Genomic DNA, 57,671 nt, shown 5'->3' with positions numbered 1-57,671 from the left:
ATGATTCGGTAGTAATATATGATAGGATTAGAGAAAATTTACGTAAATATCATAAAAAAAATATCACGGAAATTATAAATTTAAGTATTAATGAGACTTTATCAAGAACTATGTTAACTGTCATTACCACGCTACTTGCCAATTTAGCCCTTATTCTTTTTGGCGGTGAGGCAATCCGTAGTTTTAGCGTACTTGTATTTTTTGGGATAATAGCCGGTACTTATTCCTCAATTTTTATCTCTGCTCCGATACTTACAATGTTTGTTAATAGGAAGTTTAATAAAAAAGTAATAGAAAGGTAAAGAATCGTCATTGCGAGCAGGCATGGTTGCTTGGGCCGGCTTTATTGTCATTGCGAGTGGCCGTAGCCTGCATGACAATCTCAGGATTTTGGCACGAGATTGCTTCGTCAAAATTTTCAATTTTTCCTCACAATGACGTTTTTAAGCCATAACGAGAATAGTTTATGCTAAAAGAAGAAGACAAAATTTTTACTAACCTGCATGGGCAGCAAAGCCATGATTTGAAATCTAGCAAGAAGCGAGGCGATTGGGAGAATACTAAAGCTTTGCTTGATAAAGGTAGAGATTTCATCGTTGAAGAGGTTAAGAAATCAGGGCTTAGAGGGCGAGGAGGTGCCGGATTTTCTACCGGTATGAAATGGTCATTTATGCCTAAAAATTTAGAGAAGTCTTGCTATTTAGTAGTAAATGCCGACGAGTCTGAGCCTGGCACTTGTAAGGATCGTGATATATTAAGGTTTGAGCCGCACAAATTAATAGAAGGTTGCTTGCTTGCAAGCTTTGCTATAGGAGCGAATAATTGTTATATCTATATTAGAGGTGAGTTTTATAATGAAGCCTCTAATATTCAGCATGCCTTAGATGAAGCTTATAAAGAAGGGTTAATAGGAAAGAATTCTTGCGGTTCGGGCTTTGATTGTAATATTTATTTACATCGTGGGGCGGGTGCTTATATTTGTGGCGAAGAAACGGCATTGCTTGAAAGCTTAGAGGGCAAAAAAGGTATGCCTCGTTTAAAGCCGCCTTTTCCTGCCGGCTTTGGGTTATATGGCTGTCCGACTACTATAAATAATGTTGAGTCTATCGCAGTAGTGCCAACCATTTTAAGACGAGGAGCTAGCTGGTTTGCTGGTATAGGTAAACCTAACAATACGGGAACTAAGATTTTCTGCATATCAGGGCATGTTAACAAGCCTTGTAATGTTGAGGAAGCAATGGGCATTTCGTTAAAAGAATTGATTGAGAAATATGCGGGTGGTGTGCGTGGTGGATGGGATAATCTTAAAGCCATAATCCCGGGCGGTTCTTCCGTGCCTTTACTTCCTAAGTCACTATGTGAAGTGGATATGGATTTTGATAGTTTAAGAACAGCAGGTTCTGGACTTGGTACAGGCGGTATTATAGTTATGGATCAATCTACCGATATTATTTATGCAATAGCAAGGCTTAGTAAATTTTACATGCATGAATCTTGCGGGCAATGTACTCCTTGCCGTGAGGGTACGGGCTGGATGTGGCGAGTTATGATGCGGCTAGTTAAAGGTAATGTCAAAAAATCTGAGATAGACGAACTCCTTAACGTTACGAAAGAAATAGAGGGGCATACTATCTGTGCTTTAGGTGATGCGGCAGCTTGGCCGATTCAAGGGCTGATACGCCATTTTAGAAGCGAGATTGAGGCAAGGATAAAGAGTTATAGTGTGGTTTGACTTTTTATCGTCATTGCGAGGAGATATTGCCTGCGTGGATACTAAGCCGTCATTGCGAGCGGCTGAAAGGAGAAAGGAGCGTGGTAATCTCATGAAATAATAACAAACTCCTGAGATTGCTTCGTCAATTACTTAGTAATTTCCTCGCAATGACGATTCCAATTTATAAATAATTAAGAGATTATGCAAACAGATAATACAAAATCAAACACTAATAAAACAGCTAAGCAAGAGTGGGGGTCTTTTGCTTTTGTAATATGTATCGCTTTACTTATTAGAATACTTATTATGGAGCCGTTTACCGTTCCAACCGGGTCTATGAAAGCAACCATACTTGAGAATGACTATATATTTTCTACGAAATATAGTTATGGTTATAGTAATTATTCTTTATCTTTTTTTGATTTTATTCCTCTTTTTAAAGGGCGAATATTTGCTCGTGAACCGGATCGTGGCGATATTGTAGTTTTTCGTCCGCCTAACGATATGAGTGTTAGATATATAAAGCGTTTAATAGGGCTACCCGGCGATAAAATTCAATTGATTGATGACGTCATATATATTAACGACAAAAAAATAGAACGCACGGAAGTTGGAACTTATATAAGCGAAGAGGGAATAAAATATTTAAAGTTTAAAGAAACACTGCCAAACGGTAGAACATATTTTTCTTATAAGCTTGCTCCTATTTATGGCGTTATATATAATGATAGATACGGTAATACGGATGTTTTTTATGTACCTGAAGGGAAATATTTCTTTTTAGGGGATAATAGAGATCAGTCAAATGATAGTAGAGTAAATCTTGGATTTGTACCGTTTGAAAATTTTATTGCTAAAGCACAATTTATTTGGTTCTCAACAAAAATAACTTGGTGGGATAATGATATAGGAGTTATTAATCTAGTACTAAAGTTAAAGCCATGGATTGAATCTGTTAGGTTAAATCGAATTTTCAGAAATCTTTATAACACGGATGCGTAATGGAATCATTTGAGAAGTTAGAAAAGCTACTTAGCTATAGTTTCAAAAATAAAGAGCTTTTAATAGAGGCGTTGAGTCACCCGTCTTTAAGGCAACATCACGAGTACAAGGATGATAAAGATTATGAACGATTAGAATTTCTAGGTGATGCCGTATTAAATTTAGTAATCACAGAAATTTTATTTAGAAATTTTGCAAATTATAATGAGGGGAATTTAGCTAAAATTAGATCATATTTGGTTTGCAAAGAAACAATATGCATGGTTGGAGCTAAACTTACTTTAAAAAATTATATAATTATGACTCATGGCGAAGAAGTAGCAGGCGGGCGTGATAATCTTAATAATATAGAAAATGCCACGGAAGCTTTAATTGCAGCTATATATCTTGATAGCAATATTGAAACAACCCATGATATTATCGAGAAGTTATGGGCAGAATTTATAAAAGTTCAGAATTTAACGGATTATGACCCAAAAACTGCTTTACAAGAATGGGCTCAAGCTAGTGATCATCACCTACCTATATATCGTCTGATAAAAAGAGAAGGAGCCTCCCATGCATCGACTTTTACGGTTCTTGTAAAAGTAAAAGATTATGAACAAACAGGCACTGGTCACGCAATAAAAGAAGCAGAGAAAAACGCAGCACGCAGCTTATTGCATAGACTTAAAAATGACTAATAGACATCTTGCCAAATTCGCTTATAGAGAGGAATTTAAAGGAGACACGGAAGCACTTGCCGCCGCAGTACGCGAGGATGCGAGTACTGGATCGACGTCTAAATTACCTCTAGAAGTGAAGTTTGGGAAGATGTCTAATCAGAAAACGGTATCGGTTTGTATAATCGGGCGACCTAATAACGGAAAATCAACTTTATTAAACAGAATAATCGGTGAGAAGCTTTCAATCGTTACCCCAAAAGTTCAAACTACTAGGTCAATTATTACCGGTATTATTACCTTAAAAGATACACAGGTAATTTTATACGATACGCCCGGTATATTTGAGCCGAAAGGGAGCTTAGAGAAAGCAATGGTAAGATGTGCGTGGTCTAGTTTGCATAGTGCGGATTTAGTTCTGTTAATTATTGATAGTCTAAGGTCGTTTGATGATATAACACATAATATTTTAGATAAGCTTCGCTCACTTAATATTGTTCCGATATTTTTATTGAACAAAATAGACATCGAATCAAAATATCTAAATGACATTAAAGCTTTTTTAACAGAAAATCATCCTGATAGCTTGCTTTTTCCTATATCTGCTTTATCAGGCAAAAATATTGATGGATTACTTGAATATATAACAAGTAAGGCCAAAATTTCTCCTTGGCTTTATGCGGAAGACTACATAACGGATTTACCTATGCGTTTTATTGCAGCAGAAATTACAAGAGAGCAGTTATTTTTAAATTTGCAGAAAGAACTCCCTTATAAATTAACCGTACAAACCGAAAAATGGGAAGATCTTAAAGACAAATCCGTAAAGATTAATCAAGTTATAGTAGTTTCAAGAGAGAGCTATAAAACTATAATACTCGGTAAAAACGGCTCTAAAATCAAAGAAATAGGAGCAAAATCCCGAATGCAAATGGAGAGGTTTTTTGGATTTCCTGTTCATTTATTTTTATTCGTTAAGGTGCGTGAGCTGTGGGAGAATAATCAAGAATTTTATCAGTATATGAAGATATAAAGCTGTCACCCTGTGGCTTGACAGGCTTTGTTGGATCGTGTTCGATGTCATTCCCCCAAAAGCGGGAATGACATAAAAGCCATATAATAATGCCAATAAAAATAACATTAAATAATCATGATAATACTTGGGATTGATCCGGCACTTGGGAGTCTTGGATGGGCAGTAGTGGCAAAGGAGACCGCACAGTTGAAATATTTAGCTAGTGGTATTATTAGAACAAATAGTAAGGATGCAATTCATCATAGACTTGCTTTTATTAATAGTACATTAGAAAAAGTAATATTAGAATATCAACCAAATATGGCAGCGATTGAAGAAACATTTGTTAATACTAATAGCGTGACTTCTTTAAAGCTTGGATATGCTAGAGGGGCGATAATGTCGCTGATCGGTAGATATAATTTGGACATGCGAGAGTTTAAGCCAAATACGGTAAAAAAAACCGTAACAGGATATGGGCATGCAGAGAAAGACCAAATGTTGCATATGATAAAGCTTTTGCTGTCTGGCACTGCCTTAATTACCAATTCTGATGAAGCTGACGCCGTAGCGATTGCCTATACCTGCTTAGTTACAAAAAATTATTAAAATGAATCCAATAATAATATTAGTTGCCCCGCAAATGGGTGCGAATATCGGTGCTACTGCAAGAGCAATGAAGAATTTTGGCTTAAATGAGCTTAGAATCGTGGCTCCAAGAGACGGCTGGCCTAATGAGCAAGCACGTAGTAATGCAGTCGGAGCGGTTAATATTATAGATCATGCAAAAATTTTTGATAGCCTAGAGGATAGCATTAAAGACCTCGAATATTTATATGCTACTACTTGCATTAAAAGGGCTATGAATAAAGATTATGTATTTTCACAAAATTTACCTTTAGATTATCCAAATTCTGAAAAAGTCGGGATAATGTTCGGACGGGAAAATAATGGGCTTAGCAACGAAGAAATCGCATTTGCTAATAAGATTATCACTATTAATACAACCGAATTTAGCTCATTAAACATTGCTCAAGCGGTTATTATTATATGCTATGAGTTGTTGCGTAATTCTACGCCCAGAGAGGATGTACATAACATTCAAAAATTAGCTACTAAAGAAGAAATAGAGCATTTTTTAGTAAATTTATTCGGCAAACTCGATAAAGCCGGATTCTTCAAGGCTCCCGACAAAAAAACTGCTATGCAACAAAATATCACTAATATATTTACACGTATAAATAGTCTCTCTTCCCCTGAAGTCCCAACTCTGCAAGGTATTATTAAATCTTTAAATCAATGATATTTAGTAATTTCTTAAGTTCAGGAACATAATTTCTTATTCGGTTATATATTTCATCAGCAAGCTTTTTATCGTAAGTATAAGATATCATATTACGATCAGTAAGCATATAAATCCATAAACTCTCATCATTTATAATACTGGCAACAAAAGCTTCCTTTATCACTTCTTTAGGATAGTGAAGAAATGTGCCTTTTTGAGAAAAATATTCTTTTAAAAACTTCCAAGCGAGTTCAAAAGTAAATTCAAATCTTTGTATAGTGGCATCAATATAAGCCCTATCTTCTGTTGTCGGTTTTAAATAAATATCTTCAAGCGTTATAAAAGCTTTACGAAATTTTTCAAGTTTAAGGTTTATTTTTGATATATATAATTTTTTTTCTTTTAATATATTTTTATAAAGTTCAGAGCTTATTTTAGTACTTTCAAACCTTACACAATCTATTTTTAAAAGCGTGTCGGCATTCTCTATAATAGACATAACTTCTAGCCATTCTTGATCTTGGAATATTAGGGCAGATAATTGCAATATCAATATCAGAACGCTCATCGTTATCCCCTCTAGCACGAGAAGCCAAAAAGCCATATTTCGTTGACAAACGGTAAAGATTTTAGCTTATTAATGAATATATATGATTGTATATCTTTATCCATATAATTACCAGCTTTTGATTAAAGATTTAATAATTTCAGCTACTCTTTCTGCTTCATTTAAGGGTTTGTAGCTATATTCTTCTAGAGCAATAGCCGACTTATCAAAAATTCTTGCTATCTTCTGTTCTACTAACTGCTTTATAAAAATCTTATGCTTTGAAGAATTAAAGTTTGGTGGGCAGAATATATAAAGAGGCTTGCCGCTTGAAGCTGCTTCACTGCACATTGAGATTGAGTCGGCCGTAGAGATTATATATTTTGCCTTGGAGAGCATAGCTATATAAGGATTATAGCCTGCGTCTTCGTTCGGGTAATAAATAATTGTGGAGGACGGCATATTATTTTTAATAATTGATTTTACAGTGTGTGGTGTACGTCTACTAAAACTAATAAAAAAAGGTATTTTTTGATTAGTATATATTTTATTTAATAATGAAGCAAATAAAACTGCTTCATCTTCATGGAAATTAAATTTTTTATTATTCCCACCGATTATCACTGCAATAAACTGTTTAAGATTAGGATAATGTTTTTGGAGTTCCAAGTTCGCTGCGGCGAACTGTTCAGTTACGTTGTTGATAGCTCCGTTGATGGGGATGATGTTTTTAAAGTCGTCATTGCGAGGAAATACGAAGTATTGACGAAGCAATCTAGTAAAAAAGCCCTGAGATTGCTTCAGCCACTTTGTGGCTTCGCAATGACGTTGGTCATGATAAGGCAGAATAACGGCATCAAATGCATTGTAAGGAAGATTAGGCTGCATTATTTGTATTAACTTGATATCTTTAAATTTCTTTTTTAAATAAAATGCTAGTACTGCCGTTCTTCTTCCAGCGGTAATTATCATATCAGGCGGGGACTTATCCAAAAGATACTGCAATAGCTCACTTTTTATATGAATAGGATAATATTTTAGTAAAAAGTTCGGTAGCTTAGCTAAGCAATTATATTCAAGCTTAATTGTTGTATATTCTTCCGTTAATTTTTCAGCAAGTGCAATAGCCTGATGGGTGTTGCCTGTTCTATCATCCTCCAATACGTGTATTTTCATTGTAAATACTTCTCTAAAGGTAATGTTAATAAGTTTGTTAGAGGTAGTGATTTATCGCAAGCCTCGGCTATTTGTGGTGTGATCGGAATTTGAGCGATTAGTGGTATATTATATTTTTGTGATAAATGTCCGCCACTATTATTTTTAAGCATATAGCTCATATTCTCAATTATTCCCAAAATAGGTAAATTTAGTTTTTGATATAAATCTATAGAACGTATTACGTCTATTTCTGATATTTTTTGTGGTGTAGTTACGATTATTACGCCGTCTAAATTATAATTTTCTAGTATACTTAAATGAATATCACCTGTTCCCGGCGGCATATCGATAATTAAATAATCTAAATTATCCCATTTTGTTACCGATAATAATTGATAAATAGTCTTACTCGCCATAGGACCACGCCAAATAATTGCCGAGTGGTCTTTAACGAAGAAGCCTATAGATATAATTTCGATGCTTTGAGCAAGTACCGGTATTATTCGTCCATCTTTCGTTTGCGGTACTTCGTTAATGCCGAATATATGCGGAATTGACGGACCGTAAATATCCGCATCTACTATCCCGACTCGGTAATTTGCTAGACTTAACTGCTGAGCGATAAGAGCCGATATTGTAGATTTTCCGACTCCGCCTTTACCTGACGCTACTAAGATAATTTTTTTTACATTTTCTACAAAATGTTTTGGTTTTTGAACTTTTTTCTCCATCGGTTTACTTTCGGTAAAAACAATTGTTATTTTATTTACTTCCGAAATCTCGTTAAGTTTATTAATTGCCTTAAGTCTAATTTCTTCGGCTTCTAACTTGTTTTTACCTGATATATCTATTGAGAAACCGATATTATTACCTTTAATTATAATATCCGATATAACTTCATTTAAAAAAGTACCGTCTTTAAAGGTAATATGCTGAATTTTATCTATAATTTGTCGTTGGTGTAAATTCGCCATAATTAAATTTCCTTTTTAAAGCTGTTTAAGCTCGTAACTTGACGTTATATACTATAATATATATAATTATCTCATCTTTAAAAAAAATATAAAACAATAAAGCAAATGCTTAATAAAAAACATATCTCAATTTTAAAAAAATCCCCATGGAAAGATTTTGATTCTGATAAAGAAGATAACATATTCACAAGGCCGCGTAAAAGTCAATTTAATTTTGATCAATTTCAATTCCCGTTTAATTTCAATGCTAAAACAATAATTTTAGTTGTTGTTGCAGTGGTTGCTTTATGGCTCGCTTCGGGTATTTATGAAATAAAAGAAGGCGAAGAAGCAGCGGTAATAAGATTTGGGCGTTTTGTGCGTAAGGGCTACCCCGGGCTTAATTATCATTTACCGGCACCTTTTGAAAAGATAATAGTTGAGAAAGTTAAACAATCACGTCGGATTGAGATTGGTTATCGTACAAATAGTTCTCTGCGTAGCGGTGGCGATAATACTAAAAATATTGCCGGTGAAAGTATAATGCTCACCGGTGATGAAAATATCATTGCTTTAAATTGTGACGTAATGTGGCATATTAATAATCTTGAAGATTTTATTTTTAACGTACAAAGACCTGCAGAAACAGTAAAAGCAACAGTCGAGAGTGCCGTTAGGGAAGTCATAGGCAATACTCCTATTTCTTGGGTATTATCCGATCAAAAGCAGGAGATTACTTATAAAATAGAGAAATTAGCACAGAAGATATTGGATAGTTATAATGTCGGCGTTATGATTGAGAAAGTACAATTATTAAAAGCCGAGCCGCCTGCCGAAGTAATAGACGCTTATAGAGACGTGCAAACTTCAAAAGCAGATAAAGAAAAAGAAATAAATCAAGCTCAAGCCTATAATAATAAGATTTTGCCGGAAGCTAGAGGAGCGGCTGCAAAGATTATACAAGAAGCAGAAGGTTATAGAGCAGAAGTTATATCGAAAGCAGAAGGTGATGGCCAAAGATTTAATGCTATTTATAAACAATATGCTACAGGTAGGCAAGTAACTAGAGATAGATTATATTTAGAAGTAGTCGAAGAGGTATTAGGCGGTTCAAATAAAACGATTATTAATAATGCACTACTGCCGCACATGGCTATTAAACCATAGGGGTGCTATGTCATTCCCGCTTTTGCGGGAGTGACATCAAGCGTGTTTTACACGCTATACACAAATGACATCTAAACAACAAGGAATATTAAATGCAACAAAAGATTTATTATATAATTTTTACAATTGTTTTTGGGCTGATACTGATTTCTAGCTCCTTATTTTCAGTTGACCAACGCCAATCTGCAGTAGTATTCCAGTTTGGTGAGGCAGTTAGAACTATAGAAAATCCAGGACTGAATATTAAAATCCCGTTTATTCAAAATGTTGAATTTTTTGATAAGCGTCTTTTAGATGTTGAGGTTGAGGCAAAAGAATTAACGGCTGCTGACGGTAAACGAGTTATTGTTGATGCCTACGCCAAATTCCAAATTAATAATCCCGTAATGTTTTATAAAACGGTACATGATTATCAAGGTGTGAAAATTAGGCTGACTCGTAATCTTGAATCGTCAATGCGTAAGGTGATAGGTAAAATCTCGCTAAGTAGCCTTTTAAGTCAGGAACGTAGTAATGTAATGTTAAATATCTTAAATCAAGTGGACGGTGAAGCTAAAAGCTTCGGTATTGATGTTGTAGATGTTAGAATTTTAAGAGCAGACTTACCAAAAGAAAATAGTGCGGCTATTTATCGTCGTATGCAAACGGCACGTGAAAAAGAAGCAACCCAAATTAGAGCGGAAGGACAAGAAGAAAGCGTGCGTATTCGTTCAAAAGCAGATAAAGAAAGTAAAATAATACTTGCGAAAGCTTATCGAGATGCACAAATTATTAAAGGTGACGGCGATGAGAAAGCGGCAAAAATATATAATTCTGCTTATTCAGTTGATCCGGAATTTTATAAATTTTATAGATCACTTTTAGTATATAAAAATTCTTTAAAGAAAGAGAATACTAATTTTGTAATTTCACCGGATGCTGAAGTTTTAAAATATCTAAATCTCACTAAGTAGTATACTAGTCTATCTACTTTTTATTTACTTGGAGTATATGGTTAATCTGAAAATAGTTATTGTTATAATAGTTTTAATATCAAGTAACGTTGTTCTAGCAAAAGAAAATAGTAAGTCTTTAAAAGTAGCAGCTCAAGAAGAGAATGAATTTACGGAAATAAATTCTGCTCCTTTAAAAGTAAGTGAAGCCGCTCGTTATAGCTTTGCCGATATAGTTGAACCGTTAATTCCTGCAGTCGTTAATATTTCAACAATAGAATATGTTAATAGTAAATCGGAAAACGCCGAGAAAGATCCTCTGCAAGAAAAAGTTAATGATTTTTTAGAAAAGCTTAATATACCACTGAATTTGGAAGAGGTTGATCAAACTCCGAAAAGTGTCCCGCTTGGTTCAGGATTTATTATTGAACCTAACGGTTTAATAGTGACAAACTATCATGTAATTGCAAATGTTGATAAAATTAATATAAAACTTGCAGATAATACCGAATTATCGGCTAAATTAATAGGTAACGATACTAAAACCGATTTAGCTCTCTTAAAAATAGATAGCGAGGAACCTCTACCTTTTGTTGAGTTTGGAGATTCAAATGATGCAAGAGTAGGAGATTGGGTTATTGCGATCGGTAATCCGTTCGGTAATCTAGGCGGTACGGTGACAAGTGGTATTATTTCTTCTAAAGGGCGGGATATCGATATAGATACGGACAATATAGTTGATAATTTTATTCAAACGGATGCTGCAATTAATAACGGTAATTCCGGTGGTCCTATGTTTAATTTGGATCAGAAAGTAATCGGCGTAAATACGGCAATTTTTTCACCGCTCGGTACTAATATAGGTATCGGTTTTGCAATACCGTCAAATACTGCAAAGCCTATAATCGAACGTCTTAAGAAAGATGGAAAAGTAAGTAGAGGACGCCTTGGAATAACAATACAAGATTTAACCGAGGAAATTTCTGAAGGGCTAGGACTTAAAAATACTAGGGGGGTGTTAGTAGCTAAAGTACAGGAAGACGGTCCAGGTGATAAAGCGGGAATTAAAACAGGTGATATAATAATAGAGTTTGCAGATATACCGGTTAAAAATACTAAAAAATTACGTGTAATTATTGCAGATGCTCCTATTGATCAGGAAGTAAAAGTAAAAATACTTCGCGATAAAAAGGAGCTTGAGTTACCTATTAAAATTACTTCGGATAATGAAGAGGTGACCAAAGATTCTACAGAAGAGACCAATAAGAAAGAAATAACAAATAAAGAAGAAAATAATTTATCCATTACTAAAAATAATATTACTTTTGGTAATTTGACTGAAGAACTAAGACAAAAATATACTATTCCTCAAGATAAAATGGGAATAATGATAACCAATATTAATCAGGAAAGCATAGACGATATAAGTAAGCTAGAAGAATTATATGAAAATGCTAAAAAATCAGATAAGCAAAATATTTTGCTCTTGATTGAAAGGGGGAGTAGTAATATGTTCGTACCATTGCAGGTTATGTAGTTTTCTATATTATTTCCACGAAGGCGGGAATCCAGAAAAATAATCTTAACATTGATACAAAAATTACATATTTAATAAAATAAAGCTATAAAAATAAGTTTTTTATAGCTTTTGCTGGATTCCCGCCTTCGCGGGAATGACATAGAATGTAAAAATGATACCTAAATAATTTATGAATGAAAAAATAGCAATTTTAAGTACATATAGTTTTGTTAATATAGAAGAACCAGCGAATTTGATACCGAAACTTTTGCTTATCGGTAAAAGAAAATATATTAGAGGTACTATTTTATTAGCTAATGAAGGCTTTAACGGTTCTTTTTCAGGTTCATATGAAAATGTAAATCTTGTACTTGAAGAATTGATAAAGCTGACCGGTCCCAAAGATGTTAACGTTAAAATAAATTATAGTGATGTTCATCCTTTTCAGAAATTGAAAGTCAGACTGAAGAAAGAGATCGTAGCAATGAACGTTGATGATTTAAATGTTGATTTGTTTAAAGGCGAATATATAGAGCCGAAAGATTGGGATGAATTTATCACAAAACAAGATGTTATAGTAATAGATACTCGAAATGATTATGAAGTAGAGGTTGGTACATTTAAATCAGCAATTAATCCTAATACCAAAACATTTAAACAATTTCCTGCTTGGGTTCAGCAGAATCAAGAATTGCTCAAAGGTAAGAAAATTGCTATGGTTTGTACAGGTGGTATCAGGTGTGAAAAATCCACCAGCTTACTTAAAAGCATAGGTTATGATGAGGTATATCATTTAAAGGGTGGAATACTGCAATATCTAGAAGATACACAAAACAAGAACAATTTATGGCAAGGTGAATGTTTTGTCTTCGATGATAGGAGAGCAGTGACAGATGATTTATCGCCTGTAGAAAGACATTGGTTGCAGAGATAGATGTCGTTGACCGATTGAAACGTGTAGTATGTCATTCCCGCGAAAACGGGAATCCAGAAAAAAGAGAGCTTTTAATTTTAAAAATTCAGTATATTTGTATTTTTTAATTACTGGATTCCTGCTTCCGCGGGAATGACATAACCCTTTGTTTATTTATTAGAAATATATGACTAAAACCAAACAAGAAATTTATAATAAGCGTCCAACTTCACCGCATTTAACTATATATAAGCCGCAAATAAGTTCTACATTATCAATTTTGTATCGTATGACCGGCGTAGCTTTGTTTTTTGCGGTGTCAATCTTGGTGTGGTGGTTGATTCTTAGTAAATATGACAATAATTATTTACAGCTTGCTGAATGCTGTATTATAAAAATATGCTTAGTAGCTGTTAGCTACGCTTGGTTTTATCATTTATGTAACGGCATTCGGCATTTATTTTGGGATATCGGTTACGGTTTTTCTATAACATTGGTTAATATCACCTGTTGGTGTGTAGTGGTAGGATCTGTATTATTAACGGTATTGTTATGGGTGTAGTAATTAAAAATGTCATTGCGAGGAGATGCGTAGCATCGACGTGGCAATCTCAGAAATAATAATAAATGCCTGAGGTTGTTTCGTCAATAATTGCTATGCAATTTCCTCGCAATGACGAAAAGCTAAAACAAATAATAGAGAAAATTAATGGTATATGATTTTAAAGCAGAAATTGTAAAAGCAAAAAATAGCGGTTCTGCTAAAAGCGGTTCTCATCATTGGTTATTGCAAAGAGTAACGGGGATTATATTAGCTTTATGTTCTGTGTGGCTAATATATTTTACGTTAACCAACAAAAATAATGATATAAATATTATTATGTGGGAACTTAAAAAGCCTTTTAATGTAGTAGCTTTGTTAATTACGGTGGTTATTTCGTTGTATCATGCGATGCTTGGTATGCGTGTAGTAATTGAAGATTATATAAGTTGTCACAAATTACGTAATACATTGATTATAATAGTGCAATTATTTTGCATTGTTACTATTGTAGCTTTTGTAGTAGCGCTGTTTTATAAAGGATAAGAATTGTCATACCGCGGCTTGACCGCGGTATCCAGAAAACAATATTGTGTATTGAATTACTGGACCCCGTGGTCAAGCCATGGGGTGACAGAGATAGACAATTCACATATCAAAATAGTAAAAAATTAATTTAATGACCAAAGCGTATAATATCATTCATCATAAATTTGACGTAGTAGTTGTAGGTGCAGGCGGAGCAGGTCTTCGTTCTGCATTCGGTATGGCTAAAGAAGGGCTAAATACCGCTTGTATAACTAAGCTGTTCCCAACCCGTAGTCATACTGTGGCTGCTCAGGGCGGAATTAGTGCGGCTCTTGGGAATATGGGCGAAGATGATTGGCGTTGGCATATGTATGATACGGTCAAAGGTTCTGATTGGTTAGGCGATCAGGATGCCATTGAGTATATGTGCAAAAACGCTCCCGATGCGATTTTAGAGCTAGAGCATTACGGCGTACCTTTCTCAAGAACTGAAGAGGGAAAAATTTATCAGCGTCCTTTTGGAGGAATGACAACAGAGTACGGCAAAGGAAAAGCAGCTCAGCGTACATGTGCTGCGGCAGATCGTACGGGGCATGCCATACTGCATACTTTATATCAACAGTCACTAAAACATAAAGTACAGTTTTTCGTTGAGTATTTTGCTATTGATTTATTGATGGAAGATGGTGAATGTAGAGGCGTAGTTGCGTGGAATTTAGATGACGGTAGTCTGCATTGTTTTAGAGCGCATAATGTAGTGCTTGCAACGGGCGGATACGGGCGTGCTTATTTTTCGGCGACGTCTGCTCATACTTGTACTGGTGATGGGGGCGGCATGGCGATTAGAGCCGGTCTTCCACTGCAAGATATGGAATTTGTACAGTTCCATCCGACAGGTATATATTCGGCCGGCTGTCTTATTACCGAGGGGGCAAGAGGCGAAGGGGGATATCTCGTTAATGCAAACGGTGAGCGTTTTATGGAGCGTTATGCTCCTGCTGCAAAGGATTTAGCTTCAAGAGATGTAGTTTCAAGAGCAATGACTATAGAAATCAGAGAGGGGCGAGGAGTCGGCGAGCATAAAGATCATGTATTTTTACATTTAAATCATTTATCGCCTGAGATTTTACATAGTTGTTTGCCCGGTATCTCTGAGACGGCTAAAATTTTTGCCGGTGTTGACGTGACTAAAGAGCCGATACCGGTACTTCCTACGGTACATTATAATATGGGCGGGATACCGACGAATTATCACGGTCAAGTCATAATCAAAGACGGTAAAAATCATAATAGCGTAGTAAAAGGGCTTATGGCAATCGGTGAAGCGGCTTGTGTATCGGTACACGGTGCTAACCGATTAGGATCAAATTCTTTGCTTGATTTAGTAGTATTTGGTAAAAGTTCTGCATTAAAAGCAGCCGAGCTTATTAAGCCTGCGAGTCCCCACAAGTCTATAAAAGAAGAAAGCCTTGAAAAAATTATAAATAGATTTGATAAAGTCCGTCACGCTAACGGTAATATTTTAGTTGCAGAGTTAAGGCTTAAAATGCAAAGAACTATGCAAAGCCATGCTTCGGTATTTAGAACTCAAGAGGTACTAGATGAAGGGGCAGGAATGATTAGCGAAATAAGAAGCGGCTATAAAGATATAAAAATTAACGATAAATCTTTAATTTGGAATAGCGATTTGGTGGAAGCCTTAGAGCTAGATAATCTACTTGATCAAGCTTTAGTAACGGTATATTCGGCAGCTGCAAGAAAAGAAAGCAGAGGAGCTCATGCACGTGAAGATTATCCTGATCGTAATGATGAGGATTGGATGAAGCATACTCTTAGCTCTATCGATGAAGCAGGTAAAGTAGTTCTTGATTATAAACCTGTGACTTTAACTACTTTAACCGATGAAGTAACAGCAATCCCGCCGGTGAAGAGAGTGTACTGATTAATGTTCTTATGTCATTCATGCGAAAGCAGGAATCTAGAAACCTTTAATGTTATCCCGCGATTAAATCGCGGGATCCAAAAATGCTTATTTTTTAGATATCGCGGTCAAGCCGCGGTATGACAAGAAAAAAATATATATAAAATATGTTTGAGTATTTAATAAAATTCTATCCAAAAATCTTTTTTATTGTAGAGGGAACTTTGGTAACTTTAAAATATAGCGTTATTGCCGTTATATTCGGTTTAGTAATAGGGATGCTGCTCGCTATTTGTAAGGTAAATAAAAATCGTGCTTTAAGGCTTTTTGCAAATTTCTATACTTCTATTTTCAGAGGAACGCCTTTATTAATTCAATTAAGTATTATTTATTTTGCTTCACCTTATATCATAGGCATTAAATTTAGTGTGTTTATGGCGGGAGCTATTGCTTTTTCTCTTAATTCGGGAGCATATGTTTCCGAAGTAATCAGGGCAGGGATTAATGCAGTTGATAAAGGGCAGTTTGAAGCGGCTGAAGCTCTTGCTATTCCAAAGTTTTTAATAACGAAAGATATAATTCTGCCGCAAGCAGTTAAAAATATTTTTCCGTCATTAGTAAATGAGCTTGTAAATTTGATTAAAGAATCAGCCATTATTTCTATGCTTGGAGAAATGGATTTAATGCGTAGAGCACAAATTGTATCAATTGAAACATATAATTATTTTTTTCCAATGCTTATTGCTGCGTGCTGTTACTATATTTTAGTGATGTTAATCAGCTTTATAGCAAAAATAATTGAGAAAAAAATGATTGTTAATTAAAACATACTTGCTTTTATGGAAAAAGTAATTATAATTTAAATTTAGTGTAATTTACAAATTCTTATAATTTGTATTTAGAAATGATTGAAAATAAAGGGTGGAAGTATTTTTCACCCTTTAATTATCGTATATATAAGTTTTTTTTGGAGTATTTTTTTTAATGCCGACATATAATCAATTAGTACGTTTTGGGAGAAAGTCAAAAACTCGTAAGACCAAATCTCCTGCCTTAGAATCTAATCCTTTTAAAAGCGGTGTTTGCCTAGTTGTAAAAACCGTTACCCCTAAAAAGCCTAACTCTGCACTTCGTAAGATTGCAACGGTGCGTTTAAGTAATAAAAGAACCGTAAATGCATATATTCCTGGTGAAAAGCATAGTGTAAAGGAACATGATAGGGTGTTAGTAAGAGGCGGTCAGGTTCCTGATCTTCCGGGGGTGAAATATCATATCGTACTCGGTGCTTATGATATTGCCGGAGTTAAAGGACGTAAGCAAGGTCGGTCACGTTACGGTACTCCTCGTAAACAAGTTGCAGTTACAAAAAAATAAATTATTAGTTAGAGAGAAAAAATAAAATGTCACGTCGTCATGCCGCAGAAAAGCGAGTAATTTTACCTGATATGAAATATAACAGTATTTTACTGTCAAGATTTATCAATAATATTATGAAAGAAGGGAAGAAAGCCCTTGCAGAGAAAATTGTTTATTCAGCCTTTAATAAAATTGAAAAGAAGCATAGAGTTGATCCGTATCAAACCTTTAATAATGCTATGCATAACGTGAAGCCGCATTTAGAAGTAACTTCGGTTAGGGTTGGAGGAGCTAATTATCAAGTTCCGACACATGTTGATGAAAGAAGAGGATATGCCCTTGCTAGCCGTTGGATTATTAATGCTGCGTCAAAACGTTCTGAAAAAATGATGATTGATAAACTTGCCGAAGAGCTGTTTGAAGCCTCTAATAATAGAGGTGTTGCCATTAAGAAGAAAGAAGATACTCATAAAATGGCCGAAGCTAATAAAGCTTTCTCTCATTTTAGCCCTAAAAAAATGAAATAAGGTAGGGTATAATGAGTAAAATAAATAAACTTGAGCATATTCGTAATATCGGTATATGTGCTCACATTGATGCCGGTAAAACCACAACTACCGAACGTATTTTATATTATACCGGTAAATCGCATAAAATAGGTGAAGTTCATGAGGGCGGTGCTACCATGGATTGGATGGAACAAGAACAAGAACGCGGTATAACCATTACCTCAGCTGCTACTACTTGTAGATGGCAAGATAAAATAATTAATATTATCGATACTCCTGGACACGTTGACTTTACTATCGAAGTAGAGCGTTCGCTTCGTGTTCTTGACGGTGCGGTTGCAGTATTTGACGGTGTAGCAGGTGTTGAACCGCAGTCAGAAACGGTTTGGAGGCAAGCAGATAAATATAATGTTCCTAGAATGTGTTTTGTCAATAAAATGGACAGAATGGGAGCAGATTTTTATAGATGCGTTGAAATGCTCAAAGATCGTTTAGGAGCAAAACCGCTTGTTATTCAGTTGCCTGTAGGGATTGAAGAAAATTTTAAAGGTATCATTGATCTGATTAAAATGAAAGCAGTGATTTGGAAAGATGAAGCACTTGGAGCTGAGTATTTTGAAGAAGATATACCTGCCGATATGAAAGATAAAGCTGAAGAATATCGTGCTAAATTACTTGATATGGTTGTTGAGTTAGATGATCATGTTATGGAAAAATATTTATCAGGTGAAGAAGTAACAGCAGAAGAGATTAAAAGATTAATCAGAAAAGGTACTATTTCAGCAGCATTTTATCCGGTTTTATGCGGTAGTGCTTTTAAAAATAAAGGGGTACAGCCTTTACTTGATGCCGTAGTAGATTTCCTACCTTCGCCTATTGATATAGGTATAGTAAAAGGTATGGAAGTAAGTACCGGTGAAGAAAAAGATTTCCCTATTTCGGTAACTGAGCCTTTTGCAGCTTTAGCATTTAAAATTATGAATGACCCATTTGTCGGTTCATTAACTTTTATTAGAATATATTCAGGTAAAATTACTTCAGGAACAACTGTTATTAATACTGTAAAGAATAAAAGAGAAAAAATCGGTAGAATGCTATTAATGCATGCTAATAATCGTGAAGACGTAAAAGAAGCATCAGCAGGTGATATAGTAGCTTTAGCAGGTCTTAAAGATACTACCACAGGTGATACGTTATCTGATATTGATCAGCAAGTAATCTTAGAAAGAATGGAGTTTCCAGAGCCGGTAATTGAGCTTGCAGTAGAACCTAAATCAACAGCCGATCAAGAAAAAATGGGCCTCGCACTTTCTCGTTTAGCAGCTGAAGATCCATCATTTAGAGTGTCAACTGATTATGAAACAGGACAAACAGTGATAAAAGGAATGGGAGAGCTCCATTTAGAAATTATCATTGATCGTATGAGAAGAGAGTTTAAGGTCGAAGCAAATATTGGAGCTCCTCAAGTAGCATATCGTGAAACTATAACAAAAGTTTGTGAAATTGATTATACCCATAAGAAACAATCCGGCGGTGCAGGACAATTTGCTCGTGTAAAAATTATTTTTGAGCCTCTAAAAGAGGTAAAAGATCTAAAAGATGAAGATAAAAATAAAATTTTTGTCTTTGAAAGTAAAATCATCGGCGGTGCCGTGCCTAAAGAATATATACCAGGTGTTGAAAAAGGATTAAATAATATTAGAGAAACCGGTGTTATTGCCGGTTATCCTATGATTGATTTTAAAGCAACTTTAGTTGACGGTGCGTTTCATGATGTAGATTCTAGTGTACTTGCGTTTGAAATTGCTGCAAAGGCAGCATTTAGAGAAGGGATGCCGAAAGGTAATCCTAAATTACTTGAGCCGATTATGCAAGTTGAAGTTATCACTCCTGATGAATATATGGGTGATATTATAGGCGATTTAAATAGTCGTAGAGGACAAATTCAAAGCATGGATCCAAGAGGGAATGCTCAAGTAGTTACTGCGAATATTCCTTTAGCGGAAATGTTTGGTTATGTTAATACGCTTAGGTCTTTATCTCAAGGTAGAGCTCAGTTTAGTATGATATTCTCTCATTATGATCAAGTGCCGAGTCAAGTAGCTGATATTATTAAAGCTAAAAAATAATTTAGGGGTGAGATGTCACGTCTTACAGAAATAAATGTTGTTTTGCCGTGGCAGCTTATAAATTAACAGTACTGTTTATTATAGTAATTTTTTAATAATAACAAATATTTTTAATAACTTTTATTGATTTTTTATTAAAAATATGATAGGAGTGTAGCTCAATTGGTAGAGCGCCGGTCTCCAAAACCGGAGGTTGCGGGTTCGATACCTGTCGCTCCTGCCATTATAGGCTTAGAGCTTTTTTGCTATAAAATATAGAATTTTTACAAAATTTGCTTATAGAGAGAAATTTGAAAGAGGTACTTCACCTCGAATCGCAGCGTACATACTAGTATGTGAGAATTCCAGTGCTGGATTATCGTCTCAATTGCCTCTAGAAGTAGCATTTTGTAAGAAGTCTAATAAATTACCTAACAAAAATATGTTTAAAGAATATAAAATTTATAAGTTTTTTGAACAAGTTAAACAAGAAACTTATAAGGTAGTTTGGCCAACTAGAAAAGAGCTTGTTGCTTCAACATTAGTAGTGGTAGTAGCAGTTTTTATTTTTAGCCTAATTTGTTTGGTACTTGATTATAGTATACATAACATAATGCAGCTTTTGCTTAATATCGGCAAATAGTATAAGGAATAAATTGTGATAGCACAGAGTATAGATAATATATTGCCTTCTTCTGAAAAAAATGTAAAGCAGTGGTATGTAGTACATACGGCATCAGGAGCAGAGAAACGCATTAAAGAAGATATGCTTAGAAAAATCGCTAAACAGAACATGACGGATTTTTTTGAAGATATATTAATACCTGTTTTTGGAGTTTCTGAAGTTAAACGCGGTAAAAATTTCAAGGTAGAAAAAAAACTAATGCCGAGTTATATCTTGATAAAGATGAATATGACTGATAAATCTTGGCATTTAGTAAAAAATATATCTGGAGTAACCGGCTTTTTAGGAAGCAAAACCACGCCAAAAGCTCTTACAGAAAGTGAAATACAAAATATTTTTAATAATTTGGAAGCAGAAGCTAAAGAAGCAAAGAATTCTAAATTGTATGAAGTTGGTGAAATAGTGACTGTTACAGACGGTCCTTTTGAAACTTTCATGGGTACAGTAGAAGAAATAGATCAAGAAAAAAATAGGTTAAAAGTTTCAGTTGCAATATTTGGTAAAGCAACTCCAATAGAACTAAATTTTAATCAAGTAAAGAAAAATGATTAAAAGTTGGACTAAATACGGTTTATTAATTACTTAAGCTGTATTGTACGAATGTTCAGGATGTCATTGTTGCGGGATAATGCGTCGTCATTGCAAGCAGCCGTAGGCTGCGTGGCAATCTAGGAGAAATAATAAAAAACTTCTGATTTACAGAATTTTTTTCTTCCTTGTTTTGTCAAAACTTACAGCTTTTCCTTGCAATGATGGGAAACAAGATCCATGCAATTGTTACAAAGTAATATTAATTTAAGAGAAAAATAAGGATATTTATAAATGTCTCAGAAAGCAATAAAAGGTTATATTAACTTGATAATTCCAGCTGCTGGAGCCACTCCTGCACCTCCTATAGGACCGGCCCTAGGACAAAGAAAAGTTAATATTGCAGCATTTTGTAAAGATTTTAATGATGCTACGCAAGGTATGGAAAAAGGAATACCTCTGCCAACCGTAATTACCGTTTATGAAGATAGTAGTTTTTCGTTTAAAATAAAAACTCCTCCTGCTGCTTACTTTTTAAAGAAATATGCTAAAATTACTAAAGGTTCTAGTTCTACTAAAAAAGAAGCCGTAGTAGGTAAAGTTACTATGGATGATTGTCGTGAAATTGCAAAGTTAAAAATGCCTGATTTAAATACAAAAAATATTGAAGCAGCAACAAAAATTATTTGTGGTAGTGCTGCATCTATGGGACTTGAAGTAGTAGGGAATTAATTATTATGTCAAATAAGAAAGATGTTGCTGTAAAAATTAGCGGCGGTAAAAAAATAAGAGAAGCTAGAGAAAAAGTAAAATCAGATACTTTATATAATTTAACAAATGCAGTTGAACGATTAAAATCAGCATCATATGTTAAATTTGATCCAACCTTAGAAATAGTTATGAAGCTTGGAATTGATTCTAGGCATTCCGATCAAATGGTACGTGGTGTAGTTAATTTACCTGCCGGTACAGGCAAAACCGTAAGAGTTGCCGTTATTTGTAAAGAAGAAAGAGAAGAAGAAGCTAAAAGTGCCGGAGCAGATTTAGTAGGTTCAACAAATATTATTGATGAAATTAAAGCAGGGAAAATTAATTTTGATGTATGTATAGCTACTCCCGATATGATGGCAGCTATAGGTTCGGTTGCAAGAATTTTAGGACCAAAAGGTTTAATGCCCAACCCTAAACTTGGTACCGTAACTTTAGATATTAAAAATGCTATTAAAAATGCTAAAAGCGGTCAGGTAGAATATAGAGCAGAGAAAGCAGGTATAATTCATGCAGGGCTTGGAAAATTATCTTTTTCAGACCAAGATTTATTAAAAAATTTAAATGCGTTTATTGAGGCAGTAATTAAAGCAAAACCTGCTGGATTAAAAGGAAGTTATTTAAAAGCAATGTATTTATCTTCTACTATGGGAGCATCGGTACAAATAGATTTAACTAGTATAGCATAATTTTTATAGCCGTTTAACGGTAGTATAGTAATAATAAAAAAATTTTGTTATTTTAAGCATTTGTATCAGTTTAAATATATTAAACTGTATTATAAAAGGAGAATTAAAAGGTGTTAAGATCAGAAAAACCGGTAGCAGTAGAGGATATTGTAAATATTTATAAAGAATCGCCCTCTATAATTATTACTCATTATCACGGGTTAACCGTTAGTCAAGTGAGTTCGCTTAGAGAATCACTTAAATCTAAAGAAGCAGGTTTTAAAGTAGTTAAAAATACTTTAGCAAAAATAGCTGCAAATCAAACAGGGCTTAATAGTATTGCTAATTTATTTGCGGGTCCTACTGCTATTGTTTATTCTAAAGAACCAGTTGAGATGGCAAAATTAGTAGTTAATTTTGCTAAGGCTAATGATAATCTTAAGATTATCGGTGGAATAGTAGATAATCACGTATTAGATGAACATTCAATAAAAGACTTTTCTAAGCTACCTACACTTAATGAGCTTAGGGGTAACATTGTTGGGTTATTACAAGCACCGGCTACTAAGGTTGTAGGTGTTTTACAAGCCACATCTTCGAGTATGGCGAGAGTAATACAAGCACATGCTAGTAAAAATTAACTTAAAGGTTACTGCATCAGGTATTTTAATTGATAATTAAAGAGCTGTTATAGTGAAAATTAATAAGGTTTTTTATAGGATATTATTCTTATTTTAAAAAAGTCTTATAATTTGAAGCACAAAAGAATTTAATTAACTTTAAAATGCCTGATGTAGTAATCTCTCAATATAAAAAAAGTAAAAAGGAAAAAATTATGGCAGATTTAGCTAAAATTGAAGAACAATTATCATCATTAACGTTAATGCAAGCAGCTGAGCTTGTGAAAATGCTAGAAGAAAAATGGGGTGTATCTGTAGCAGCTCCTGTAGCTGTAGCAGCTGCCGGTGCTGCAGCTCCTGCGGCTGAAGCAGTAGCTGAAAAAACTGAGTTTGAAGTAGTTTTAACAGCTGCCGGTGATAAGAAAGTTGAAGTAATTAAAGTTGTGAAAGATATCACAGGTCTTGGTTTAATTGAAGCTAAGAAATTAGTTGATGAAGCTCCAAAGCCGATTAAAAGCAATGTGAAAAAAGCAGAAGCAGACGAAATCAAAGGTAAGTTAGAAGCTGCTGGAGCAAAAGTTGAATTATTCGTATTTTAGATAGTTTTAAGTAAAAATTAATAAGATTCTTGTTGAAACAGTTGTTGTTATTCCAAGAAAAATCTTATGATTTTCAATCAAAAACAACTAAGTATAGATTAATTTTTTTACAGGACCTAATGTTTTTGCATTACAGATGAAATATTTTATAGCTTTAAATTAAGTTATTTTTTTGCAATAGGATAAAGCTATTACATTAAAAATCTTATTGATTAAAATAATTTGGTTAATGTACCATACATCTAGAAGTTTAAATTATTGAAATTTTCTAGGTTCTGTGAACATTTATAATTGATTTTTAGTGAAAATTAATGAGATTTTTGAAGGAATAGCTACCTATTTTAAAAAAATATTATAATTTGTTGCAACAAACAAATAACCAAAATCAAATCTTTTTGGAAATGTTCGTAGAGCCTACACAAGATCTAAATAAGAAACTTACTAGGTTTCTTTAATTTAAGTTTTATGTGAAAAATTTTAAAACAGTATATTTTATTTTACTGCAAATTATAAGTATTTTATTGAAATAGGTATCTATTCCAATAAAAACTTTATTGTTTAAAATATAAATAATTTAAATTTTATATACAGAACCTAGGTTCTGAACACTTTTGATTAATGATTATTAATTAGGAGATATTTTTAAGCGAGAATTAATAAGATTTTTGAGAGGAGAGTTTATTACTATTTCAAAAAAATCTTATGATTTACAGCTAAAAAGAGCCATAATTATGATTATTCTATTAAAAGTGCATAGGACCTAATCACTGTAATACGGGCAGTAATTTTATCAGTCAGGAGATTATATGGTTTCATTAAGGGATAATATAGAAGCACAACCCTTGTCACATAATAGAAGAATAAGAAAAAATTTCGGTCACATAAATTTAGTAGCAGATATACCGAATTTGATTGAAATTCAAAAAAATTCATATGAGAAAAACTTTCTACAGTTAAATATTAAAGATTCTGAAAGAAAAAACAAAGGTTTACAATCTATATTAAACTCAATTTTTCCTATTTCAGATTCCTCCAATATTGCTAATTTAGAATTTGTAAAATATGAATTCGATACTACAAAATATGATGTAGAAGAGTGCAGTCAAAGAAGTTTAAGTTATGCTGCTCCTCTTAAAGTTACTTTAAGATTAAGTATTTGGGATATAGATGAGGATACCGGTACTAGAGAAATTAAAGGGATTAAAGAGCAAGAAGTATATATGGGTGATATCCCATTAATGACTAAAAACGGTACTTTTATTATCAACGGTACGGAAAGAGTAGTTGTATCACAAATGCATCGCTCACCTGGTGTATTCTTTTATCATGATGAAGGAAAAGTCCACTCTTCCGGCAAGCTTTTATATTCTGCTCGTGTTATTCCATATAGAGGATCTTGGCTTGATTTAGAATTCGACGCTAAGGATGTTATTTATTTCAGGATTGATAGAAAAAGAAAGCTTTATACTACTACTTTGCTTAGAGCTATAGGTATGAGTACTGAAGAAATTATAAAATTTTATTATAATTCAGTAACTTATAAGCTTGTTAAAAATAAAGGTTGGGCGGTTAAATTTATACCTCAGCATATTACTGCGCATCGTTTAACAAGTGATTTAGTAGATGCAGATACCGGAAATATTCTACTGAAAGCAGGACAAAAAATTACTCCGCGTTTGGCTAAAAAATATTTTGGGGAAGGGCTTAATAATATTTTAGTAGCTCATGAAACTTTAATCGGCAAATATCTATCCGAAGATTTAAGAGATCCTGCAAGCGATGAAGTATTAGCAAAAATCGGTGAAATGATTACTGCTGATATGCTAAATGTTATTAATGATCTTAAAATTAAAAATGTTAACGTATTAGTAATCAATCCTCAATCCGGTCCATATATAAGGAACACCTTATTTGCTGATAAAAATCAGGATCGTGAGGCAGCATTATGTGATATTTTCAGAGTTCTAAGACCAGGCGAACCTGTTAATATCGAAGCGGCTGAAAGCCTGTTTTATAATTTATTCTTTGATACGGAAAGATATGATCTTTCAGAAGTCGGGCGAATAAAAATGAATTCTAGGTTAGAGCTGAATATTTCTGAAGAAGTTACGGTTTTAACAATTGATGATATTAAAAATATCGTAAGAGTTTTAGTAGAGCTTAAAGACGGTAAAGGTATCATAGACGATATTGATCATTTAGGTAATAGAAGGGTTAGATCGGTAGGTGAATTGATAGAAAATCAATTTAGAATAGGTTTAGTCCGAATGGAAAAATCTGTAATTGAAAGGATGTCGGCAGGTGATGTTGATACCGTAATGCCTCATGATTTAGTAAATTCTAAAATTTTAGTTGCAGTAGTAAAAGAATTTTTTAGTACCTCCCAATTATCCCAATTTATGGATCAAACAAATCCATTATCGGAAATAACTCATAAAAGAAGGCTGTCGGCACTCGGTCCCGGAGGTCTTAGTCGAGATCGAGCAGGTTTTGAGGTGCGTGACGTACATCCTACTCATTACGGTCGTATTTGTCCTATTGAAACACCTGAAGGTCAGAATATCGGGTTAATTAACTCTATGGCTACTTATGCTAGAATAAATAAACATGGTTTTATAGAGAGTCCGTATAGAAGAGTTAAAGATGGATGTGTAACCGATGAAGTGGTATATCTTTCTGCTATTGAAGAAGGTAAATACAAAATCGGACAAGCAAATTCTAAAATTAATAAAGACGGAAAGCTACAAGGAGAGTTTATTAATTGCCGTGTTGAAGGCGGTAATTTTGTAATGGTAGAACCGTATGAGGTAGACTTCATTGATGTGACTCCTATGCAGGTAGTATCGGTTGCGGCTTCTCTTATACCTTTCTTAGAAAACGATGATGCGAACCGTGCTTTGATGGGTTCAAACATGCAAAGACAAGCCGTTCCTTTAATTAAAACGGATGCACCTTTTGTAGGTACCGGAGTTGAAGGGGTAGTAGCTAAAGATTCCGGAGCGTCAGTGCTTGCATTACATGACGGTATTGTTGAGCAGGTAGATTCAAATAGAATCGTGATTAGAATTCTAGAACAAAAAGTTGACGGTTCTCCTTCGGTTGATATTTATAACTTACTAAAATTCCAAAAATCCAATCATAATACTTGTATAAATCAAAAGCCTTTAGTTAAGGTCGGTCATTACGTTAAGAAAAACGATATTATAGCTGACGGTCCTAGTACGGATAACGGTGAAATTGCTTTAGGTCGAAACGTGCTTGTGGCTTTCTTACCTTGGAACGGTTATAATTTTGAAGATTCCATTTTAATATCCGAACGTATAGTAAAAGAGGATGTATTTACATCTATTCATATTGAAGAGTTTGAAGTAATAGCTAGAGATACACGCCTTGGTCCTGAAGAAATTACCCGTGATATACCGAATGTAAGTGAAGAAGCGTTGCGTCATCTTGATGAGGTCGGAATAATTTATATAGGTGCAGAAGTACAAGCCGGTGATATTTTAGTTGGAAAAGTAACACCAAAAAGTGAATCGCCTATTACTCCTGAAGAGAAGCTACTACGTGCTATTTTCGGGGAAAAAGCTTTTGACGTAAAAGATTCATCGCTGCATGTACCTTCCGGAGTGAACGGAACTGTAGTAGAAGTAAGGGTATTTTCTCGTAGAGGTGTAGAAAAAGACCAGCGAGCTATTGCTATTGAAAAACAACAAATTGAAAAATTCGCAAAAGACAGAGACGATGAATTAGAAATTATTGAGCATTTTGTGTTTAGTTGGCTTGAAAAGCTTTTAGTAGGGCAGGTGATTATTAACGGTCCTAAGCAAGCAACAGTAGGACAAACTATTACTACTGAAATGCTAAAAGGCTTATCTAAAGGGCAATTTTGGCAGATTACCGTGGAAGATGCAAATGTAATGAATGAAATAGAGCAGATAAAGACTCATTATGATGAGAAAAAAGAGGCTCTTGATAAAAGATTTGCTACTAAGGTAGAGAAATTGCAAAGTGGTGATGATTTACCTCAGGGAGCTTTAAAAGTAGTAAAAGTATTTATTGCAACTAAGCATAAATTACAACCCGGGGATAAAATGGCAGGAAGACACGGAAATAAAGGTGTTATTTCACGTATCGTACCTGAAGAAGATATGCCGTTTTTAGAAGATGGAACTGTGGTAGATATCGTTCTTAACCCTCTAGGTCTTCCGTCCCGTATGAATATAGGACAGATTTTAGAAACGCATCTTGGGTGGGCATCAATAAATTTAGCAAAAAAAATATCTACCTTAGTAAAGGAATATAAAAATAAACATATAGGTATTGAGCAGATTAAGAAATTCTTAATTGAACTGTATGGAGAAAATATTAATTCTATACTTGAAAGACCGGAAGAAGAGATTATCGCTTTTTGTAAGAAAGTAAGTAAAGGCGTACATTTTGCAACTCCTGTATTTGACGGAGCAAAAGTTCAGGACGTTAAAGATATGCTAAAGCTTGCCGGTCAAGACCCTTCAGGACAAGTGAAATTAATTGACGGTAGAACCGGTGAATATTTTGACCGTCTAGTAACCGTCGGACAGAAATATTTGCTGAAATTGCATCATTTAGTCGATAATAAAATTCACTCCCGTTCTATAGGACCTTATAGCTTAGTAACGCAGCAACCGCTTGGAGGTAAGTCTCATTTCGGCGGACAGCGTTTCGGAGAAATGGAATGCTGGGCATTACAAGCTTACGGTGCAGCTTATACGTTACAGGAAATGTTAACGGTTAAGTCGGATGACGTAAACGGTAGGATCAAAACTTATGATTCTATAGTACGTGGTGAAAATAATTTTGAATCAGGCATTCCTGAATCATTTAATGTTATGATAAAAGAATTTAGATCTTTATGTCTTAACGTAAAGCTTGAAGTAACTTCAAGTTAAGAAAGACAGGTCATTTAAACAGATAAAAAACTTGTTTTTTATCTGTTTAACTAGATTCCCGCTTTTGCGGGAATGACATATAGGGTGCAATAAGAACTCTGGGTAGACGAAGGTCAATTTCAAAAAGAGCTAGGAGTTCACAAGGCGAGGAGCGGAGCGTATACTTAATACGTGAGCACCGCAGAACTTGTAGAACGACAACGCCAATTTTTGAAATTCACCGAGTATATACGAGTAATTTTTAAGGAAAAGTATTTATGAGCGTAGTAAATTTTTACGGACAATTAAGTAATACTCAACAATTTGATCAGATAAGGATTAATATAGCAAGTCCCGATCAGGTACGTTCGTGGTCTTTCGGTGAAGTAACAAAACCTGAAACAATTAACTATCGAACTTTTAAACCTGAGAAAGATGGTTTATTTTGTGCAAGAATTTTTGGTCCGGTAAAAGATTATGAATGTCTCTGCGGTAAATATAAGCGGATGAAAAACCGTGGCATTACGTGTGAGAAATGCGGCGTTGAAGTTACGGTTTCTAGAGTAAGACGTGAAAGAATGGGGCATATTGAACTTGCAGCTCCCGTTGCTCATATTTGGTTTTTAAAGTCGCTACCTTCAAGAATTAGTACACTTCTTGATATGACAATGCGAGATGTAGAAAAGATTCTTTATTTTGAAAATTATGTAGTAGTTGACCCAGGGCTATCGATTTTACAAAAAGGCGAACTCTTAACAGAGGAAGAATTACAGAAAGCAAAAGATAAGTACGGTGAAGATGCATTTACTGCCTCTATAGGTGCAGAAGTAATACAACAAATGCTTAAAGAGCTTGATTTTTCAAAGTTAAAGCAAGAGTTATACGAGGAATTACAAACCACTTCTTCAGAAGTCAAAAAGAAAAAATTAGTAAAGCGTTTAAAATTAGTAGAGAATTTTTTAGAGTCGGAAAACAAGCCGGAATGGATGATTATGGATGTTTTACCGGTTATTCCTCCTGAAATTAGACCGCTTGTTATGCTTGACGGCGGAAGATTTGCTACTTCAGACTTAAATGAACTTTATAGAAGAGTAATTAATAGAAATAATCGTTTAAAGAAATTAATAGAGTCAAAAGCTCCTGATATAATAGTCAGAAACGAAAAAAGAATGTTACAAGAAGCGGTGGATGCGTTATTTGATAACGGTCGTCGCGGTAGAGCAGCGAAAAATGCTAATAAGCGTCCATTTAAGTCATTAAGTGATATGCTTAAAGGTAAGCAGGGGCGTTTCCGTCAGAACTTGCTAGGTAAGAGGGTTGATTACTCAGGACGTTCGGTTATCGTGGTAGGACCTGAGCTTAAACTTCACCAGTGCGGTTTACCTAAAAAAATGGCTCTGGAGTTATTTAAGCCGTTTATTTATTCTAAGCTTGAGTTGTACGGCATCGCTACAACTATTAAAGCCGCTAAAAGAATGGTGGAAGCTGAAAAATCCGAAGTGTGGGACGTGCTTGAAGAGGTAATTAGAGAGCATCCGGTTTTACTGAATAGGGCTCCGACGTTACATAGGCTTGGTATTCAAGCATTTGAACCGCTATTAATTGAAGGTAAAGCGATCCAGCTTCATCCGCTTGTGTGTGCTGCGTTCAATGCGGATTTTGATGGTGATCAGATGGCAGTACATATCCCGTTATCGATTGAAGCACAGCTTGAAGCTAGGGTATTTATGATGTCTACAAATAATATCTTAAGCCCCGCAAACGGTCGTCCTATCATTGTACCGGATAAAGATATAGTGCTTGGTTTATATTATCTAACCCTTGCATTTGATAATGAAGTAGGCGCAGGGATGATGTTCTCAGATTTAGCTGAGATGGAACATGCTTTATATAATAAATTTATAACTATTCATACAAAGATAAAATATCGTAGAAATCAGTTAAATGCCGAAGGTAAAATGGTCCCTGTTATCATTGATACTACTTACGGTAGATTAATGGTCGGTGAGTTATTGCCTTCTAACCCTAATATAGAATTCAAGTTTATTAATAAACAACTAACTAAAAAAGACATATCATTAGTTATAGATTTAGTTTATCGTCACTGCGGTCAAAAAGCTACGGTAATTTTTGCCGATCAGCTAATGAAACTAGGTTTTAAATATGCTTGTTCTTCAGGTATTTCTTTTGGAATGGACGATATGGTAGTACCGGAATCTAAGAGTACTCATATCAACGAAACTCAGCTTGAAATAAAAGAATTTGAACAACAATATTCAAACGGTTTAATTACTTACGGAGAGAAATATAATAAAGTAGTCGATGCTTGGTCAAGATGTACCGATAGAGTAGCAAACGACATGATGAAAGAGATTGCTACGCCGCCGGTTAATGATGCTCCAAATCATCAGAAAATAAATGCTATATATATGATGGCTATTTCCGGAGCAAGAGGTTCTTTCCAGCAAATTAAGCAGCTAGGCGGTATGCGAGGTTTAATGACCAAATCAAACGGTCAAATTATACAAACTCCTATTATCTCTAACTTTAAGGAAGGATTAACTGAATTTGAGTGTTTTAATTCTGCTAACGGAATGCGTAAAGGGCAAATAGATACGGCTTTAAAAACGGCAAGCTCAGGTTACTTAACAAGAAAATTAGTAGATGTTGCACAAGATTGTATTATTACTGAAAAAGATTGTGGAACTGATAAAGGAATTGAAGTTAAGAGTGTTATTGAAGGTGGAGAAGTTATAGTACCTTTAGCTGAAAAGATTTTAGGTCGTACTGCTGCTATTGATATATTTCATCCGGTAACTAATGATCTAATTCTCAATAAAGGCGAGCTTATTAATGAAGCAAAGTTAGAGCAGATTGAGTCGGCAGGACTCGACAGAATTATGATAAAATCCGTATTAACCTGTGAAAGTACTACCGGTATATGTAGCATATGTTACGGTAGGGATCTTGCTACCGGTACATTAGTATCGGAGGGTGAAGCAATTGGGGTTATTGCTGCTCAATCTATCGGTGAACCGGGTACGCAGCTTACAATGAGAACTTTCCATATCGGAGGAGCGGCAACAAAAGGTGCTGAGGTTTCTTCCGTAGACGCTTCCTATGACACAAAAGTGAAAATTATAAGTCGTAACGTTGTGATTAATTCTGAAGAACGCAAAATTGTTATGAGCCGAAATTGTGAATTATTATTGCTTGATAATCACGGTAATGAAAAGGCTCGTCATAAAATTCCATACGGTGCTAGATTACTTGTTGATGACGGTGATATGGTGATTAAAACTCAAAAACTAGCAGAATGGGATCCTTATACTATACCGATTATCACGGAGAAGTCAGGTAAAGTTTTATTCAAAGATATGGTTGAGGGTATTTCTATTCGTGACGTAACTGACGAAGCTACCGGAATACCGAGTAAAGTTATTATTGAATCAAAGCAATATTCACGCGGTGCAGAATTACGTCCGCGTATACAGCTTTTAGATGCTAAAGGTGAAGTTATCACCTTATTAAACGGTTTAGAAGCTAGATATTACTTGCCGGTTGGAGCAGTTTTAAGCGTAGAAGACGGAGTACAAATATCGGTAGGTGATATCATTGCACGTATACCGAAAGAATCAACCACTACTAAAGATATTACCGGTGGTTTACCAAGAGTTGCCGAGCTTGTAGAAGCAAGACGCCCTAAAGATCATGCAGTTATTGCCGAAATTGACGGTAGAGTAGAATTCGGTAAAGACTATAAATCTAAAAGACGTATTATTATACATCCGATTGATGAAACAATGTCTATTGAATATATGGTACCAAAAGGCAAGCATGTTGTAGTTAACGAAGGTGACTTTGTTAAAAAAGGTGATTTATTGATTGACGGTAATCCGGTACTTCAAGATATTTTAAAAGTAATGGGCGTAGAGGTTCTTGCAAATTATATTGTTAATGAGGTTCAAGCCGTTTATCGTCTACAAGGTGTAAAGATTGATGATAAGCACATAGAAGTTATTATTCGTCAGATGTTACAAAAAGTAGAGGTTACGGATTCAGGCGGAACTACGTTATTAGCAGGTGAAAAAATAGATAGACATGAATTTGATGAGATAAATGAAAAAGCTATGAAAAATGGTTTAAAACCTGCTGAAGCACAATTAATATTACAAGGTATTACTAAAGCTTCTCTGCAAACTAGATCGTTTATCTCCGCGGCATCATTCCAAGAGACTACTAGAGTTTTAACTGAAGCAGCTATTGCTGGTAAAGTAGATAAGTTGCGAGGACTAAAAGAAAACGTGATAGTTGGACGATTAGTACCTGCTGGAACCGGTTACTTTATGGATAAAATGCGTAAAGCAGCCGTAAAGCTTGATGAAGAGAATGTATAAATATACTAAGATAGAACTTGAAAAATTGGCTGTGTCGTCTTTGTAAGTCGTAGGATGCTGAACGTTTAATATACTCTCTGCTCCTCGATTTACAGACCCTTTGCTCTTTTCCAAGTGGATCTTCGTATATACCGGATAGTTTATAAAAAACCCGTCATTGCAAGCCAACATTTATGCTGGCGTGGCAATCTCATGAAATAATAACAAACTCCCCTGAGCTGGCTTCGTCAATTACTTTGTAATGTCCTTGCAATGACGAGGTGGTATCCACGCAACAATGCCTTCCTAGCTAGAAGCGGGAATCCAGAAAAATAACCTTACTACACATTATTGACAAAAAAAGCCTATAAAAAACTTGGTTTTTTATAGGCTTTTTCTTATTGCCCACTTGCAAAATGACGCTTTAATAACAAGCAATCGGTGCTGTTAAATGCTCGTAGGCTTGACCTAAATAAGATACTGGTTGTTCAAAGGTATACGTATTATTGTTATCATAATTACCGTATAATTGTAATCTTGCTAAAGAATCGTCATATTGGAAGTTTTCAAGTGTTTCTTGATTTTTAGATATCTGAATTTCTGCTAAACAATGTTCAACATAAGTTTTCAGTACTTCTTGACGAATTGCATCATGTAAAGCTTTTAACATGAGTAAGTTTACTAATGGGTTAATACTATTATTTGCATTAGTAGTAATCGTAGCTTCTTCGTGTTTTTGATCAATAGACATCTTTCCAAACTTCACTTCTAGAGGTAATTTAGACGTCGATCCGGTACTCGCATCCTCACTTATGTCTATATACGCTGCGGTGCTGCGTTCCGTATCTCTTTTAAATTCCTCTCTATAAGCTGGTTTAGAAAGATGTCTAACAGGCAATTCAGAAATTAAAGACTCTTCATTGCTTACTTCTACCTTCTCTGTTTCAAGATTTGCTGATGCAGCATTGACTTTTTCTTCAAAATTTATCTTTGGGAAAAGTGCTGTCACATCCGTTATTTCAAGTTTTCCTCCTTTTTTACCTACTTCATAAGCTTTAGCAATAATGTGTTTATAAATAACGTCAATTAATGCTCGTTTTGTTTGTATTTCATCAGAATAGTTAATTCCTCCTTCATTCCAAAACTTTACTATTCTAGACAAAGCAGGAATATATTTACTGGCCTTTGCTAAAAATTTTTGTATAAATGTAGGTTCAATAATAGGGGTTAATGTAGGATTTTCTTCATATTGTCTAAATACATACTCGACAATTTTAGGTATATTTTGATCTGGTTCTACTTCGTCAGGTAAGCCGTGTAATATTTTTTTGGCTGTTGCTTGACCCATCTTCTCATGCAAAATATTAACCCCGATCCATGTCCATGACGGATTAGCCGTAAAACAAAGCTTTGCTATATAAAATGCTAGCGATATAGGTAGAGATAATAACTTTAAATAGTTAAGGCAATTATATCGTATTGGATGAGGAGTGAGACTATAAATCTTACCCATATCTTGGTTTAACTCACATGATGCTTTAATCATTGTATACTTCTGCTTAATTAAATGAGAAGTGATGTCATATACTGTATTATTACTTAAATTTAACTAATTCGTCAGTAAGATATAAAAAACGTTAACATTTGTCAAATGCTATTTAATGAGATTTTGTTTTAAATTAATTATAATACTTGCAAAGTTTTATCAAGATAAATAGAATGATCCAAAGTCAAAAATAATATAAGGAGTAAATATGCTTAACGTAAATTTTGTGAATGAAGAATCATCTACTAATCAAGGTCTAGTAGTTTTTATTGATGAACAGTTAAAGCTTGATAGTAATTTAATAGGACTTGATCAACAACATCATGGATTAATTTCTAAAACTATTCAGAATAAACTGCAATTTACCGGTAAATATGGACAGATCAAGGTTATTCCGTCCGTCATTAAATCAGGCGAGGTTAGATATTTGATAATAGCAGGTCTTGGGAATGAAGAAAAATTAACTGAAGCAAAAATTGAAGAGTTAGGCGGCAAAATCTTACAGCATGCAACCGGTTGTAAAATTTCTACTATTGGCTTAAAACTTACAAATAGAATTAGCAGGTTTACATCTCAAACATTTGCATCTTTAGTTGCTAGCGGTGCGTTTCTTGCTTCTTACAGATTTGATAAATATAGAACTACCTTAAAAGAAGCAGAGAAGTTCGCAGTAGAGTCAATTGAAATTTTTACTGATAATAGCACTGAAACGGCAAAATTATTTGAAATCAAAAAATTAATTGCTGAAGCAGTATTTTTTACAAGAGATATAAGTAATGAACCGTCAAATATTAAAACTCCTCAAGTTTATGCCGAAAGAATAGTTGATAGACTTGAACCGCTAGGGGTAGATGTTGATGTTATCGGTGAACGTGAGATGAAAAACCTTGGTATGGGAGCATTACTTGGTGTGGGGCAAGGTTCACAAAACGAGTCAAAGTTAGTGGTGATGGAATATAAAGGTGGCAGTAAGGATGCTCCGACTATTGCTTTGGTCGGTAAAGGAGTGATTTTTGATACAGGCGGTATTTCATTAAAACCGTCAAGTGATATGCACTTAATGCGATACGATATGGGAGGTTCTGCAGCAGTTGTGGGTACCATCATTGCGGTTGCTGGTCAAAAATTATCTGTAAATATAGTCGGTGTTGTAGGGCTTGTCGAAAATATGCCGTCCGGTAATGCACAGCGTCCAGGGGATGTAGTAACTACCATGTCAGGGCAAACTGCCGAAGTTTTAAATACCGATGCAGAAGGGCGTTTAGTACTTGCTGATGCTGTTTGGTATGCACAAGAAAAATTTAAGCCTAAATGCGTGATTGATGTTGCAACTCTAACAGGAGCAATAACCATAGCACTTGGTAATACATATGCTGGTTGTTTTTCCAATAATGATGAGTTAGCTGATAAGTTAATAAAAGTAGGGGAAGAAGTTAATGAAAAACTTTGGAGAATGCCGCTGCATGATGAGTACGATGCAATGATTAACTCCGACATAGCCGATATGGCAAATATCGGGAACGTACCAAGAGCTGCCGGAAGCTGCATAGCTGCACATTTCATTAAACGTTTCATTAAAGATGGAGTAGATTGGGCTCATTTAGATATAGCAGGCGTTGCAAATAGTAATAAAGCTTCAGCACTCGGTCCTAAGGGGGCAGTAGGATACGGCGTGAGATTACTAGAGCAATTTATCAAAGAATATACTTAAATGCTATTCTTGCGTTGCATTGCCTGCATGGATACCGAGTCGTCATTGCGAGCAGCCTTAGGCTGCGTGGCAATCTCGTCAAATATCCTGAGATTGCTTCGTCAATTACTTACGTCATTTTCTTGCAATGACGGAAAAAACTATCCACATGTGTAATACTAAGCTAAGAATGACATTAAACTTCGTCTATTTACTATGCGTTTATTCTGAATATAATTATGAACACAATAAATAAACCTTATATATTTGTTATAGGTAATGAGAAAGGCGGAGCAGGTAAAACTACCTGTTCTATGCATCTAATAATCGCTCTGCTTTATCAAAATTATTCGGTAGTAAGTATAGATACCGATTCACGTCAAAGTTCGTTAACGAATTATTTAAAAAATCGAGATTTATATAATAAACACAATCCTGATAAACCTGTATTAGTACCGAAACATTTTCATATATCGGAAAGCAAAGTAGAAGAGCCAGCAAAGAGTTTTGAGCCGATACTCAAAAATAATCAGGATGTCGATTATATAGTGATTGATACCCCAGGCAGTCATACTCCTTTATCAAGGGTTGTTCATTCTTACGCCGATACAATTATTACACCGATTAATGATAGCTTTCTAGATTTAGACGTAATAGCAAAAGTCGATAGCAAGGATGAAATTATTAGCCCATCAATATATAGTCAAATGATTTGGGAACAGAAAATGGAACGTGCTAGTCGTGATAGAATTAGTATAGATTGGGTAATACTTCGTAATCGTTTAAGTAATCTTGATGCATTAAATAAAAGACGCGTAGGAAATGTATTAGCTAAACTTGCTAAAAGAATTAACTTTAAACTCGCAGAAGGATTTAGTGAACGTGTAATATATAGGGAGTTATTTTTACAAGGTCTAACATTACTTGATCTAAAAACTGCAAAATATGATAGAGCATTTAATAGCTCACACGTGCTTGCACGTCAAGAATTACGAAATTTTTTAGACTTTCTAGGTATTAAGGCTGCGTTCAAAGGTTAATTTCTATTAAAGTTTTGCTTGTATAAAAATATATATATAATGTAAATTAATATGTTTTAACTTTATAAGAGAAGAGAAACAAATGCCAAATATTGCTGAAAATATTTCAAAACTACCGGAAGAACAAGCAAAAGTTAATAAGCTTGTTGATCAATATAAAAATTTAACTCCGGAAGAACAAAAAATTGTTGATAGAAAACTTAAGTCACATTTTACACAAGAAGAGCTAGAACAAGATGAGCTTAAATCAAGAATGAATAGGATACGTAGTAATTTGTCTAAGCAAGACCAAGAAAAACTACAAGCAGGTAATAATTCTATAGGTGAAATAGCAAAAGATGTATTATCGTTAGTTAAAGGAATAATAAATCTAGTCGAAAATGTTGCAGAGATAATTAAAAATCCTAAGAAAGCAATATATGAATGGATTAAAGGTGAGTTAAATCAAGTAAAACCTCAACAACAAAATTATCAGCAACGCCCATCAAAGCCAAAAGCTGCTGCAATATCAAGATAAAACTTTGGCAAGATAAATTTTTAGTTTTTATTTGCGAAAATTTGTGATTTTATGTATATAATGGGGAAATCGTATAATAAAAAAATAAAAATGCATAAATACAGAACTCATAATTGTAACGAATTACAAATATCCGATGTAGAAACAGAAGTTAAGCTATCCGGTTGGGTACATAGAAGAAGAGATCACGGGAATCTAGTTTTTATAGATTTACGTGATCATTACGGTATAACTCAAATCGTGTTTACCGATCAAAACCCTCAGCTTATGGAGGATGCAAGTCGTTTGCGTTATGAGTCGGTAATTACGGTAAGGGGTACAGTTGTAGCAAGGTCAGAGGACACGATTAATAATACGCTTCCGACAGGTCATGTTGAAGTGCTAGCTGTGGAATTTAGTGTTGAGTCAGCTGCGGACACTCTACCTTTTGTTATTAATACTGAAAAAGACGCTCCCGAAGAGTCTAGGCTTAAACATCGCTTTTTAGATCTTAGACGTGAGAAATTACATAATAATATAATACTCCGTTCACAAATTATTTCTCATATTCGTCATTTGATGACGGCAAGCGGTTTTACCGAATTTCAAACTCCGATTTTAACAGCAAGCTCACCTGAGGGGGCTAGGGATTTTTTAGTACCTAGTAGAATGCATCCGGGTAAGTTCTATGCATTACCGCAAGCACCTCAGCAATTCAAGCAGTTATTGATGGTATCAGGCTTTGATCGTTATTTCCAAATTGCTCCTTGTTTTCGGGATGAAGATGCAAGAGCCGATAGATCACCCGGCGAGTTTTATCAGCTAGATGTAGAAATGTCGTTTGTTACACAGGAAGACGTATTTAGTACTATTGAGCCTGTGATGTATGATTTATTCACTAAATTCACGGATAAGAAAGTATCAGAGACTCCTTTCGTGTGTATTCCATATAATGAATCTATGCTAAAATACGGCTCTGATAAGCCTGATTTGCGTAACCCTATTATAATTGCCGATGTAACTGAGATATTTAGAGATTCCGATTTTACAATCTTTAGAGAGAATATTAAAAAAGGTAGCATAGTTCGTGCAATTCCTGCACCTAAGGCAGCTGCATTGCCTCATAGTTTCTTCGATAAAATGATAGAGTTTGCGATATCAGAAGGAGCAGGTGGACTTGGCTATATTCAGTTTAGTGAAACCGGTGAAGCAAAGGGACCGGTAGTAAAATTCTTAAGCCCGCAGCAATTAGAGAGTCTAAAAGCTACAGCTAGTGTTAGTAACGGTGATGCTGTATTTTTCGCTAGCGATAAGAAAGAGAAAGCTGCTAAACTTGCCGGTAAGGTTAGAATAAGACTTGGTGAAGAGCTTGATTTACTTGAAAAAGATTGTTTTAAATTCTGCTGGATTACCGATTTTCCATTCTATGAGTTAAATGAAGAAACAGGAAAAATTGATTTTAGCCATAATCCGTTTTCTATGCCGCAGGGCGGAATAGATGCTTTAGAACAAGCTAAAACCACTGAAGAGTTATTAGAACTTACCGCATACCAATATGATATTGTTTGTAACGGTATTGAACTGTCCAGCGGTGCTATTAGAAACCATAAGCCGGAAATTATGTATAAAGCATTTTCCATAGCAGGTTATAGTGAAGAGGAAGTTGATAAGAGATTTGGAGGGATGATTAGAGCATTTAAGTTTGGAGCTCCACCACATGGTGGAATAGCCCCCGGTATTGACCGAATCGTTATGCTGCTTGCGGAAGCAACAAATATAAGGGAAATAATTGCGTTTCCTTTAAACCAGCAGGCTGAAGATTTACTAATGAACGCCCCAAGCTATGTAGAGGATAAAGCTCTAAAAGAGCTAAGCATTATCTCTCACCGTCTACTAGAAAAAATGCAGAAAAAGAATAAGAATTTATAGTTGTTGTATGTTATTATGTCATACCGCAATTTGGCCTATAGTATGTCATTTCTAGCTAAAAGCGGAAATCCAGTACTTTTCGCTGTCATACCGTGGCTTGACCAGAGTATCGAGAAAAAAATTTAAAAAAGACTAGATCCTGCGATCAAGTCGCAGGATGAAATTAATTGTAGAAGTCAAGATTTGATCTTACAGACACTATAAATTTTGCACCTGATGGTCAGTTACATTTTGACTGTCAGAGACGTATTCAAGATACAAGATTTCATTATTCTTTTCAACAGCTAATTTTTTACTATCCTTAAAAGTTTGCATAGGAGTTTTTCCATAACAATATTTTCCTGAATGTGGTCGCTCATTATTGAAATGCTCTAACCAAATATCAAGATCTAATTGTAAATCATCAAGATCTGTATAAATCTTTTTCCGCATAGCTGTATCAAAGAATTCTTGTTTCATGGTTTTATTAAAACGCTCACACATACCATTTGTTTGGGGAGAATATGCCTTAGTTGTAGTATGCTCTATACCTTCGATACTTAGAAACAACTCAAAAGCATGATGCTCTATATTCCCCTTATATTCTGACCCACGATCTGTAAGAATACGAAGTATTGGTATCCCTTGGGTCTCGTACCATGGTAACACGCGGTCATTAAGCATATCAGCAGCAGTTAAAGCTGTTTTATCAGTATATAGTTTAGCATCAGCTACCCTAGTATAGCTATCAATAAATACCTGAGAATAAACCTTACCTATACCTTTGAAATTACCTACATAATACGTATCCTGACATCCTAGATAACCTGGATGCTGCGTCTCAGTTTCTCCATGAGCTTCTCTTTCATTACGACGCTCCTCTAGCACTTGTAATTGAGATTCAGTAAGAACAATACCATCCTGAGCCATCTTTGCTTCTAATGCTTTAAGCCTTTTACTGATATTGTTTAAATCATTACGTAACCAAATTGATCGCACTCCTCCAGGCGATACAAGTATACCGCTCTTCTTAAGCTCATTTGATACTCTTAGCTGACCATATGCTGGATATTCTATTGCCATATCCATTACTGCTTTCTCTATCGCTGGATCAACTCTATTCGCTATTATTGGCTTTCTTCGACTAATTTCATATAATGCCTCTTCGCCACCAGTTTCATACAGTGCTTTAAATCTGTAATAACTATCTCTACTATAGCCCATCGCTTTACATGCTGATGATATGCTACCAAGACTCTTAGCTAGTTCTAGTAACCCTATTTTTGGCTTTATTATTTTTTGATTTAAGTTCATTTTTCATCTCCTTTGTCTCTGTTTTTTCAAAGGTTCATGTTCTTTATCTTTGCTATGTTCTTTCTCCGGGTTTATTTTAAGCGGGGTGTCCTTAATCTTTCATTCCCCTTTGCCTATATATCTTACTATACCGTTAATTGCTATTTTCTTCTCCTGTTCTGATAAAGCGTTATATTTTTCATATGCTGTTTTACCTAGCAAATCCTCTAACCAGTCAGGATTTTTTCTTATAGCATCTATTAAATCCCATTCATATCATACTCCATTTCCTCCGCTAGTAGTAATATTAAGCGGTATTAAGTGTTTTTGTTTACTCTTATCAGTAAAATGCAAATCTACATTTTTCGTTTCTTTATTTATAATTAAATCACAACTAATACAACAAAATTTAGACAATCCTATGTATTATATTTCTGCACTTAATTGATTATCACGATCTGGAAGTGGTGCTTTTATATACTGTATTATTCTCATTTCAGCATGAGCTTTATCGCTAAGTGGACCATCTAATACAATTTTATATGGTTGTTTTATAGCTTCAATAATTGAATGGACAAATTTTTTACTTGCATCAATAGTATCAGGGTTTAATGCATCTTCTCATTTCATCAAATCTCTTCTAGCTCTAGCTACTGCCTTCACTACTTTTGGACTTACACTGGTTACATTACAGACTTTTTGTTGAACCTCTTGATTATTATTCGGATATTTTTCTAGCTCTTGCAAAATACGTGGTAATATATCCTTATGGTCACTATTATTTTTATAATAATATTGTGCAACATCTAGAAGTAGCGCTTTTCGTTGAGTAGATAGATTTTGTTGTTGTAGAAAATTTTTTTGCTCTTCTGTAGGTAAAGCTTTGTAAGTAGCATAATCTTGTAAATACTTAAAAACTTTTGTGGTATGTGTCTCAATTTGTTCAACTTTATTTGTGTTCACACTAGAATTATGTAATTCGTTGAACGCTACTAAAATTTGTTTGCCGTCAAAACATACGGCACTACATTGGCTATTATATTGAATTAACCTACCTAAGGCATCAAAGCGTCTATTTTGTAAAGGAGTATCATTTTCTTTTATAATCTTTGAGTTAAGTCGAGTACGGAAAGCATATGCAAAATTCTGCAGATTTGAGTTGTCGTTGTCATTGAATAAGCCCGTGGGTAGGATTCTCGTCAGCAAATCCAACATGAAATACCATTATAAGGAACAAGTTGTTTTGGAATAATCTTTTCTGTTTTACTTGCTAAAACCGCTAGAACTGCTAATTTTTCAAAACTTTCATCCAGGGCTTCACTATTATTTTTGTGTATTTTCTTATAGTGTTCAGTAAGGATTTTTAAGGCAGATATAGATTCGTTTAATATAATACTTTTTAATAAAGCCTCTCTCGATTTTTTATCTCTTATGATTCCTCTACTGTCTGGCTATCTACATATTTAACACACTCTACTGTTAACCTTTCTTTCTGTGCATTTGTTAGATTTGCCATATAAATATTATTTTATAATTTTAATTATTTTCTCCTAAAGCCTCAACGCTTTTCTCAAATATTGAATTATCAATATCATTACCATCTACTAAAATCGTCATGTTACCTGGAATGCTTTTTAAGCTTTCCGCACCCAAATTGGTTATGTTATTATCTCTTAGATCTCCTAATTTAATGTTCATAAGCGCTAATTTTTAGAGAATTGTTTTTTTGTAGCATGTTCGCTATTGCTTCAAAACCTAGATCTCCTATTTCAATATTATTGCTTATGAGTAAAGTTTCTAACGCTTTATTTTCGGTTAATGCAGTAGTAAGTTCTTTTATATTATTATGGGTTAAATTATTGTTATTAAGATTTAGAGTTTTTAACCATGGATTTAATTTTAAAGCAGATGCTATATATTTTCATCTCCTAAGTTATTTGTTTTAAATCTAAAGTATCAATAGATATGAGGTTAAAAACCTTCAATTACTTCTGCACTTTGTTCAGAGGTTCTTGTTTCATTTAATATTAATTCTTTAATATATTGATTAGCCATTAAAGCATTCAGTAATTTTATGACTCCCTCGTTTCTAAGGTTATTATATCCTAAATTTAACGACATTAATTTTGCACTGCTAATATTATTTGCGATAACGTCTATCCCTTCGGCAGTAATATTCATTTGTCCTATATCTAAGGATTTTAACGGTAGTTTTGAATGAAACAACTCACTAATAATTGCTGCTCCTTTATTTCCTACTTCACTACTACCTAATGCTAATGAACTTAAATTAGGGTGGTTTTTAATAGCATCTATTAATATTCTTAAATCTTCTATTTTCAGCGCAATAGAATTTAAAGATAAATATTCAAGAGAGGTATTATCTGCTAAAGCATCAATAAGAATTTTTATTTTTTCACTATCTAAAGAAGTAGAATTCAGGTTTAAATGTGATATTTGATTTAACTTTACAATTTTACTTAGATTTTTTATATCATCGTTACTAAGGTTGCTGCCATATAAATCAATTTCTTTTACTACAGTATTTTTCTCTAAAGTTTTAATTACAATTGACAAAAAACTACTATCTTCTTCATAAGGTAGTTCTACACGAACAATTTCAGGATCATTATTCTTAATTTTCTGCAACAATAAATCATTTCGACTGAGGTCAATTTTTTGTCTTTTGGGAGACTCATCTTTCTTCACATCATCTATTCTAAACAAGATATAGACATTGAAAAAGGTGGTAGTAATAATTAAAAAGCTCCAAAAGGTCTTAATAAATATATTGAACAAAAAGCAGATGCAGAATAAATAAAAACTACTTTTGGATCAGCCTTTGGAAAAAACAATTCATTGAATACTACTACCATATGTACATAAAGCATAAGGTCAAAATATTCAAGAAATGTACCAACAGATAATAAACCTATTGCTTCTTTTTATACGATAAATAAGGAAACGAAGTGCAACTTAACTCACTTCATATACTAATGCGTTGATCTTATATGAATATGGCATAACCTCACCGATAGTGGAAAACTAAAACCTATTAAGAACCAAGTTAAATAAAACTTATATCCCAAATATTGTTTGAATAGATAATTAATATATGCAATCAAAGCTACTGAAGCGACAATGATAGCTAAATTAATAAAACGATTTAATTTTGATTGAGGAAAATCAAAATATTTATAAAACAGCCCCCCAGAAATAGTAAAATCGAGTAATCCCCAAAATACCGTCCATACCCAAGCAAGACAATGCACGTCAATAATTTTAAGATAAGCTACCATCGGGACGGTTAATAGCCATAAAAACGCTCCAAACATATAAGGGTATTTTTGAATAATCTCTTCTTTGGTTACACTATATATAACAGCAATAACCATTATTCCAATTGTTATAGATGCAATAATATCAACCGGATAATGATAGCCCTTATAAATCAGCGAAAATCCCATACCGGTTAAAGTCACTACTATTATTATTCTTAATAAGGAATATATAATATTTGCAAAAAACCAACCGTAAAATACTACGCCGCTGCGCATATGACCGCTAGGGAAAGCAAAACCTTTAATATTTAGAGCAGGATTCAAAGGTATTTCAAATGTATATTTTAACAATATATTTAAAATTGTAGTGAAAAGTAATACACAAATAGCTTGTGCAAATAGTTGCCTCCTAATATAGTAAATCCGAGTATTATGATAATCTCATAACACTCTTCTTGTCCAAATAACAAAAAAATTTTTGCTGAATATTGACAAAAATATCCTTATTCATTACTTTACTTAATTTTATTTATATATAATTGAAGTTATCATAAATAATAAGCTATAGATATGAAAAATATTTTCCGCAAATTTGTATTTACTATTTTCGTATGTTTAATAAATTTACAACTAATTGCTGCAAGCTTTAACGAAAAAATACCTTTATATTTTAAATTAACTAACGAAAATCTGTTAGCAGGACAAAATGCGTTAAATATTGACCTTTGCGACTCGAGAATTAAGGAATGGTGTACAAAGCCACAAAGAGAGCTAGGGCTTAACGGAAAAAAAATAAATGATTACATATCTATTTCACCTGATATTAAAGGAGAATGGCGATTTGGCTGGTGGTATAACATAAATTTTACTCCAGAAAGCAATTTTGTAGCTCATCAAACTTATAAGATTACTATCGAAGATTATATATTCCCTAATTTTGTCGGTTTAAAAAGTAATAATATAAGTTTCACGACTTTACCACTACTCCCTATTATTAAAGAAATGAATTATCTACAGGATAATATCGATATTTCCAAAAAATTTGTTCAAACTAAAATAGCTTTTAACTATCCTATCGATCCTAAAACTCTAGAGGAAAGAATAGAGTTTATAAAATCTTCAACTAAAGAAAAATTACCGTTTTCTATCACATTCAATACCAATAATACGGAAGCTACGATTATTACTAATATACCACCGCTTACAGATAAAGAAGATACAATTTCCGTAATTAAAAAGACGGTGTTAAACCTCTACATGGCGGAGAAGTTTTCACATATAAAAATGTAAAAGATCAAAATAATAAGACGCCAAATAACATAAGATATTCTTATAAAGAAAATGTATTAATTCCAAGTCTATCCTCATATTTAAAAATCACTAATAGTACTGCTACAATTGTTAAAGATGATAAACTAAAACCGGAACAGATAATTATAATTACCACAAATACACCGGGTGAGGAAATAAAAAAACATTTAGAGTTATTTTTATTACCGCAGGATAAGCCGGCTTTCTTAGGAGTTGCAGGCAAAAAAAACTATAAATAGCAAAATCCGAAAGAAATAACCGATGATATTCTTAAATCGAGTGAAAAAATAAATTTTGAGCTTTTATCTTCCGTCCCAAGCATTACTACTATGCATAGTTTTAAAGTAGATACGTTTGCCTCAAGAGCTTTGCTTGTTAAAGTAAATCAAGGTGTTAAAACATCGGATAATTTAACACTCGGCTCAGATTATTTTCAAATCGTACATATAATATTTTCCAAAACCCGACTTTTATAAATGAATATACCTTTAATGAGTATAATATTTCCGAGGTATTTCAAGAGGAAGTAATAGTGAACTCTCAAAATTTAAATTTACCTCATTATAATTTACCTCATTATACCGATTTAGATTTCAGTAAATATTTTAATGTAGAAGAAGCAGGCAGCTATTCCAAGGGATTATTGCTAGCAAAAGTTTATGCTAAAGACAATAATAACATTATATCTCAAGATAAAAGATTAATTTTAGTTACCGATCTTGGTTGTATAGTAAAAACCGATAAAACCGGGACGCATCATATCTTTGTTTCTTATATCAGTAACGGTAAACCGGCTGGAGGCGTAAAAGCAGATATTATAGGACTTAACGGTGAGGTGTTAGTAAGCAGCAAAACCGATAGTAAAGGACATGCCGTTTTATCAAATATAAATGATTTTTCAAAAGAAAAAACTCCAGTGGCTTATATATTAACTACTAAGGATGATTTTTCATTTATGCCGTATAGTAGAATTGATAGACAAGTTAATTATTCTCGGTTTGATGTAGCAGGAGCCGTTAGTTCTGATCAAGGGTTAAAAGCTTATTTATTTTCCGATCGTGGCATCTATAGACCAAGCGAGCAAGGTCACATAGGCATTATGTTCAAACAAACCGACTGGCAAGGAAAATTTGACGGCTTACCTTTAGAAATACAAGTAACTAACCCTAGAGGAAAAGTAATAGATAAAAGTAAAATAGTTCTAGATGCAGAAGGATTCGGCGAATATTTATTCTCAACGCTTGATGATGCCTTCGGCTTATACAATATAAGCTTATATTTAGTAGGAGATAAAGGCAGCAATAACTATCTTAATAGCGTGTCTGTCAGGGTTGGTGATTTTCAGCCTGACCGCATGAAAATAAACATAAACTTCAATAACTCACAAGATGAGCTATGGACGAATCCAAAAGATCTTAAAGCAACCGTTAATCTCATAAATCTTTACGGCACTCCTGCAGAAAATAGAAAAGTCAGCGGCTTTATTGATATTAGGCCTACCGAGTTTTTCGTACCTAGATTTAAAGAATATAAATTTTATAGTAGCAAAGGAAATAAAGAGTTTTTTTACGAACGTTTAGGAGATATTACTACCGACTCTAAAGGTACGGCAAACTTTGACCTTAACCTTGAGAAATATTATAACGCTACTTTTAATCTAACATTTTCAGCAGAAGGATTTGAGCCTGATTCAGGAAGAAGCGTAAACGCAAGCAAATCGCTTATAGTGTCACCTCTGCCTTATATTATAGGATTTAGAAGCGATAGCGATCTAAAATATATTAAGACAAAAACAAGCGCGGCAATAGAATTCATAGCCATATCAAATAAAGCAGAAAAAGTAGCTGCACCTAATTTAACTCTTAACTTAAAAAAGATTAATTATGTAAATAACTTAGTGGCAGATAGTAACGGTAATTATTCTTACAGTTCAGTACCTATTGAGACTAATATATCTTCTGACAAAATTAATATCACGGCAAACGAAAGTTATATTTATAAAGTGCCTACTAAAGAAGCAGGCGATTACGTTATTTACTTAACCGATAAAGAAGATACAATCTTTGCCCAAGCTGAATTTTCGGTAATAGGTGCAGGAAATGTTACGGCTAATTTAACAGACAAAGCAAATTTAAAAGTTAAACTTGATAAAGATGATTATAAAGCCGGCGATACTATTCTTTTAAATATTATAACTCCTTATACAGGTTATGGGTTAATTACTATCGAGACCGATAAAGTACATAATTTTGAATGGTTTAAAGCTGATGCAAATAATAGCATTCAAGAAATAAAAATTCCTGACGGCTTTGAGGGTAAAGGATATGTAAATGTACAATTTATAAGAGACATAGAAGCTACGGAAATCTTTATATCACCGTTTAGCTATGCAGTAGTACCGTTTACTGCGGGCATTTATAAACATAAACAAGATATTGGATTAACACTTCCTGCAAAAATCAAATCGGGAGAAAAGCTAGCAATTCGTTACCGTACTACAAATCCCGGTAAAATAATAATATTTGCTGTTGATGCAGGGATATTATCATTTGCTGGTCATCAGACTCCCGACCCGCTTAATTACTTTATTAACGATAAAGCCTTGGAAGTCCGAACATCACAAATCATGGATTTAATATTACCTGAGCGTCCTTTATTAATGAAAGCTTATATGGCGGCTCCTGCCGGAGACGGTTGTATAAATGTCGCTCGAAACCTTAATCCGTTTAAAAGAAAAAGCCAACCTCCCGTAGCATTTTGGTCAGGAATTTTAGAAGCAGATCTTGATGAGAGAGAAGTCACATTTGATATACCAAGCTATTTTAACGGCACTTTAAGAGTTATAGGGGTAGCCTCAAGCCTTGAACTCTATAGGAACTTCCAAAGCTGATTTATTAGTCCAATCTGATCTTATTATCAATCCAAATTTACCTTTATTTGTAGCTCCAAATGATGAATTTACAGTACCGGTAACAATATTTAATAACCTAAATAACCTAAAAGATTCAGGAAATGCTCAGGTTTTTCTAAATATTGAAACAAGTGAAGGACTTAAAATATTAGATTATCCTAAAGAGATCCCGATAGACGAAAATAAGGAAGCTACTATTAATGTTAAATTAAAAGCGACTGATCAACTCGGTTCGGCAGATTTAAAGGTTGTGGCTTCTATAAATCACCTAAAGCCGGATATAATATCTATGGCAGTAGTACATAGCTCCGAATTAACTAGTACTACGAGCGTTCGCCCTGCTAGTCCGAGCGTTACAACAGTTAATACAGGCTTTATTACAGACAACAAGGCTAATTTAAAAATCTTACGGGATGTATATCCTGAATTTGCTAAACTACAAATTTCCGCTTCTAAATCACCGCTAGCTATTATTTCTGGCTTTAAAGATTTCCTAGATAATTATCCTTATGGTTGCACTGAACAATTAATAAGCCAAAATTTTGCCAATATTTTATTATATAATGAACAAGAGCTAGTTCAGATTCTTAAAACTGATCGTAAAAAAATGGATGAATCATTATCAAAAATATTCCAAACTTTATCAGAACGTCAAAATTATGACGGTGGATTTAGATATTGGAACAATTTTAATGACGATTCCGATCCATTTATTTCCGTTTATGCTATGCATTTCTTAAGCGAGGGAGCAACTAGATATTTAGCCGTTCCAAGTGATACATTTAATCAAGGTATTTACTATTTTAGAGAATATGGCTAACAGATCAATTTTACTCTAAATAAACCTATATCAAAAACAGACTATCAGTATTACAATCCTCTAATAATAGTCAGTATTTATACTTAATTTCTATGCATTTTCCAGAACGGTTAAAAGACTTTGACCCAAAAATTGTACAGGATACCGCTCTTTTTGCTAAAGATAACTATAATAGCCTATCCGCAAGCTATGGCTATTATGGCAAGTCTTGCCTATGCCGATAAAATAAATCATGTAGATGAGGCTACTATTAAAGTAACCTCTACAGATAAAGAAGTTACTTTAACAGGCAATAAAGTGATGATTGCTGAGCTGTCGGTAGAAAATAAGAATATCGACTTAACATCCTCAAGTAACGGCTTTTTCTATCAGCTTTTAACTTCAGGCTATGATAAGCAATTAACAGAACATAAAGAGATAGTTAAAGGCATAGAAATAACAAAAAAATATCTCGATGAAAATAATAAAGAGGTTAGCAAAGTAAAATTAGGTGATAATATTACGGTGGAAATCACCATGCGTTCAGGTAGTAATAAAACCTTGAGCAATATGGTGCTACTTGATTTATTACCGGCAGGCTTCGAGCTTTTACCGGATAACAACCACATAAATATATTAGAACGCACGCAGGAAGGAATGATATGGAAACCGATATATATAAATAATCGTGATGATAGAGTTATGATTTTCGGTACTATTTCTGATCAAAAAATGACGTATCAGTATAAAATCAAAGCAGTTAATAAGGGCATATTCTCTACTCCTGCTATTTACAGTGAAGCTATGTACGACCTTCAAACTTACTACCGTGGTGTTATAGGCAATATTATTGTGGAGTAGCATTACCCGCACGGTTTTTATGTCATTCCCGTTAAGCATTGTTGCGTGGACCGGTAAATGCTCTCTATGTCATTCCTGCGAAAGCGGGAATCCAGTAAAACCTACAAAAAACTTGTTTTTTTAGGTTTATTTTGTCAATATTAAGACTACTTTCTGGATTCCTGCTTTCGCAGGAATGACATAGTAGGAGTTTATCCCACAATTACTTTCAGCTTCTCTATAGTTTTTGGATCTTTTACAAGTTCTAAAAATATTTCCTGCTCATAGGCAAGTAGCTCTTCTTCATTTGTTTCATTATGTGTATCAATAATATCTTGAAATTTGCTAAGCACCTTATTTTGTAGATCGTTATATTTTGATGTATCTATTGCTGTTGCTAAATTTATTTTAGGCAAAGTAATTTTATGCGGAATCGGTACTATCTTTTTAGGTAGGTTTAATTTTAAAGCTTCCTCTAAAATATAATGCTTGTTCATATTTACGTGCATATTCTCTACATCATAATCTGCTTTCAAGTAATCCGGCTGAACTTGTTTTATTCTGCTCTATAATATTGCTGATATTTCTAATTAGTTTAGTTTTATTACCATTACTTCAAGCAAACATTTCGGTAACACCGCCCCACCCGGGTATTAAACCAACACCAAGTTCTACAAGCCCTGCGTTAAGTTCTTGATTTCCTATAATAAAGCTTGAGTGCAATAACAGCTCATATCCACCTCCAAGTGCCACACCAAGACCACAAGCTAATAACATGTACAGAGGAATATTTTAAGTGGAGCATGGTTTGCTGTCCCAGCTTTAGTAAATTCTCTAGATCGTGAAAATTCCTTCAATATAAGACAGAAGAAGTTTTAAATCAGCACCGGCAGACAAATTATTTCCTTGCGGATAAATATAAAGATTTTTACCGTCATTTTCGGCTTTACTTGCTGCTTCTTGTAGTAAATAAAACACCTCATGATTTAAACAATTCATTTTTATAGTAATAACAAAAATCAAAACATCTTGATAAAGTATTAATTTTGCCGAGCTATTCTCTAATACTATCTGACTTTCTTGTAAAATATCTTTGTGAGAATTAAATTTTTGTTTATCGATTTTTTGATATTCTTTATTGGCTAAATATTGCGGAAGTGGGATATGCATTAAATCGGCATTTTTAATTACCGAATTCCAACCGTTTTTAGCCGCTATAGTCAATAATTCAAATGGACCATATTTCCAGCTGTAACCAAGCTTCATAGCAGCATCGATATCATAAATATTATCCGTAACCGACGGAACTAGACCTGCTAAATAAACATAAAATTCCGTGATAATTTCAGTAAAAAATTTACCGTAAACCGAATCACTTACAAGAAGCGCATCAAGATTAAAATATCTACTTTTTGAACAGGACTATATGATAAGTCGTTTATATTGATAACTTCTTTAATCTTTTTGCCATTTGATACCGATAAACGATAAAATCCACCGTCACTTTTACGTCCAATTAACTGCTTCTCTATCATCTTATCAAGAACAGGGGTCTTTACATATTATTTTATGATAAGCATCATTTGCAGGAAGAGAGGCAAGTAATGAACTTGAAATTAACTTCATTACGTCATACCCGATTAGATCATATAAACCGAAAATTCCGGTACTCGGCAGCCCCAAAAATGTAGTAAATATTTTATCTATAGTAGCAACATCAAGATTCTGACTTATCGCTTTACGGGCTACTAATTCAAGTAAAAAATACCCTACTCTATTAGCAATAAAACCAGGCGTATCATTACATTTTACTATAATTTTACCAAGCGTTTTCGTTAAGAACTCTGATACTCTTTCTATTACTTCAGCCTTTATCATAGGGTCTATAATTAACTCAAGCAGTTCCATATTATCTTGGCGGATTGAAGAAATGCGTAATAACGAACCTAGATTTAATATTATCTGGTAAATTCTCTTTGAGTCTTTCAAGCGGTAATGTAGAGGTATTAGAAGCAATAATTGCATCTTCTTTAAGATAAGGAATAATTTTATTATATAATTGGTGTTTGATTTCTAACTTCTCAACAATAACTTCAATCACTAAATCACATTCTTTAATTAAATCTAAATCATATTCTAAATTACCGATGGTAATAAAATTTGCTTTATCAGGAAAAGATAAAGGTGGAGGTGGAGGTTTTTGTTTATGCAAATTGTCTTTAGCGGTGTTAACTATTTTATTAGGATCATCGGAATCTTTAGCGATAATATCAAGCAGCACTACTTTATAAGAGGAATTAGCAATTAACGCTGCAATCCCTGAACCCATTACTCCCGCAACGATAACACAAACTTTTTTTATTTCATTTTGCATAAGTTACCTTCTGTGTTACCCCGTGCCTTGACCATGAGGTCCAGTTAAAAATACTAAAAATTTTTATTATTTTTTGGATCCCGTGGTCAAGCCAAGGGATGACATCGAGTGTGTTTTTCGATACACACAACCATGTCCCCTTGCAATAACGTTATGTCATAGCAACACTTAAGACTTTTACCGACGCCACCCCCGGCTTGTCGTAAAATTTTAGCACATTCATTTATAGTAACAGCAGTGGTAACGACATCATCGACTAATAAGATTTTTTTACTTACAATATTATACTTTGTGTTAAATTTGATACTACCCTTTATATTATTTTTGTGTTGTTTTCGTGAGAGAAAAGTCTGAGACTTAGTCCATTTTGCTTTAGTTAAAATCTCAGCTTTTAACATTTTATCGGTAACTTTTGCAATTTCTATAGCTAAAATACGAGCAGGATTATACATTCGTAGGTACAGGTATGATTAAATCAATATCTTTTATATCCTCCCTGCTATATCTATTATATACAAGCTGAGCAAAGGTCTTAGCAAATATCGTCTTATCTTGATATTTAAACTGATGAACTATTTTTTTGCTATGCTCATTACACTTAAATAAGCTGCGAGCAAACTCATAATTAGGTTTGTTGCTATAACAATTTCCACAAATGCAGTTATCTAAGATTTTTATAATAAATCTTTGTCCACATATACTACAATAGGGTCTTGCTATAAACTCTAGCTTCTTCCAACAATCGCTACAAAATTCACCGCTCCCCCTAGTATTTCCGCACCGCTTAAACATCTCTGCGGCAAGATATAATCTATAAGATAATTATAAGTCTTTATTAACAATTAAAATCCTCTTGAAGATTCATGGTGTTTAGAAGCATTCGGTGTTGATTGTGATAATGGTGCGCTAGCACCATAACGAACCCCCTTGCCACGTGACAAATTCTCTTGCATATGTTGGCTTGCTCATGAGCTTTATTTTGCTCAGGTTTTACTTTATTGCTAACATTTGGAGTTATAAAAGATTGAAATATTTCTTCCGTATATTTCTTTTAAATCACCAAATTGCGATTCAACAAAATAACCGACTCCTACTTTTACTGCCGATTTAACTTTTTCAAAATTAGTTTTTTCAGCAGGAGGAGCAAATTCAGGTCTCGCTGCAACCTTTGCTCTAGTTACATTAAAATGCTCCCTTAGCTGCCCTTCACTTAATTGATCAATTTTAGGGGGTATAGTTAAAAATTCTTCTAATGCTTTGGTATCTATTTTTGCTTGCCTTTCTTTTTCAAGCAAGTCTTTCTTATCTTCATAATTTCTTATTGATGTTTTAAACTATTTATTTGATTTATTTTATCTTTTTTTCGCTCCACACGCACTAAATTAGCATCTCCTTCACCTATTACTCCTCTCCTCCCAGTAACACCTGCTACCAAACCGCCTATAATACCGCCTATAGAGCTTGCTTGTGCTACTAAAGATACCGTCTCTAAGGTAGTATCTCGTATTGCTTTTAAAATCTCTTTAGTTCTAGTTGTATTTAATTTTTCAGATTCAACTTTTTCTTGGTAAATTTTAGCTAATTGAGTATCCAAGACATTTTTAAGTTCAGGGCTATCTTTTGCTTTATCTATTCGAGTAGTAACTACTAACTCTGCTTGCTTCACATAATTAGCTTTAATATTTTCTAAAGTTTTTTCTTTCTATCTAAACGCTTATCTTCTTTTACTTCTAAAGTTTCTTTTCCAACATTGTAAGCAACGGTTGATAAAGAAAGTGCAGCAAGCCCAACCCCGACGGGAGTGGAATTAAGGACTAACGATACTACAACGCCGCCAATTCTAGCCGCACGTCTTACTGCTTTACTACCTAATGTTTTATATGTTTTCTCTAGAACATTTGCTGCAGTTTCACCACCGGGTAATGTCATGATTTTATTTAATGCCTTATCGGCTAAACCGGGACTTGGGGGACCTTTTTCTTTAATTTTTGCACCTTGCTGAAGTGTATCAACCGGATCATAAGCTTTTGCTACTTTTTCTCCAACGTTAATTACTCCTTCTACTAATATGAGTAGGACTAGCGATAACTTTACTGCCCTCCTGTACCACTTCGATTGCTACTCCACTTGCAGCGATTCCGGCACGAGCAACTCTAGCACCGTAAAGTGCCGTATCCTCTTGCAGCGTTCTTTTTCCTGCTGGCGTGTTTTACGATTGCCGTTCTCCTGTGAAGGCTCAGAAGCTTTGGTTTGTGCTGCTTCTAAAAGCTCTACTCTTTCAGGGGTATTTATTGAAGATTTAAGCTTATTATCTTCTGCTGCATTTTTTATTCCTTCTTCAGGAGTATTAATAGATGATTTACTGCTTAAATTTTCTTTACTCATGCATATCTCATAAAATTATGTTCTATGTTATTTCACATTCTATGTCATTCCCGTGAAAGCGGGAATCCATCTTTTAAAAAGTATAAATAAACAATGCTGTTATCGATTCTTGATTACTGGATGCCACTTTCGCGGGAATGACATCAGAACTAGCTAGAAATGATACAAAAGAACACTCACCTCTTCCCCATCGCATAGCTAGTAACCAAGTTTTTTACAGATTTAAAATTATTGATCACCTTAAATCCTATTTGTCTTAAACATCTTAAATTTTTGGAATAATTTGCAAAAATATTATTTAACTCATCAGTCAGCTTATACATAATAAAATTATCCTCTTGCCTTAGCTTTTGATATTCTTGTAATGTGCCATTATTACTAACTATCATACTCAAAATCTCTATATCCTTTATGCCCTGATTAAGCCCTTGTCCGGCTAGCGGATGTACTGTGTGGGCAGTGTCGGCAATAAGCACTATACGGTTATGAAAATATCTATTTGCTATACGGGCTTTTAGTGGAAAGCTACTAATCTCACTATCAATAGTAATTTTACCTAGGGAATTACCGGCATTTCTTTGAGTTAAAAACCTAACTTCTTCTACAGGCAAATTAACAATTAAAGCAGCCTGATCAGAAGAAGTGGACCATATTACGGATGAAGCATATTGATCTTTTAAAGGCAGCAAAGCAAAAGGACCAAGCGGCAGGAAATGCTCCATAGCACAATTTTCATGCGGCTTTTCATGCTTAATATTAAATGTAAGAGCAGTTTGATAAGGTTTCTCAATTTCATTAGCAAAGTAATGAGACCTCACTTTTGAATTTGCTCCGTCACATATAATTAATAAATTACACTTAATTTGGTTATCATCAAATTTTATAATCGAATAGTCATTATGGCTTATAACCTCTTGATATTGATTATTATCAATTAATGTTATCAACGGATTATTAGTTATTTTTGACAATAGCATTTTTTTAAAGTCGCTATTCTTAACCACATATCCAAGTACAGCGTCAGCGTCATTTCGTAAGTCTAATATCTCTGAAGCCTTATTATCTACTACATATATGTCTTGCATTTCTGCTACAAACTTCTCAAACTTTTCCCATATATCAATAGAGAATAAGAAATTTTTAGAATGCGGCGTTAAAGCAGTAGTTCTTATATCTTTAAAAAACTCTGGGCTTTTTACCGATTTACTCTCGAATATAGTAGTTTTTATACCCTTTTGTGCAAAAGAAAGCGCCGTTAACATGCCGCTAAGACCGCATCCTAAAATTACCGTATTAGACATCTTCCCAAACTCTTCTACTTCTAGAGGTAATTTGTGCGTCGATCCGATACTCGCATCCTCACGTACGCTTGTGTACGCTGCGGTGCTGCGTTTCGTGTCTCCTACAAATTCCTCTCTATAAGCGAATTTGGCAAGATGTCTATCAATCTGTTTTGTTTTCATTCGATTCATTTATGAAATATTTTAAATATCCGTTTGTTGCTATAACGCTTAGAAGAAAATAAATAATTGCTATATCCAAATATGAACTATTGCCTGAGTATAAACCTAAACAACAAATCAATAAACTCGCTAAAGTCGTGAAGCTATTTAAAATCAATAAATTTGTAAAAATATCCGTTTTGCTGATAAATAGGTAGGTTATTAAGCAAATAAATAATGAAATAATAATTAAAAAGATGTTAAGCATAATTTTTAAAATCGGTTTTACTGTTGGATACACAATCGTCATCGTCATTGCGAGGAAATTACGAAGTAATTGACGAAGCAATCTCAGGAGCTTGTTATTATTTCATGAGATTGCCACGCTCCCTACGGTTGCTCGCAATGACGACTTGGATATCCTACCCCTCTCATTATATATAATCATTTATAACACTACAAACTGCAAATAAAATTAATTAAAATTCCTTAAATAATTTTAATATTATGTAATCTTAGCCAACCTTTACATTATAAATAGCTATTGTGACAAAAATGTTATAAAAAAATGTTGCTTTCTTTTACATTCGGCATTAACCTATATATTTAGGTTCTTACGTACGATTGCTAATTGATTTAATATTTTACGATATTTTTTGCTGCAAATTATAAGATTTTTTTTTGAAATATGAATAACTAATTCTTGCAAAAATCTTATTAATTTTCGCTAAAAAATATCGTAAAATATTAAATCAATTAGCAATCGTACGTAAGAACCTAGTATTAATATTTTTAAGGTAAATTGTAATGTCACAACTAGATGTTTTAATAGTAGACGATGAAGAGAGTATACGAAATCTCATTGCTGCAAATTTGAAAGATGAAGGTTTTAACCCTAAGGTTGCCGCTAATAGTACTCAAGCCCTTAAAATACTTTCCGAAAAACCGGTCTCTGCAGTTATACTTGATATTTGGCTTCAAGGAAGCGAAATTGACGGACTTGGGATTTTAGAGATAATAAAAAAACGCTATCCTTTAATGCCGGTAATAATTATTAGCGGTCACGGTACTATAGAAACAGCAGTAAATGCTATAAAAATGGGTGCTTACGATTATATAGAAAAACCGTTTAATAATGATAAATTAGTTATTTTACTTACAAGAGCTTGTGAAGTAACAAAGTTAAAACGCGAAAATATAGATTTAAAATCAAAGGTTATAGATAAAACTGAATTAGTAGGCGAATGTTCGGTAACTTTAAAATATAAAATGGCAATAGCAAAGGCAGCTACCTCTAGCAGTCGTATAATGATTCACGGTAAAGTCGGTAGCGGTAAAGAACTTGCAGCAAGATTAATTCATAAACAATCTAAA

Annotated in this window: 53 protein-coding genes, 1 tRNA gene and 3 pseudogenes (2 of these 57 running past the window's edge); 33 read left to right on the top strand and 24 right to left on the bottom strand. The window is 34.0% G+C overall.

Annotation, left to right across the window (positions count from 1 at the left end; translation table 11 throughout):
* From secF to RPR_RS04100, 7 genes are all read left to right on the top strand, one after another.
* Positions 1–302 carry the 3' portion of a protein translocase subunit SecF gene (gene secF, locus RPR_RS04130; protein WP_012736746.1) on the top strand. It extends 625 nt beyond the left edge of the window, so 302 of the gene's 927 nt are visible here — the last part of the coding sequence; its start codon lies beyond the left edge, outside the window; it ends in the stop codon at positions 300–302.
* A 164-nt stretch (positions 303–466) separates the two neighbouring features.
* Entirely contained in the window at positions 467–1,732 is a 1,266-nt protein-coding gene (nuoF, locus tag RPR_RS04125; protein ID WP_012736745.1) for an NADH-quinone oxidoreductase subunit NuoF, read from the top strand.
* 183 nt (positions 1,733–1,915) lie between these two features.
* Positions 1,916–2,716 (top strand): signal peptidase I, encoded by an 801-nt coding sequence (lepB, locus tag RPR_RS04120; RefSeq protein ID WP_012736744.1) that lies wholly within the window; start codon positions 1,916–1,918, stop codon positions 2,714–2,716.
* A complete protein-coding gene (gene rnc, locus RPR_RS04115) occupies positions 2,716–3,399 on the top strand; it encodes a ribonuclease III (RefSeq protein ID WP_012736743.1) in 684 nt (227 codons plus the stop codon). The genes lepB and rnc overlap by 1 nt, the downstream gene beginning before the upstream one ends.
* Positions 3,392–4,411 (top strand): GTPase Era, encoded by a 1,020-nt coding sequence (era, locus tag RPR_RS04110; RefSeq protein ID WP_012736742.1) that lies wholly within the window; start codon positions 3,392–3,394, stop codon positions 4,409–4,411. Before rnc ends, era begins: the two co-directional genes overlap by 8 nt.
* A 117-nt stretch (positions 4,412–4,528) precedes the next feature.
* Complete coding sequence (gene ruvC / locus RPR_RS04105; protein WP_004996663.1) at positions 4,529–5,002, top strand: crossover junction endodeoxyribonuclease RuvC; 474 nt, start codon at positions 4,529–4,531, stop codon at positions 5,000–5,002.
* A gap of 1 nt (position 5,003) precedes the next feature.
* Entirely contained in the window at positions 5,004–5,696 is a 693-nt protein-coding gene (locus RPR_RS04100; protein WP_012736741.1) for an RNA methyltransferase, read from the top strand.
* Here the strand turns inward: RPR_RS04100 and RPR_RS09080 are convergent.
* The 3 genes from RPR_RS09080 to RPR_RS04080 all read right to left on the bottom strand — a co-directional run bounded on the left by RPR_RS09080 (position 5,677) and on the right by RPR_RS04080 (position 8,357).
* Positions 5,677–6,282, bottom strand: coding sequence for a nucleotidyltransferase substrate binding protein (locus RPR_RS09080; protein ID WP_228368796.1), 606 nt, complete (start codon positions 6,280–6,282; stop codon positions 5,677–5,679). The two genes, RPR_RS04100 and RPR_RS09080, sit on opposite strands and share 20 nt — an antisense overlap.
* A gap of 72 nt (positions 6,283–6,354) precedes the next feature.
* A complete protein-coding gene (locus RPR_RS04085) occupies positions 6,355–7,401 on the bottom strand; it encodes a mitochondrial fission ELM1 family protein (protein WP_012736739.1) in 1,047 nt (348 codons plus the stop codon).
* Entirely contained in the window at positions 7,398–8,357 is a 960-nt protein-coding gene (locus RPR_RS04080; protein WP_012736738.1) for an Mrp/NBP35 family ATP-binding protein, read from the bottom strand. Before RPR_RS04080 ends, RPR_RS04085 begins: the two co-directional genes overlap by 4 nt.
* Positions 8,358–8,462: 105 nt before the next feature.
* Here RPR_RS04080 and hflK point away from each other — a divergent pair, with 105 nt between their 5' ends.
* The 20 genes from hflK (at position 8,463) to rpoC (ending at position 33,002) form a co-directional block, all read left to right on the top strand.
* Complete coding sequence (hflK, locus tag RPR_RS04075; RefSeq protein WP_012736737.1) at positions 8,463–9,503, top strand: FtsH protease activity modulator HflK; 1,041 nt, start codon at positions 8,463–8,465, stop codon at positions 9,501–9,503.
* Positions 9,504–9,595: 92 nt separating this feature from the next.
* The gene (gene hflC, locus RPR_RS04070; RefSeq protein WP_004996654.1) at positions 9,596–10,456 is read left to right on the top strand and encodes a protease modulator HflC; all 861 of its coding nucleotides are present in this window, start codon (positions 9,596–9,598) and stop codon (positions 10,454–10,456) included.
* A 37-nt stretch (positions 10,457–10,493) separates the two neighbouring features.
* Entirely contained in the window at positions 10,494–11,972 is a 1,479-nt protein-coding gene (locus RPR_RS04065) for a Do family serine endopeptidase (RefSeq protein ID WP_012736736.1), read from the top strand.
* A gap of 172 nt (positions 11,973–12,144) precedes the next feature.
* The gene (locus tag RPR_RS04060; RefSeq protein WP_012736735.1) at positions 12,145–12,888 is read left to right on the top strand and encodes a rhodanese domain-containing protein; all 744 of its coding nucleotides are present in this window, start codon (positions 12,145–12,147) and stop codon (positions 12,886–12,888) included.
* A gap of 166 nt (positions 12,889–13,054) precedes the next feature.
* Positions 13,055–13,429: a succinate dehydrogenase, cytochrome b556 subunit gene (sdhC, locus tag RPR_RS04055; RefSeq protein ID WP_012736734.1), complete on the top strand. Its 375-nt coding sequence runs from the start codon at positions 13,055–13,057 to the stop codon at positions 13,427–13,429.
* Between the two features lie 147 nt (positions 13,430–13,576).
* A complete protein-coding gene (gene sdhD, locus RPR_RS04050) occupies positions 13,577–13,954 on the top strand; it encodes a succinate dehydrogenase, hydrophobic membrane anchor protein (RefSeq protein ID WP_012736733.1) in 378 nt (125 codons plus the stop codon).
* Between the two features lie 133 nt (positions 13,955–14,087).
* The gene (sdhA, locus tag RPR_RS04045) at positions 14,088–15,878 is read left to right on the top strand and encodes a succinate dehydrogenase flavoprotein subunit (RefSeq protein ID WP_012736732.1); all 1,791 of its coding nucleotides are present in this window, start codon (positions 14,088–14,090) and stop codon (positions 15,876–15,878) included.
* Positions 15,879–16,024: 146 nt separating this feature from the next.
* Entirely contained in the window at positions 16,025–16,681 is a 657-nt protein-coding gene (locus RPR_RS04040; protein WP_004996648.1) for an amino acid ABC transporter permease, read from the top strand.
* Positions 16,682–16,841: 160 nt separating this feature from the next.
* The gene (gene rpsL / locus RPR_RS04035; RefSeq protein WP_012736731.1) at positions 16,842–17,231 is read left to right on the top strand and encodes a 30S ribosomal protein S12; all 390 of its coding nucleotides are present in this window, start codon (positions 16,842–16,844) and stop codon (positions 17,229–17,231) included.
* Positions 17,232–17,257: 26 nt separating this feature from the next.
* The gene (rpsG, locus tag RPR_RS04030) at positions 17,258–17,740 is read left to right on the top strand and encodes a 30S ribosomal protein S7 (RefSeq protein WP_004996646.1); all 483 of its coding nucleotides are present in this window, start codon (positions 17,258–17,260) and stop codon (positions 17,738–17,740) included.
* Between the two features lie 11 nt (positions 17,741–17,751).
* Positions 17,752–19,851, top strand: a complete 2,100-nt coding sequence (gene fusA / locus RPR_RS04025) for an elongation factor G (RefSeq protein WP_012736730.1) — start codon at positions 17,752–17,754, stop codon at positions 19,849–19,851.
* A 147-nt stretch (positions 19,852–19,998) separates the two neighbouring features.
* Positions 19,999–20,074 (top strand) — tRNA-Trp (locus RPR_RS04020).
* Between the two features lie 198 nt (positions 20,075–20,272).
* The gene (secE, locus tag RPR_RS04015; RefSeq protein ID WP_004996644.1) at positions 20,273–20,473 is read left to right on the top strand and encodes a preprotein translocase subunit SecE; all 201 of its coding nucleotides are present in this window, start codon (positions 20,273–20,275) and stop codon (positions 20,471–20,473) included.
* A gap of 15 nt (positions 20,474–20,488) precedes the next feature.
* Positions 20,489–21,067, top strand: coding sequence for a transcription termination/antitermination protein NusG (gene nusG / locus RPR_RS04010; protein ID WP_012736728.1), 579 nt, complete (start codon positions 20,489–20,491; stop codon positions 21,065–21,067).
* 270 nt (positions 21,068–21,337) lie between these two features.
* Positions 21,338–21,775 carry a 50S ribosomal protein L11 gene (rplK, locus tag RPR_RS04005; RefSeq protein ID WP_012736727.1) on the top strand — a complete coding sequence of 146 codons (438 nt, stop codon included), beginning with the start codon at positions 21,338–21,340 and terminating at the stop codon, positions 21,773–21,775.
* A gap of 5 nt (positions 21,776–21,780) precedes the next feature.
* Positions 21,781–22,500, top strand: coding sequence for a 50S ribosomal protein L1 (gene rplA / locus RPR_RS04000; RefSeq protein WP_010976849.1), 720 nt, complete (start codon positions 21,781–21,783; stop codon positions 22,498–22,500).
* A 110-nt stretch (positions 22,501–22,610) separates the two neighbouring features.
* The gene (gene rplJ, locus RPR_RS03995) at positions 22,611–23,120 is read left to right on the top strand and encodes a 50S ribosomal protein L10 (RefSeq protein ID WP_012736726.1); all 510 of its coding nucleotides are present in this window, start codon (positions 22,611–22,613) and stop codon (positions 23,118–23,120) included.
* A gap of 194 nt (positions 23,121–23,314) precedes the next feature.
* Complete coding sequence (rplL, locus tag RPR_RS03990; protein ID WP_085065809.1) at positions 23,315–23,698, top strand: 50S ribosomal protein L7/L12; 384 nt, start codon at positions 23,315–23,317, stop codon at positions 23,696–23,698.
* An 806-nt stretch (positions 23,699–24,504) separates the two neighbouring features.
* Positions 24,505–28,626, top strand: coding sequence for a DNA-directed RNA polymerase subunit beta (rpoB, locus tag RPR_RS03985; protein WP_012736724.1), 4,122 nt, complete (start codon positions 24,505–24,507; stop codon positions 28,624–28,626).
* A 257-nt stretch (positions 28,627–28,883) separates the two neighbouring features.
* Positions 28,884–33,002: a DNA-directed RNA polymerase subunit beta' gene (rpoC, locus tag RPR_RS03980; protein ID WP_012736723.1), complete on the top strand. Its 4,119-nt coding sequence runs from the start codon at positions 28,884–28,886 to the stop codon at positions 33,000–33,002.
* 403 nt (positions 33,003–33,405) lie between these two features.
* On the opposite strand, the gene RPR_RS03965 is transcribed toward rpoC, so the two are convergent.
* Positions 33,406–34,527 (bottom strand): palindromic element RPE1 domain-containing protein, encoded by a 1,122-nt coding sequence (locus tag RPR_RS03965; RefSeq protein ID WP_012736722.1) that lies wholly within the window; start codon positions 34,525–34,527, stop codon positions 33,406–33,408.
* Between the two features lie 208 nt (positions 34,528–34,735).
* On the opposite strand from RPR_RS03965, the gene RPR_RS03960 reads away from it, so the two are divergent.
* The 4 genes and pseudogenes from RPR_RS03960 to aspS all read left to right on the top strand — a co-directional run bounded on the left by RPR_RS03960 (position 34,736) and on the right by aspS (position 39,672).
* Positions 34,736–36,238 carry a leucyl aminopeptidase gene (locus tag RPR_RS03960; protein WP_012736721.1) on the top strand — a complete coding sequence of 501 codons (1,503 nt, stop codon included), beginning with the start codon at positions 34,736–34,738 and terminating at the stop codon, positions 36,236–36,238.
* Between the two features lie 218 nt (positions 36,239–36,456).
* Positions 36,457–37,257: a division plane positioning ATPase MipZ gene (locus RPR_RS03955; RefSeq protein WP_012736720.1), complete on the top strand. Its 801-nt coding sequence runs from the start codon at positions 36,457–36,459 to the stop codon at positions 37,255–37,257.
* A gap of 82 nt (positions 37,258–37,339) precedes the next feature.
* Positions 37,340–37,774 carry a hypothetical protein gene (locus tag RPR_RS03950; protein WP_012736719.1) on the top strand — a complete coding sequence of 145 codons (435 nt, stop codon included), beginning with the start codon at positions 37,340–37,342 and terminating at the stop codon, positions 37,772–37,774.
* A gap of 90 nt (positions 37,775–37,864) precedes the next feature.
* A pseudogene (gene aspS, locus RPR_RS03945) lies at positions 37,865–39,672 on the top strand (aspartate--tRNA ligase).
* A 208-nt stretch (positions 39,673–39,880) separates the two neighbouring features.
* Here aspS and RPR_RS03940 read toward each other — a convergent pair.
* From RPR_RS03940 to RPR_RS03915, 6 genes and pseudogenes are all read right to left on the bottom strand, one after another.
* On the bottom strand, positions 39,881–40,975 hold the full coding sequence (locus tag RPR_RS03940; RefSeq protein ID WP_012736717.1) for an IS481-like element ISRpe1 family transposase: 1,095 nt from the start codon (positions 40,973–40,975) through the stop codon (positions 39,881–39,883).
* A gap of 3 nt (positions 40,976–40,978) precedes the next feature.
* Positions 40,979–41,371, bottom strand: a pseudogene (locus tag RPR_RS03935) (hypothetical protein).
* A 204-nt stretch (positions 41,372–41,575) separates the two neighbouring features.
* Complete coding sequence (locus RPR_RS09070) at positions 41,576–41,917, bottom strand: hypothetical protein (protein WP_228368795.1); 342 nt, start codon at positions 41,915–41,917, stop codon at positions 41,576–41,578.
* A gap of 573 nt (positions 41,918–42,490) precedes the next feature.
* Positions 42,491–42,652, bottom strand: a complete 162-nt coding sequence (locus tag RPR_RS08570; RefSeq protein ID WP_187145777.1) for a hypothetical protein — start codon at positions 42,650–42,652, stop codon at positions 42,491–42,493.
* Between the two features lie 273 nt (positions 42,653–42,925).
* Positions 42,926–43,663, bottom strand: coding sequence for a hypothetical protein (locus RPR_RS03920; protein WP_012736716.1), 738 nt, complete (start codon positions 43,661–43,663; stop codon positions 42,926–42,928).
* 284 nt (positions 43,664–43,947) lie between these two features.
* On the bottom strand, positions 43,948–44,586 hold the full coding sequence (locus tag RPR_RS03915; RefSeq protein WP_012736715.1) for a phosphatase PAP2 family protein: 639 nt from the start codon (positions 44,584–44,586) through the stop codon (positions 43,948–43,950).
* A 219-nt stretch (positions 44,587–44,805) separates the two neighbouring features.
* Between RPR_RS03915 and RPR_RS03910 the strand changes: the two are divergent.
* A pseudogene (locus RPR_RS03910) lies at positions 44,806–50,117 on the top strand (alpha-2-macroglobulin family protein).
* A 191-nt stretch (positions 50,118–50,308) separates the two neighbouring features.
* Here the strand turns inward: RPR_RS03910 and RPR_RS03905 are convergent.
* From RPR_RS03905 to RPR_RS03845, 14 genes are all read right to left on the bottom strand, one after another.
* Positions 50,309–50,593 (bottom strand): hypothetical protein, encoded by a 285-nt coding sequence (locus RPR_RS03905; protein WP_014419861.1) that lies wholly within the window; start codon positions 50,591–50,593, stop codon positions 50,309–50,311.
* A gap of 118 nt (positions 50,594–50,711) precedes the next feature.
* Positions 50,712–50,873: an enoyl-CoA hydratase/isomerase family protein gene (locus tag RPR_RS08125; RefSeq protein WP_014419862.1), complete on the bottom strand. Its 162-nt coding sequence runs from the start codon at positions 50,871–50,873 to the stop codon at positions 50,712–50,714.
* A gap of 57 nt (positions 50,874–50,930) precedes the next feature.
* Complete coding sequence (locus RPR_RS03900; protein ID WP_085065681.1) at positions 50,931–51,362, bottom strand: enoyl-CoA hydratase/isomerase family protein; 432 nt, start codon at positions 51,360–51,362, stop codon at positions 50,931–50,933.
* A gap of 110 nt (positions 51,363–51,472) precedes the next feature.
* The gene (locus RPR_RS09065; protein WP_228368901.1) at positions 51,473–51,631 is read right to left on the bottom strand and encodes a hypothetical protein; all 159 of its coding nucleotides are present in this window, start codon (positions 51,629–51,631) and stop codon (positions 51,473–51,475) included.
* A 4-nt stretch (positions 51,632–51,635) separates the two neighbouring features.
* A complete protein-coding gene (locus RPR_RS03895; RefSeq protein WP_014410844.1) occupies positions 51,636–52,004 on the bottom strand; it encodes a 3-hydroxyacyl-CoA dehydrogenase family protein in 369 nt (122 codons plus the stop codon).
* Between the two features lies 1 nt (position 52,005).
* Complete coding sequence (locus RPR_RS03890) at positions 52,006–52,470, bottom strand: 3-hydroxyacyl-CoA dehydrogenase family protein (protein ID WP_085065680.1); 465 nt, start codon at positions 52,468–52,470, stop codon at positions 52,006–52,008.
* Between the two features lie 86 nt (positions 52,471–52,556).
* Positions 52,557–52,922, bottom strand: a complete 366-nt coding sequence (locus tag RPR_RS03880; RefSeq protein WP_228368900.1) for a ComF family protein — start codon at positions 52,920–52,922, stop codon at positions 52,557–52,559.
* Positions 52,915–53,262, bottom strand: a complete 348-nt coding sequence (locus tag RPR_RS03875; protein WP_085065679.1) for a ComF family protein — start codon at positions 53,260–53,262, stop codon at positions 52,915–52,917. The genes RPR_RS03880 and RPR_RS03875 overlap by 8 nt, the downstream gene beginning before the upstream one ends.
* 209 nt (positions 53,263–53,471) lie before the next feature.
* Positions 53,472–53,765, bottom strand: coding sequence for a hypothetical protein (locus RPR_RS09060; RefSeq protein ID WP_228368899.1), 294 nt, complete (start codon positions 53,763–53,765; stop codon positions 53,472–53,474).
* Between the two features lie 23 nt (positions 53,766–53,788).
* On the bottom strand, positions 53,789–54,136 hold the full coding sequence (locus tag RPR_RS03865; RefSeq protein ID WP_146603335.1) for a hypothetical protein: 348 nt from the start codon (positions 54,134–54,136) through the stop codon (positions 53,789–53,791).
* Between the two features lie 20 nt (positions 54,137–54,156).
* Positions 54,157–54,399 (bottom strand): hypothetical protein, encoded by a 243-nt coding sequence (locus RPR_RS03860; RefSeq protein WP_085065808.1) that lies wholly within the window; start codon positions 54,397–54,399, stop codon positions 54,157–54,159.
* A 189-nt stretch (positions 54,400–54,588) separates the two neighbouring features.
* Positions 54,589–54,855 carry a hypothetical protein gene (locus tag RPR_RS03855; RefSeq protein WP_085065678.1) on the bottom strand — a complete coding sequence of 89 codons (267 nt, stop codon included), beginning with the start codon at positions 54,853–54,855 and terminating at the stop codon, positions 54,589–54,591.
* A gap of 176 nt (positions 54,856–55,031) precedes the next feature.
* Complete coding sequence (gene ubiH, locus RPR_RS03850; RefSeq protein WP_012736714.1) at positions 55,032–56,318, bottom strand: 2-octaprenyl-6-methoxyphenyl hydroxylase; 1,287 nt, start codon at positions 56,316–56,318, stop codon at positions 55,032–55,034.
* Positions 56,299–56,565 (bottom strand): monovalent cation/H+ antiporter complex subunit F, encoded by a 267-nt coding sequence (locus RPR_RS03845; RefSeq protein ID WP_085065807.1) that lies wholly within the window; start codon positions 56,563–56,565, stop codon positions 56,299–56,301. Before RPR_RS03845 ends, ubiH begins: the two co-directional genes overlap by 20 nt.
* Positions 56,566–57,104: 539 nt before the next feature.
* Between RPR_RS03845 and RPR_RS03840 the strand changes: the two genes are divergently transcribed.
* Positions 57,105–57,671 carry the start of a sigma-54-dependent transcriptional regulator gene (locus tag RPR_RS03840; protein WP_012719845.1) on the top strand. Its footprint extends 858 nt past the window's final position, so 567 of the gene's 1,425 nt are visible here — the first part of the coding sequence; the start codon lies at positions 57,105–57,107; the stop codon falls past the right edge of the window.

Origin of the sequence: Rickettsia peacockii str. Rustic (genome assembly GCF_000021525.1) — a bacterium.
GTDB classification, from domain to species: Bacteria; Pseudomonadota; Alphaproteobacteria; order Rickettsiales; family Rickettsiaceae; genus Rickettsia; species Rickettsia rickettsii.
The sequence above is the reverse complement of the archived record's forward strand: the minus strand, read 5'-3'. Positions and strand labels throughout refer to the sequence as shown.

Bases quoted from the DNA above. Each gene is read 5' to 3' on its own strand.
- nuoF (WP_012736745.1), top strand. From the start codon at position 467: ATGCTAAAAGAAGAAGACAAAATTTTTACTAACCTGCATGGGCAGCAA.
- lepB (WP_012736744.1), top strand. From the start codon at position 1,916: ATGCAAACAGATAATACAAAATCAAACACTAATAAAACAGCTAAGCAA.
- rnc (WP_012736743.1), top strand. From the start codon at position 2,716: ATGGAATCATTTGAGAAGTTAGAAAAGCTACTTAGCTATAGTTTCAAA.
- era (WP_012736742.1), top strand. From the start codon at position 3,392: ATGACTAATAGACATCTTGCCAAATTCGCTTATAGAGAGGAATTTAAA.
- ruvC (WP_004996663.1), top strand. From the start codon at position 4,529: ATGATAATACTTGGGATTGATCCGGCACTTGGGAGTCTTGGATGGGCA.
- RPR_RS04100 (WP_012736741.1), top strand. From the start codon at position 5,004: ATGAATCCAATAATAATATTAGTTGCCCCGCAAATGGGTGCGAATATC.
- RPR_RS09080 (WP_228368796.1), bottom strand. From the start codon at position 6,282: ATGGCTTTTTGGCTTCTCGTGCTAGAGGGGATAACGATGAGCGTTCTG.
- RPR_RS04085 (WP_012736739.1), bottom strand. From the start codon at position 7,401: ATGAAAATACACGTATTGGAGGATGATAGAACAGGCAACACCCATCAG.
- RPR_RS04080 (WP_012736738.1), bottom strand. From the start codon at position 8,357: ATGGCGAATTTACACCAACGACAAATTATAGATAAAATTCAGCATATT.
- hflK (WP_012736737.1), top strand. From the start codon at position 8,463: ATGCTTAATAAAAAACATATCTCAATTTTAAAAAAATCCCCATGGAAA.
- hflC (WP_004996654.1), top strand. From the start codon at position 9,596: ATGCAACAAAAGATTTATTATATAATTTTTACAATTGTTTTTGGGCTG.
- RPR_RS04065 (WP_012736736.1), top strand. From the start codon at position 10,494: ATGGTTAATCTGAAAATAGTTATTGTTATAATAGTTTTAATATCAAGT.
- RPR_RS04060 (WP_012736735.1), top strand. From the start codon at position 12,145: ATGAATGAAAAAATAGCAATTTTAAGTACATATAGTTTTGTTAATATA.
- sdhC (WP_012736734.1), top strand. From the start codon at position 13,055: ATGACTAAAACCAAACAAGAAATTTATAATAAGCGTCCAACTTCACCG.
- sdhD (WP_012736733.1), top strand. From the start codon at position 13,577: ATGGTATATGATTTTAAAGCAGAAATTGTAAAAGCAAAAAATAGCGGT.
- sdhA (WP_012736732.1), top strand. From the start codon at position 14,088: ATGACCAAAGCGTATAATATCATTCATCATAAATTTGACGTAGTAGTT.
- RPR_RS04040 (WP_004996648.1), top strand. From the start codon at position 16,025: ATGTTTGAGTATTTAATAAAATTCTATCCAAAAATCTTTTTTATTGTA.
- rpsL (WP_012736731.1), top strand. From the start codon at position 16,842: ATGCCGACATATAATCAATTAGTACGTTTTGGGAGAAAGTCAAAAACT.
- rpsG (WP_004996646.1), top strand. From the start codon at position 17,258: ATGTCACGTCGTCATGCCGCAGAAAAGCGAGTAATTTTACCTGATATG.
- fusA (WP_012736730.1), top strand. From the start codon at position 17,752: ATGAGTAAAATAAATAAACTTGAGCATATTCGTAATATCGGTATATGT.
- secE (WP_004996644.1), top strand. From the start codon at position 20,273: ATGTTTAAAGAATATAAAATTTATAAGTTTTTTGAACAAGTTAAACAA.
- rplK (WP_012736727.1), top strand. From the start codon at position 21,338: ATGTCTCAGAAAGCAATAAAAGGTTATATTAACTTGATAATTCCAGCT.
- rplA (WP_010976849.1), top strand. From the start codon at position 21,781: ATGTCAAATAAGAAAGATGTTGCTGTAAAAATTAGCGGCGGTAAAAAA.
- rplL (WP_085065809.1), top strand. From the start codon at position 23,315: ATGGCAGATTTAGCTAAAATTGAAGAACAATTATCATCATTAACGTTA.
- rpoB (WP_012736724.1), top strand. From the start codon at position 24,505: ATGGTTTCATTAAGGGATAATATAGAAGCACAACCCTTGTCACATAAT.
- rpoC (WP_012736723.1), top strand. From the start codon at position 28,884: ATGAGCGTAGTAAATTTTTACGGACAATTAAGTAATACTCAACAATTT.
- RPR_RS03965 (WP_012736722.1), bottom strand. From the start codon at position 34,527: ATGATTAAAGCATCATGTGAGTTAAACCAAGATATGGGTAAGATTTAT.
- RPR_RS03960 (WP_012736721.1), top strand. From the start codon at position 34,736: ATGCTTAACGTAAATTTTGTGAATGAAGAATCATCTACTAATCAAGGT.
- RPR_RS03955 (WP_012736720.1), top strand. From the start codon at position 36,457: ATGAACACAATAAATAAACCTTATATATTTGTTATAGGTAATGAGAAA.
- RPR_RS03950 (WP_012736719.1), top strand. From the start codon at position 37,340: ATGCCAAATATTGCTGAAAATATTTCAAAACTACCGGAAGAACAAGCA.
- RPR_RS03940 (WP_012736717.1), bottom strand. From the start codon at position 40,975: ATGAACTTAAATCAAAAAATAATAAAGCCAAAAATAGGGTTACTAGAA.
- RPR_RS08570 (WP_187145777.1), bottom strand. From the start codon at position 42,652: ATGAACATTAAATTAGGAGATCTAAGAGATAATAACATAACCAATTTG.
- RPR_RS03905 (WP_014419861.1), bottom strand. From the start codon at position 50,593: ATGAACAAGCATTATATTTTAGAGGAAGCTTTAAAATTAAACCTACCT.
- RPR_RS08125 (WP_014419862.1), bottom strand. From the start codon at position 50,873: ATGTTATTAGCTTGTGGTCTTGGTGTGGCACTTGGAGGTGGATATGAG.
- RPR_RS03900 (WP_085065681.1), bottom strand. From the start codon at position 51,362: ATGAAGCTTGGTTACAGCTGGAAATATGGTCCATTTGAATTATTGACT.
- RPR_RS09065 (WP_228368901.1), bottom strand. From the start codon at position 51,631: ATGATAGAGAAGCAGTTAATTGGACGTAAAAGTGACGGTGGATTTTAT.
- RPR_RS03895 (WP_014410844.1), bottom strand. From the start codon at position 52,004: ATGGAACTGCTTGAGTTAATTATAGACCCTATGATAAAGGCTGAAGTA.
- RPR_RS03890 (WP_085065680.1), bottom strand. From the start codon at position 52,470: ATGCAAAATGAAATAAAAAAAGTTTGTGTTATCGTTGCGGGAGTAATG.
- RPR_RS03880 (WP_228368900.1), bottom strand. From the start codon at position 52,922: ATGTATAATCCTGCTCGTATTTTAGCTATAGAAATTGCAAAAGTTACC.
- RPR_RS03875 (WP_085065679.1), bottom strand. From the start codon at position 53,262: ATGTTTAAGCGGTGCGGAAATACTAGGGGGAGCGGTGAATTTTGTAGC.
- RPR_RS03860 (WP_085065808.1), bottom strand. From the start codon at position 54,399: ATGACATTACCCGGTGGTGAAACTGCAGCAAATGTTCTAGAGAAAACA.
- RPR_RS03855 (WP_085065678.1), bottom strand. From the start codon at position 54,855: ATGAGTAAAGAAAATTTAAGCAGTAAATCATCTATTAATACTCCTGAA.
- ubiH (WP_012736714.1), bottom strand. From the start codon at position 56,318: ATGAAAACAAAACAGATTGATAGACATCTTGCCAAATTCGCTTATAGA.
- RPR_RS03845 (WP_085065807.1), bottom strand. From the start codon at position 56,565: ATGCTTAACATCTTTTTAATTATTATTTCATTATTTATTTGCTTAATA.